The sequence below is a fragment of the Mesorhizobium sp. WSM4813 genome, from assembly GCF_055811555.1.
The window spans coordinates 1-56,154 of the sequence record NZ_JBVVQU010000033.1 but is presented as its reverse complement, the minus strand read 5'-3'; the positions used below and the strand labels follow the sequence as shown (position 1 = coordinate 56,154).

Below are 56,154 nucleotides of genomic sequence, written 5' to 3'. Positions count from 1 at the left end.
GCGGCCGGCGGCACATTACGCCGCCTGAACATCGGGGCATCTAAGCTGGCTGCCACATCGGAATAATCGAGGCAGCGAGCAGCAGGCCGAGCATGGCGTTGAGCACGCGCCACTGCCGCTCGGTTCTAAGCAACCGGGCGAGCAGCGTGCCTGCCACGCACCAAGCCGACAGCGACACCGCCGCCGCCACGCCGAAGACCGCGCCGAGCAAAAGGGCAAGCTGCAGCGGTCCGTCGGCGAGCGCGGCAAAAGATGCCGCCGCCCCCAGCCCCATGGCCCAACCCTTGGGGTTCATCCATTGCAGACCGGCGCCGCCGAAAAAGCTGTTCGGCTTGGCCATGGTCACGTCCAGATTGGGTGGGCCGCTGCGGCCGATCTTGAAGGCGAGCCAGATCAGATAGAGCGATCCGGCTATTTTCATCGCCAGTTGCAAGGATGGAGCCGCCGCCAACAGGCCGGCGAGCCCGGCCGCTCCTGCCGCAGCCACCGTGGCCAGGCCGGTCGCACTTCCGGCCATCAGCGGGACAGAGCGGCGAAAGCCGAACTGCGCCCCGGACGCCGTCGACAAGGTCGTGGCCATGCCGGGCGTGGAGGTCGAGACCATCGCAAACAGTACAAGCGGGGAGATGGCCTCAAACATGTTGTTTCCTCTTCAGGGAGCCGACATGCTAGCCATCGTTAGGCATCAGTAAATGCAATGTTTGCCATGGTGTGCATTAGACAATATAATGCCAACCATGATCCGCAATCTCGACACGGCCCTGATTCGCACCTTTGTCACTGTCGCCGACAAGACCAGCATGACCGCAGCGGCAAATGCGCTGCATCTGACGCAGGGCGCCGTCAGCCAGCAGATCAGACGGCTGGAGGAGGTTCTCGGCTGCAGCCTGTTCGAGCGCGACCGGCGCGGGCTGAGACTGACCCGTTCCGGCGAACGACTGTTGGGCAAGGGCAAGCGCCTGCTCTCCCTGAATGACGAGATCTGGGCCGATATGGTTGCCAGTGCGGTTGCCGGTGAGGTGCGGCTCGGCGTACCGTATGATCTGGTTGGCACCGTGCTTGCGCCGGTGTTGAAGACCTACGCCGAAACCTATCCGCAAGTCGAGATTTCGTTGGTCTGCGCCTCGTCGCCGGAGCTTGCGGAGGCATTGGCATCTGGCACGATAGACCTTGCCGTGATCGAGGAACCGGTCGGTCCGTCCGCCGGCGAATGTCTCGCCATCGACCGGCTGGTCTGGGTCGGCGCCAGAGGCGGTGTCGCTCGCCGCAAGCGGCCTTTGCCGGTTTCGATGGTGGCCGATACCTGCGCGTTCCGCCCGGCGGTGCTAGCGGCGCTCAGCGAGCATAGGTTGGAATGGCGGACCGTGTTCGAGAACGGCAACCTCGATGCGACGACAGCGACGGTGCGCTCGGATCTGGCCGTCACCACCTGGCTTGCCTCCACCGTGCCTGCCGACCTCGATATTCTGTCTGCCGATCCGGAGCTGCCGGCCTTGCCGAATTTCTCGATCAATTTGCACCTGCCGAAGCATGGTGTCGGTCCCGCCGCGCGGGAATTTGCCGCGTGCATCCGCGATGGGCTGGTGCGGCGGCAACAGGCGGCGTGATCGGCAAATGGCAAAGGGACGGCCGGTGTCCGGCCATCCCTTGTTGTTAGCGCTGTGCGGTCGTCTACTTCCAGGTCCGGCGCCTCTCGATCTCGGCTTCGGACGGTTCTTGCTGGGCGAAGGATCCGGTCTTGATCTCACCGGCGCGTTGATAGGTGGCCATAATGACGCCGGTGGTCGATGCCTGCGAGCGGTTCAGCTTGAAAGCCGCCGGGATTGCGCCGCTGCCAAACAGCCGCTTGCCCTTGCCCAGCACCAGCGGGAAGGTCAGCAGGCTGATCTCGTCGATCAGGTCATTGGCGAGCAAGGTCTGGATGAGTTCGCTCGATCCCTGGATGAGCAGGTCCGGGCCGTCCTCCTGCTTGAGCTGGCGCAGTGCGGCCACGACGTCGTCGCCGAGCCACTGGCTGTTTTGCCACGACAGCGTATCGGGCCGGTGGGTTGCCACATATTTGGTGGCGGCGTTGAAGCTGTCGGCGATCGGACCGCTCTCCTGGTACGGCCAATGCGCGGCGAATATGTCGTAGGTCTTGCGGCCGAGGAGCAGCGCGAACGGTTTTGCGAAGGTCTCACCAATAAAGGCGCCCCCGACGTCGTCCCAGTAATGGAACGTCCAGCCACCGAATTCGAAGCCGCCGACCGGGTCTTCTTCCGGACCGCCGGGCGCCTGCATGACGCCGTCGAGGCTGACGAATGTCGCAGTGGTGATCTTCCTCATTGGATTCTCCCTTTTTCTTCATCCGTGCCGTTGCGGCCGGATTTCGGCCAAAGGACGTGCGAGCGGACGCCTGTCCGACAGGGCCGGAAAAAACTTCCAGCGCTCCAGCCGGCGACGGGGCAAGCATCGGACGCCTCGCCTCGGCGACGTCATTGCGACCGCCTGCCGCCAATACTTTGCGACGAGAACCAGACGTCGCCGATGACGGCGGTGGCGGTGGCGTCCGGTGCCTTATCGGCCGTCAGCCAGATCGAGCGGCTGCGCGCCGCCTTGTCGCGGTCGATTTTTGTCGCGGGGCCCGCGGACGGGGTGCCGATGCAAGGGATGAACCATGACCGCATGAAGGGGTCGCAGGCAAAACCCTGTTCGGTGCGACTTACCATCACCGCGAGGCCGACGCGCTCGGCCGGACGCCACGGAAAGACCATGCGGGCGCCGGGCTTCAGCGCCTTCAGCCACTCGGCCGTTGGTGCTGCAACGCCGGCATTGACATAGATGATGTCGGACGGTGGCGGGCTGCCGATGACCGCATCGCCATGGATGACGGTCACATTGCCATAGGCTTCGAGGTTCTTTCTCGCGCGGTCGGCGAGACTGGGTTCCAGTTCGAACGCGGTGACTGCGCCGCCAGGTAAAACCAGCTGTGCCAGCAGAGCTGTGTAGTAGCCGGTGCCGGCGCCGACATGGGTGACGGTCTCGCCGGGTTTTGGCGCCACCTTGCCGATCCACATGGCATGCAGGAACGGCTCGCCATTGTTGATGCCCTTGTCGGCGTCGAGCGCCACCAGCACGTTCTGATAGATGTGAACAGGATCGGCGCTCGGCGTTTCGACCTTGTCGTTGCCGGCGACGACCGTCCACGGCCCAGGTCCGAGAAAGGCTTCGCGCGGGACCGCGCCGAATACGTCTTCGAGACGCGGATCGGCCGGACCTGCATTGGCAGCCATCAGCCGCGCATAAAAGCGGCGCACATCGGCGAGATCGGTCATGGCCTCAAGATAGCGCAGACTGCCGATTTGTCGCGTCGATGCCGAGGGCAACGAGCACCATGTCAGCGCCGAGACGCTTGAAGCGTTTCGTAAGGCAATGATGGCGACACGCCAAGTCTACCGCCATTGCCGACAGTCCTGCCGGAACCGCCGCGTTGCCGCTGCGTTTGAGATCGTGCCAGCAATTGGCGTGAGACCGAGGAGGATACCATGGGCGTCGAACAGGCACCGACAGCGAAGGGCAAGCAAGCGGCCCAGGGATTGAAGCAAGCTGCGGCGAAGGACGAACGCAAGACGGAAGCGGAAACCGGCCGCCCGCTCAAGAAGGGCGCAGCCCGCTTCGACGAGCGTTCGAAAAGCTCGGACGGCAAGAGCGCCGGTACCAAGCAGAAGATCTGAGCGTAACCGCCAAGTCCAAGACCAAAAAAGCCGTCGGCAGGGCTCTCAGCCGCGGGTGTCGTGCACCGACTGACCCCAGAGCCGGCGGCCCTTCATACGAAAAATACTGTGACTTGGCGCAACCATTAAGATAATTGTTTGTTGGGTCGGATCGGGCCATGAGATCGGCCAAATACCGACACATGCATCGCGGGGAGTTGCCATGCTCTGGAAGGGTCGTCGTCAAAGTGACAATGTCGAAGACCAACGCGGCCAGGGCGGCGGGTTCAACCTGCCGCGCGGTGGCCCCGGCCGGCTCCGCATCCCGATCGGTGGCCGCTCCGGCGGCGGAATGTCGCTGTCGACCATCATCATTCTCGTGGTCCTCTATTTCGGGCTGAAGGCCTTTGGCATCGATCCGCTGCAGATCCTGGCCGGCGGCGGTGGCGGCTTAGCGCCTGGCGGCGGCGGTCAGATCACCGACAACAGCGGCGGCACCGGTGCGCCGGCCTCCGACGAGATGAAGCAGTTCGTCTCGACGGTGCTGGCCGAGACCGAGGACACCTGGACCGGCATTTTCCAGGCCGAGGGCCTGACCTATGAGGATCCGAAGCTGGTGCTGTTCAGCGGCCAGATCCGCTCGGCCTGCGGCTCCGCCTCGTCTGCGGCCGGACCGTTCTACTGTCCCGGCGACCGCAAGGTCTATCTCGACACCACCTTCTTCCAGCAGCTCGACGAGCAATTCGGCGCCTCGGGCGATTTCGCCCAGGCCTATGTGATCGCGCATGAGGTCGGTCATCATGTGCAGAACCTCACCGGCATTCTGCCGAAGTTCAACCAGATGCGACAGCAAATGGGCGAGGCCGAGGCCAACCACATGTCGGTGCAGGTCGAACTTCAGGCCGATTGCTTCGCCGGCGTCTGGGCGCATTTCACCGGGCAGAAGGGAATCCTCGAGCAGGGCGACATGGAAGAGGCGCTGAACGCCGCCCAGCAGATCGGCGACGACACGATGCAAAAGAAGATGCAGGGTTATGTCGTGCCGGAAAGCTTCAACCACGGCACCTCGCAGCAGCGGCAGACATGGCTGGCGCGCGGCTACAGGAGCGGCAAGCTGTCGGACTGCGATACGTTCAACACTCCGATCTGAGGTGTTTGGACTTTCGTTGAAATGACCATTGAAGCGCCGGCGGCTATGCAGGTTGTGGCCGCGTCCATGTCGACAGTTGATGTCGGGATAAAAATTCCTGGCGTGTTCCCTTATTGTTCTGTGCCGCTGACTCGCCTATAACGGGCTGTTCCGCCTTCGCTCCGAGGCGGCTCCAGGAGTCGATACCGCTATGATCGAAGCCAGAACCGCCAGGCGGGGCCTTGCGCTTGTTTTCACCACGCTGCTGCTCGACATCACCGGCATCGGCATCATCATGCCGGTGCTGCCGGCCTATCTGCAGGAACTGACCGGCGTTGGCGTCAGCGAAGCGGCGATCGAGGGCGGCTGGCTGTTCTTCGTCTATGCGGCCATGCAGTTCCTGTTCGCGCCGCTGGTCGGCAATCTCAGCGACCGCTTCGGGCGCCGTCCGATCCTGCTGGCCTCGGTGCTGACTTTCGCCATCGACAATCTGATCTGCGCCGTAGCCTGGTCCTATTGGGTCTTATTCATCGGCCGGGTGCTGGCCGGCATCAGCGGCGCCAGCTATTCGACCGCCTCCGCATTCATCGCCGATGTCAGCACCGACGAGAACAGGGCGAAGAATTTCGGCCTGCTCGGCATAGCCTTCGGTGTCGGTTTCATCATCGGCCCGGTGCTGGGCGGGTTGCTTGGCGAATTCGGGCCGCGCGTGCCGTTCTGGGGCGCGGCGGTGCTTGCGCTGATCAACTTCATCGTCGCCTGGTTTTTCCTGCCGGAAACGCTGGAGCAGCATCACCGGCGCCGGTTCGAATGGCGCCGCGCCAATCCTCTCGGCGCCCTGAAGCAGATGCGCAACTACAAGGGGATCGGCTGGATCGGGCTGGTGTTCTTCCTGATGACGCTCGGCCACATGATGTATCCTGCCGTGTGGTCGTTCGTCGGCAGTTACCGCTACGGCTGGAGCGAACAGCAGATCGGCTTCTCGCTCGGCGTCTTCGGCCTTGGCGGGGCTCTGGTGATGGGTTTTGTCCTGCCTCGCGTCATCCCGCGGCTCGGCGAATGGCGGACCGCTGCCATCGGACTTGCTTTTACCGCGCTCGCCGCCTTCGGCTATGCCGCGGCTTGGAAGGGCTGGATGATCTATGCGGTGATCGTGGCGACCTGCCTCGAGGCGCTGGCCGACCCGCCGCTGCGGAGCCTGGCGGCGGCCAAGGTGCCGCCCTCCGCGCAAGGCGAATTGCAAGGTGCGATGACGAGCGTGTTTTCGATCACCAGCATCATCACGCCGTTGCTTTATACGGGAATCTTCGCCTGGTTCACCGGGCCGAGCGCGCCCGTGACGTTCGGCGGCGCGCCCTTCGTGCTCGGCGGCATCTTTCTCGCTCTGTCGCTGATCGCATTCGTGCTCAGGGTCGAGAAGCCGAGCGCGGTGAGGGACGTCACGACGGCGCCGGTGCGAACCTGAAGAATCAGGCGCGCTCCGCCAGCGCCGGCTCGCCGCGCTTTTCGCGGATGAGATTGATGAAGCGGCGAAACAAATAGTGCGAATCCTGCGGGCCGGGTGAGGCTTCGGGATGATGCTGGACCGAGAAGACCGGCCTGCCGGTCAGCGTGATGCCGCAGTTCGAGCCGTCGAACAGCGAGACATGGGTCTCTTCGACGCCGCTCGGCAACGAGTCGGCATCGACGGCGAAGCCGTGGTTCATCGAGACGATCTCGACCTTGCCGGTGGTGTGATCCTTTACCGGATGGTTGGCGCCGTGATGGCCCTGATGCATTTTGGCGGTCTTGCCGCCCAGCGCCAGCGCCAGCATCTGGTGGCCGAGGCAGATGCCGAAGACCGGGATATCGGTCTTCAGCAGGTCCTGAATGACCGGAACGGCGTAGTCGCCGGTGGCTTCCGGGTCGCCGGGACCGTTGGAGAGAAAGATGCCGTCGGGCCGCATGGCGAGGATCTCCTCGGCGCCGGTGTTGGCCGGCACCACGGTGACCTTGGCGCCGAGACCGGCAAGCAGGCGCAATATGTTGCGCTTGACGCCGTAGTCGATGGCGACGACATGCATCGACGGATCGATCTGTTCGCCAAAGCCCTCGTCCCATACCCAGGGCGTCTCGCGCCAGACCGAGGACTGGCCGGAAGTGACGTCCTTGGCCAAGTCAAGTCCGATCAGCCCAGACCAGGCGGCGGCGCGGCGCTTCAGATCGTCGATGTCGAAGACGCCGTCGGGCGCGTGCGCGATGACAGCGTTAGGCATGCCCTTTTCGCGGATCAGCGCGGTGAGCGCGCGGGTGTCGATGCCCGAAAGCGCTACGATGCCACGTTTCTTCAGCCATTGGTCGAGACCAGCTGCGGCGCGGTAGCTGGATGGATTGGTGACGTCAGCCTTGAACACGGCGCCGACGGCGCCCGCCCGCGCGACTGGGTTAAGATCCTCGATGTCCTCGTCATTGGTGCCGATATTGCCGATATGCGGAAAGGTGAAGGTGACGATCTGGCCGGCATAGGACGGGTCGGTGAGGATTTCCTGATAGCCTGTCAGTGCGGTGTTGAAGCAAACCTCGGCGACGGCGGAGCCGGTGGCGCCAAGACCGCGGCCCTCGATGACGGTGCCGTCGGCCAGCACCAGCAAGGCGGTCGGCTTCTCGGTGGCCCAAGGGGGGGTCGACGCGGCGGTCATCGTTGCCATGGCGGCACTCCTAAAAGGCTGCACCCTTCAATCGGTCCGGCGAACCGATCTGCGCAGCAAACCGCGCGCAGCAGCGATTTCGCAGCCAGCGCGCGCAACAAAAATTCAGTTCATGCAAGGCCCAGTACATAGGGGAAGGCGCCAGAGCGGTCAATGACGCTACGTCCGCAGGCGCGATTTATTTCGTCGAACAATATCAGCGGTTTGCCGGGCAGCGTCGAATTGCCTTGGGCTTTCGGCACGGCTATTGTCCGTCGCATTCGAAGGAGGAAGCATCATGCGCGGCAAAATCGCCGAATCCCTGAAGAGCGCGATGAAGGCGCAGGACAAGCGCCGGCTGCCGACATTGCGGCTGATCCAGGCGGCCATTCACGATCGCGACATCGCCAATCGCGGCGCCGGCAAGGAGCCGGCCAGCGATGACGAGATCCTGCAGATCCTGGCCAAGATGGTGAAGCAGCGCGAGGAGTCGGCCAAGGCTTTCGACGACGGCAAGCGGCCGGAGCTTGCCGCGCAGGAGCGCGACGAGATGGCCATCATACGAGACTTCCTGCCGACGCAACTGGGCCAGGCAGAGACCGAAACGGCGATCCGCGCCGCCATCGCAGAGACCGGCGCCAGCGGCGTTAAGGACATGGGCAAGGTGATGGCCGTGCTCAAGGAGAAATACGCCGGCCAGATGGATTTCTCCAAGGCGAGCGGCATCGTCAAAGGACTGCTGACGTAGGGGTTTCCCGCTGCAGCGATGCTCACAAGGCCTCGAAAAAGGCGACCGCGAGCAGCCTGACCGGCTGTGGATGATCCTCAAGCGCTCTTCGGTTTCTTCTGTGAGCGGGCAGTAGCTCGCACCGACATGTTCAGTGCCACGGCGGCGCGTATGAGTGCCTTCAACGCCTCATCATCGATCTTGTCGCCCTCATGGAAATCGATGGCGCGTCTGGTGTTGCCTTCGAGGCTGGAGTTGAAGAGGCCTGCAGGGTCTTCCAACGAGGCGCCTTTGGCGAAGGTCATCTTCACGACATTCTTGTACGTCTCACCGGTGCAGACAATTCCGGCGTGCTCCCACACCGGAACCCCTCTCCACTTCCACTCCTCGACCACTTCGGGGTCGGCCTGCTTGATGAGGGTTCGGACCCGAGCGAGCACCTCGCCCCGCCAGTCGCTCAGCTCGTTGATTCTCGCATCTATCAACTGAGAGGGAGTGTCTCCTCCTGCTCCTTCCTTCGAGCCGCTCTTCTTCATGGCTGTTGTCGCTTTGGTCATGATTGGTCCCAGTGGCTTTGTGAACGTTCGGCGTCCGGCGTCTCACGACGGCATCGATGCGGCGGGCCGTTTGCCGCTCCGGCGGGCGACAAACTCTCGACGTCGAGGAGGAACCTTCGTCCCTCCAGACCCGTTTTGCAACGAGGATCATACGAAAATGGAGCTTCGATTTGGCGGCGCGTTTGTTGAACATTGTCGGCGCCGCCAGCAGCGCCGGCGCCTATTCGCCGGGGCAGGAACAAGCCCCTTCGGCCTTTCGGCGACATGGGCTCGCAGAGGCGCTCGCGAGCCGAGGCAGAACCATCAGGGATCACGGCGATGTTGCATCGTTCCGATGGCGACCGGATCCCTTGCGGCCGCAGGCCATGAACCTGGAGACCGTGTGCCAGGCCTGTGACTTGGTCGCAAGCCACGTGGCGACGGCGATCGCAGCGCAGGAAGACGTGCTTGTTTTAGGCGGTGATTGTACTGTGGAGCTGGGAACGGTCGCCGGAGCGAATGCGGCCGGCGCGCAGATCGGACGCGTCTACATAGACTTCGATGCCGATCTCAACGCACCTGATACGAGCGACGGCGCCTTGGACTGGACCGGCGTCGCTCATCTGCTCGATATTCCCGGGTGCGAGCCTTCGCTCGCTAAGCTCGGCCCAACCCGTCCGATGCTCGTGCCTCAGCAGCTTCTCTATTTCGGCGTCGAGAATATCACTTCGCCCGAAGCCGCCGCCATCAGAGATAATGCGATCAAGGTTATATCGCGTGAGGAAGCTTTGAGTGATATCGAGGCGGCGGCGGCGCGCGCGGCCGAATGGGCGGCGCGCTTTGACTGCGTGCTCATTCACTTCGATGTCGATGTGCTCTCCTTTATCGATTTTCCGATTGCTGAGAATGTGCGCCGTTGCGACGGTCTCAAACTGGAGCAGGCCGCCTTCGTGCTAAAGCAGCTGACCGGCCTGCCGCAATGGCGCGGCCTGACCATCACGGAAGTTAATCCGGCCCATGCGCCAGACGAGGCCGCCGCGTTCGCACGCTTCAATGAGGTGCTTGCAGACGCCCTTGGGTAGTTCGCGACGCATCTTACATTCGTTCGCCGGGCAATTGGCTGGCTTGCTTCACCCAAGCGGCAAACTGAGCTCGTCGAGCTGGTCCTCATAAACGTCGAGGTAGCGCACTTCCTTGTGCTTGGACTCGCCGGGAGGAAGAGGACGCAGCGACGTGCCTCGGAAGAAGGTCACTTTGACGTAGCGGGTGAAGACATGGAACGACAGGAACCAGCCCTGGCCCTTGATGCCGTAAAACGGCGAGTTCCATTTGACTGCCTTGTGCACGCCGGGGACGGTGCGCACGATGATTGCGTCGAGGCGGCGCCCGACGTCGCTTTTCCAGCCCGGCATGGCCGCGATGTAGGCCTGCACGGGAGCCCCGCCTTCAGCCTTCGCGATCTGGGGGTTGCCGCCAGCGAGGAGTGTCGGCTTCGCAGCCTTGCCGGATTGCGGCTTCGGCGTCGCCTTGCGCGGTTTGGTCGGTTTCGTAGCGCCCCGCTCGGCGGCGGCCTTCGCCGATTTCTCGGACGTGTGGTCGGCCATTGTGGTCACTCCAAGTGGTAATCGATGATACTTGATTCTAGAAGGCCGCCCGTGAAGATCAACTTCGGAATCTTGTTAATCCCCGCCACCCAATAAGCGCACAGGTGGAGGCTTCTCCTCCAAAGGGCAGGCGTCGGAGGCGACCCGGATGCCTGCCGGCGCAGCACTCTATTCGGCTGCGGCCGGCAGCGGCGGCGTCGTGTTGCGGCGCCATTCCCAGATATGCGAGGCAAGCGCGACCGCCACGGCGACCAGCATGGCTATGGCGCCAACCACCGGCAGGCTGCGATAGCCATAACCGGCATTGAGCATGGCGGCGCCGAGCGAGGCGGCCAGCGCGATGCCGACATTGAAGCCGGCCGGGATGAGCGATGAGGCGAGATTGGAGGCATCCGCCGTCCAGGTCAGGATACGGGTCTGGATCGGCGTGCCGATGGCGAAGCTGAGACCGCCCCAGATAGTGATCGCCACGACCATCGCCACCGGGTACGGACTGACGGCGTAAATGACGGCGAGTGTCACTGCCTGCATGAAAAGCATGGTGATGAGCGACGGCATCAGTTTCCAGTCGGCGAGCCGCCCGCCAAGAAAGACGCCGATCGTCGCGCCGACACCGTTGAGCAGGAGCACCCAGGGCACCAGGCCCTCGTCGAGGCCGGTGATTTCAAGCAGCGTCGGCGTGATGTAGGTGAAGAGGCCGAACTGGCCGATCATCAGCATCAGCATGAGGATCAGCGACGTCCAGACCTGCTGGCGTGCGAGCACGCGTACCTCGCTGCCAAAGCTGACGGACTGGCGCGACGAACCCGTCTTGCGCGGCAGCAGGGCGGTCATCGCTGCGATGGAGACCACGCCAAGCGCGCACATCACCCAGAACGTCGCGCGCCACCCCCAGACATTGCCGATCGCCGTGCCGGCCGGCACGCCGATGACATTGGAGACGGTGAGGCCCGACAGGATAAGCGCAACGGCCATTCCACGCTGGTCCTGGCGGACCAGGCCGACCGCGACCACCATCGCGACGCCGAAATAGGCGCCGTGTGCCACAGCCACCGCAATCCGCAGCAGCAACATGGAGGCGAAATCCGGTGCAAGTGCGCAAGCGGCCTGGCCGATGGTGAAGGCTGCGGCAAGGCCAAGCAGCAAGGCCTTGCGCGACAGCGCCTTGGTGGCGAGCGTCAACAGCGGTCCGCCGATCGCGATGCCGCCGGCGTAGCCGGAGACGAGGTAACCGGCAGTTGGGATGGAGACGCCAAGGCCATTCGCCACCTGCGGCAGCACACCGGCAATGACGAACTCGGTGGTGCCGAATGCGAACGCAGCGATGAACAGGGCGATGAGGGGAAGCATGGCGCTGGAAGGCGATCCTTGAATGAGATGGCCTCAAATCACGAACGAGAGCCGCGGGCAATCCAGAAATTGTCGACGCCACTTTAGGTTTTCTTGATCTGGCAGGTGCGGTGGTTTTTTCCTTCTGCCTTGTTGTGGGAGAAGGACAAGGCTCCGGGATCACCCGGCCTTCAACCGCGAGCCGGTGAGCAGGCCGCGTTCCTCGAGCACGGGGTAAGCCATCGAGGCGAGCAGCGAGTTGATCTGCTTCAAGTCGCGGATGGTGTCGAGATGGATGGAGCTGGTCTCGACACTCTTGGCGGTGCCGTCGCGCAGCCGCACGAAATGGCTGGCGCTGGTCTCCTTCTCGCGGTCGCGCAGCCGGTCCTTTTCCAGCACCAGCTGGCGGGCTGTCTCCGGATCGCGCGAGACCAGCACGTTGAAGGCAAGCCGTGCGTTGGCCAGCACCGAGGCGTGGAAGGCGCTAAGCTCGCGCCAGCCCTCGGGCGTGAATTCCAGCCCGCGCTCGAGCTTCTTCCTGACATGCACCAGCATGTTGCGCACGATGATGTCGCCGACCTGTTCGAGCTTAACGCAGGCGCCGATCAGCTCCTGGCAGCGCAGCGCCTCGTCTTCGCTCAACGGGTTTTTGGTGACCTTGGCCAGATAGAGCTTTATCGCTGCGTGCTTCTTGTCGACGCGGTCGTCGAGCGCGGCCAGCGCCTTGATCTTGTCGGCGTCGGCGCTCTCATAGAGCTCGATGATGCGCTTCAGCATGATCTCGACCGTCTCGCAGACCCGCACCACCTCACGGGTGGCGTTGGCCAGCGCCTGGCTCGGCACATCCAGAGCGCTGTCGTTGAGCGCGGACAGCTCGACGACGTCGAGCGCTTCGGCCGGTGCCGGTTTGGTGCCGAGCGCCACGATCTTTTCCGAAGCGCGGTAGACGAGGCCGGCCAGCGGCAGGCCGGCAACCAGGATCAGGATGTTGAACAGGATATGCGCGTTGACGATCTGGTCGGGCACGGTAGTGCCGAGAAAGGCGACCGGCGGCTTCAACCACAGGAACAGGATCAGCATGGCCAGAGAGCCCATGCCGCGCATCAGGAGATTGCCGATCGGCACGACACGCACACCCGGGTCTGCATTGCGGGTGAGCAGCGGCGCGATGATCGACGAGCCCAAATTGACTCCGAGCACCAGCACAATGCCGAGTTCGGGCGGGATGAAGCCGCGACCGGCCAGCGTCACCATCAGCAGCACCGCGGCGATCGAGGAATGAAACAGCCAGGTGACCAGCGCCGCCAGCAGATAGGCGGTGACCGGGTCGCTGGAGAAGTAATCGACGATGACCGGCATCAGCGTGCTCTGGCGTAGCGGCTCCGATGCCTGGCCGATCATCTCCAGCGACAATACCAGCAGGCCGATGCCGACCAGGATACGGCCGAACTGGCGCCAGTCGCGTCGCTCGGTGGCCATGAACATGACGGTGCCGGCGACAAGACAGATCGGCACCAGCAGCGACAGGTCGAAAGTGAGCAGCTTGACCACCAGCGCCGAGCCGATCTCGGCGCCACGCACGGCAAGCTGGCCCGAAATGCCGCTGACGATGCCGGCGCCGGCGAAGGAGCCGACCAGCAAGGTGACGGCGGTGGAGCTTTGCAGCGCGATCGCCAGGCCGCAGCCGGCCAGAACCGCCATGAAGGGATTGCGCATGGTCGCGCGCAGCTTGTGGCGCAGCACATCGCCATAGGCGCGCTCGACGCCGGTCTTCACCAAGCGGGTGGCAAACAGCATCAGCGCCACCGCGCCGGCAAGATGCAGCAAAACGACCGAACCGCTCATGTCAGGCTCGCATTCCGACAGGCGTCAGCGATGCGAGCACCCATGACGGCGAAGAGGCAAAAGAGGGGGCGAATCAAGGACATTGCAAAGGTCGATACTACTACGATTACTTTTAGCCGGATAATAAATTTTGCCCAATTCGGCCGGCTGTTGGTGCGCGACAGGGCGTGTCGGAAATGGATGGATCGCAAAATGGTTGCATTGCCGGCCGGCTTCCGGATGACCGCGCGGTCAAGTGCCGACGACCCCTTCAGATCCGGTTTGATCGAAGTGTTGAATTAGCGTTCTAAATATATGAAATCATTACAAAAATGTAATCCGCGTGTTCAGTTTCGGTTCATTCTTCGGCCTCTACTGCTTGGGCATCGACAACCAAGGAGTACTCCCGTCATGAAACGCATCATCCTTTCCGCAGTCGCCGTCTCGATGCTGGCTGCGACGTCCCTGCAGGGCCAGGCAGCGCCGCTGAACGCGCCGAATGCACCGCCGTCGACCTACAGCCAGGTCGACTGGAAGAAGCCGGACAGGCACGTGAAGAAGCGCGTCGTGGTGAAGAAGAAAGTCGTCGTGAAGAGGAACCATTGGCGCAACGGCCAGAAATATTCGAGCTGGAAGCGCCACCAGCCGATCCGCGACTATCGCCACTATGGCCTGCGTCGTCCGGGCCGTGGCCAGGAATGGATCCGCGTCGGCAACGACTATCTCTTGGTCGGCGTCGTCTCCGGCATCATTTTCGGCGCGATCGCCGCGCACTGACTGTCAAAACGTCGACCGGCTATGCCGGAATAGGAAAGAAGGTGGCCCGCAACGGCCGTCTTCTTGTGCCCTGTGAAAACCGGGTATGGTCCGCATTAGGAGTCGTCGGGTTTCGCCGGCGTGATTATATGGAGGACAAACGAGCCGTTCCCCATGCGCTTTCCACCTGCCTTCCTCGACGAGATACGCGACCGCGTGCCGATTTCATCGGTGATCGGCCAGCGCGTTGCGTGGGACAGGAAGAAGACCAACGCGCCGCGCGGCGATTATTGGGCATGCTGTCCCTTCCATGGCGAGAAGAGCCCGTCGTTCCATTGCGAGGACAAGAAGGGCCGCTACCATTGCTTCGGCTGCTCGGTTTCGGGCGATCACTTCAAGTTCCTCACCGAACTCGACGGGATGAGCTTTCCCGAAGCAGTCGAGAAAATCGCCGACATGGCCGGCGTGCCGATGCCGATTCGCGATGCCCAGGAGGAACGGCGCGAAAAGGAACGCGCCAGCCTGACCGAAATCATGGAAATGGCGACTGCCTTCTTCCAGGAGCGGCTGCAGGGACCGGAAGGCGCAAAAGCCCGCGCCTATCTGCGCGACCGCGGGCTGACACCGGCGACGCAGCAGTCGTTCCGGCTCGGCTATGCGCCCGACAGCCGCAATGCGCTGAAGGAGCATCTTGCCGCCAAGGGCGTGCCCAAGGCCGATATCGAGGCGTGCGGGCTGGTGCGCCATGGCGACGACGTTCCGGTTTCCTACGATTGGTTCCGCGACCGCATCATGTTCCCGATCCCGGATTCCAGAGGCAAGATCATCGCCTTTGGCGGCCGTGCGCTGGCCGCCGATGCGCTCGCCAAATACATGAATTCGCCCGACACCGAGCTCTTCCACAAGGGCAATGTGCTCTACAACTTCGCCCGTGCGCGCCAAGCACTGGCAAAGGGGGCGCTGGCCAAGGGCGGCACGGTCATCGCCGTCGAGGGCTATATGGACGTGATCGCGCTGGCGCAGGCCGGGTTCGAGAATGTCGTGGCGCCGCTCGGCACAGCGCTGACCGAAAACCAGCTCGAACTCCTGTGGCGCATGGCGGGCGAGCCGGTGCTGTGCTTCGACGGCGACCAGGCCGGACTGAAGGCGGCATGGCGCGCCGCCGACATGGCGCTGCCGGCGGTCCAGGCAGGCCGCTCGGTGCGCTTTGCGCTTCTGCCCGAAGGCAAGGATCCCGACGATCTGGTCAAGGCCGAAGGGCCGGACGCGTTTCGCGCCGTGCTTTCCGAGGCGCGGCCGCTCGCCGACCTTTTGTGGGTGCGCGAAACGGCCGGCGGCATCTTCGACACGCCGGAGCGACGGGCGGAACTGGAAAAGACGCTGCGTGAACTGACCAGCCGCATCCGTGACGAGAGCTTGCGCTACCACTACCAACAGGAAATGCGCGAGCGGGTGCTAAGCTTTTTCGGCACCCAGCGCGGCGCGCGCCAAGGCTATCAAGGGGGGCGCCAAGATGGGCGGCCCGGCGGGCGCTTTCAGGGCAAGGGCTCAGCTCCTGGCGGACAGTTCGCGCGCGGCGGCAATGCCGGCGGACGCACCGCGATTACCGAAAGCCTTGGCCGCTCGGCGCTTGTCAAGCGCGGCAGCGAAGGGATGGCGGTGCGCGAGGCGACGATCATCGCAGCTCTTGTCAATCATCCGGCACTGATCGACGAGAATTTCGCACATGTCGAGTTCCTCGACCTCGCCAACAGCGATCTGAAGCGATTGCATGCGGCCATTCTCGATGCGATGGCGCACGACATGGCTAACGACCGCAACGCGGTGATCGCGACGATCGAACGGGCCGGCTGCGGCGAGATCTGGGCGCGCGTCGTGGCACTGATCAAGCGAGCGCGGCAATGGCCGGCGCTGGAAACAGCCGGACTTGACGATGCCCGCGACGCCTTCAGCCAGGCGCTCCACTTGCAGCGCAGCGCGCGCACCTTACATAAGGAGCTGAAACAGGCGGAAGCGGCGCTCGCCAGCGATCCCACGGACGAAAACTACCGGCATCTCGTCGAGATCCAGGCGCAATTTCGTGATGTGCAAGCAACGGAAGCGCTGATTGAAGGGTTCGGCGTGTCTTCGGGCAGGGCCGGGCGGGTGTAGTTCGAAGCTTACGAAAGAGTGAAAGTGCAGAACCGTGCTTGCGCGTCGAATCAGCCGCGGCGCTTTAAGTCGGGTAATTGATTCGCTTTTTTCATGCGAATCATGCGAGAGGCGCTTGACCTTCTGGCAGAATGACGGAATCAGGACGATTCGAAACGTTAACCCGTACCGGCGTCGACGGGAAATGCAGCGATGTGAGGTACCGGTCACTGGACAGGCAGTCAGCCTGCCACAGATACCAGGGTTAATCTGGACTTAACGAGAGATGCAGTTACTGGCCCGGGGAAGCGCGTTCTAGAGCGAGCGCATCTGATTTAACCGGCACGGCAGCTTACGCGGCTTGATACTTGGCCGCTTGGAGAAAATAAAGAATGGCGACAAAAGAAAAGGAAGAGGTCGAGACCGAACGTGAAGGCGCCACCGACGGCCCTCTGCTCGACCTTTCTGACGATGCTGTCAAGAAGATGATCAAGGCCGCCAAGAAGCGCGGCTATGTCACCATGGACGAACTGAATTCGGTGCTGCCCTCGGAGGAAGTGACCTCCGAGCAGATCGAGGACACGATGGCCATGCTCTCCGACATGGGCATCAACGTGGTCGAGGATGACGAGCAGGGCGAGGAGCCCGAAGCCGCCGATGCGGCTGCCGACGCCGAGGAAGACGCCAACGAACTGGCCGAGCAGACCGGCACCGCCGTTGCCGCGACGACCACCAAGAAAGAGCCGACCGATCGCACCGACGATCCGGTTCGCATGTATCTGCGCGAAATGGGCTCCGTCGAGCTTCTGTCACGCGAGGGCGAGATCGCGATCGCCAAGCGCATCGAGGCCGGCCGCGAGACGATGATCGCGGGCCTGTGCGAAAGCCCACTGACCTTCCAGGCCATCATCATCTGGCGTGACGAGCTCAACGAATCGAAGATCCTGTTGCGCGAGATCATTGACCTCGAAGCGACCTATGCCGGGCCGGAAGCCAAGCAGGCGCCGGTGGTCGAGCGGATCGAGGAAGCCAAGGTCGAGGAAAAGCCGCGCCGTTCGCGCGAGGACGAGGACGACATCACCAATGTCGGCGCCGACACGCGCGGTCTGACGGACGACGACGAGGAAGACGAGGACGAAGCGAGCCTGTCGCTGGCGGCGATGGAAGCGGAGCTGCGCCCGCAGGTGATGGAGACGCTCGATGTCATCGCCGACACCTATAAGAAATTGCGCAAGCTGCAGGACCAGCAGGTCGAGAACCGGCTTGCTGCCGCCGGCACGCTGTCGCCCAGCCAGGACCGCCGGCTGAAGGAGCTGAAGGACCAGCTGATCAAGGCGGTGAAGTCGCTATCCCTAAACACAGCGCGCATCGAGGCATTGGTCGAGCAGCTCTACGATATCAACAAGCGCCTGGTGCAGAACGAAGGCAAGCTGTTGCGGCTGGCCGAAAGCTATGGCGTGCGCCGCGAAGAATTCCTGAAGGAATACCAGGGCTCGGAACTCGATCCGAACTGGACGCGCTCGATCGGCAATCTGACCTCGCGCGGCTGGAAGGAATTCACCAAGAACGAGAAGGACGCGATCCGCGACCTGCGCGCCGAGATCCAGAACCTCGCCACCGAAACGGCGATCTCGATCCTGGAATTCCGCAAGATCGTCAATCAGGTGCAGAAGGGCGAGCGCGAAGCCGCGATCGCCAAGAAGGAAATGGTGGAAGCCAATCTGCGCCTCGTCATTTCCATCGCCAAGAAATACACCAATCGCGGCCTGCAATTCCTCGACCTGATCCAGGAAGGCAATATCGGCCTGATGAAGGCGGTCGACAAATTCGAATACCGCCGCGGCTACAAGTTCTCGACCTATGCGACGTGGTGGATCCGGCAAGCGATCACCCGCTCGATTGCCGACCAGGCGCGTACCATCCGCATTCCGGTGCACATGATCGAGACGATCAACAAGATCGTGCGTACCTCGCGCCAGATGCTGCACGAGATCGGCCGCGAGCCGACGCCGGAGGAACTGGCGGAAAAGCTCGCCATGCCGCTGGAAAAAGTGCGCAAGGTGCTGAAGATCGCCAAGGAGCCGATTTCGCTCGAAACGCCGGTCGGCGACGAGGAGGATTCGCATCTCGGCGATTTCATCGAGGACAAGATGGCGATCCTGCCGATCGACGCGGCGATCCAGGCCAATCTGCGCGAAACGACGACGCGGGTGCTTGCTTCGCTCACCCCGCGCGAAGAGCGCGTGCTCAGAATGCGTTTCGGTATCGGCATGAACACCGATCACACGCTGGAGGAGGTCGGCCAGCAGTTCTCGGTCACCCGCGAGCGCATCCGCCAGATCGAAGCCAAGGCGCTGCGCAAGCTCAAGCACCCGAGCCGCTCGCGCAAGCTGCGGAGCTTCCTCGACAGCTGATGCCGGGTAACGGACAGGCAATTTAAAGGGCGCTGCGGCGCCCTTTTTCGTTCATGCCAGGAATTGTCTCGCCAGACGGTGCGGTTGTTGTTGCAGCACACCTGCTGTGGGAGGATAATCTCGTGTCGGATGCATTTTCTGGGCGACAAACCCGGATGCCCGCCCCGGCAGTGACGCCGTGCTCCGAGGCCTCCGGAGGGAGGTGTGCATGACAAACTATATCGTGCTGATCAACTGGACGGAGCAGGGCGCCAAAAATGTGCGCGAGTCGCCGAAGCGGCTCGATGCCGCCAAGAAGCTGCTGGGAGACATGGGCGGCTCGTTCAAGGCGTTTTATCTCACCATGGGCGAATGCGATATGGTGGCGATCGTCGAAGCGCCCGACGATGCGGTGCTCGCTCGTTTCTCGCTGATGCTGGCGACAGGCGGCAATGTGAGGACGCGGACGCTCAAGGCTTTCCCGGAATTGGCCTATCGCGAGATCATCGCCTCGCTCGGCTGAGGCGTTGCGCGGCTACAGATCCGCGCAAGCTGCCGAGTCCCGGCACGGTCAGGCGCCGCTTGACGGCGCCCGGCCAGGCTGGCCCGAAATGTTGCCAGGCGAAGGTATTTCCCGGATAGTCAGCGCAGCCCTCAGCTCGCGTCTCGAAACACATGCCCAAGCCTCTGCTGACCATCTGGTACAACACCCGTTGTCCGGTTTGCGATGCCGGTATCGTCAGGCAGGAGCGACGGCTGGTCGAGGCGATCAAGGCGGGGCGGATCGCGTTTCGCGACATCAATGCCGAACCGGCGGCACTGGCCAGATACGGCGTGTCGCTGGAGGACATCCGCCGCCGGCTGCACGCAACCGATGCGAACGGCAAATTGCTGGTTGGCGCCGATGTCGCAATTGCCGTCTGGCGGATGACGCCGGGCGAGGGCTGGCTGGCAGCGCTTTTCGGCAACCGCACCGTGCTGCCGTTGACGCGCTATGCCTATGATCGCTTCGCCGATCTTCTCTATGCCCGGAACCGGCGAAAGGGCCGCTGGTAAGCGGCGCAGACAAGCTGCGTGCCCCGAGCCTTTTGGGACTCCGGGGAGGTTCAGCCACTTCCTTAGCCGCAAACGCGCTATTTCAATCCCGTGCGGGAATCACGTTACATCGTAAGATATATCTTGATTCAATCACCTCGCCTGCCTAATTAAGATGTATCGTAAGACATAACTCAAGGAGCAGACGATGCACGGACATCATCATTTCGGCGAACATGCCGAGCGCGTTTTCATGCACATGGCCGGCAAGTTCGGCGGCCGTGGCGGCGGCTTCGGCCCATTCGGCCACGGCATGAGGGGCGGCGGGCGCGGCGGTTCGGGCGACATGTTCCGTGCCGGGCGCATGCTGGCCGACGGCGATCTCAAGCTGATCACGCTGTCGCTGCTGGCCGAGGCGCCGCGCCACGGCTACGACATCATCAAGGCGCTGGAGGAACGCACCAGCGGCGTCTACAGCCCGAGCCCGGGCGTGGTCTATCCGACGCTGACTTTCCTTGAAGAGGCCGGCCATGCCGTCTCGTCGGCGGAAGGCAACAAGAAGGTGTTTTCGATTACCGAGGCGGGGCGGGCGCATCTCAATGACAATCGCGAGATGATCGACCACGTCCTTGATCATCTCGAGCGTTTCGGCCGCAAGATGGCCAAGGCGCGCGACTGGTTCGGCTGGAACGACGACGGCGAGGATGGCGGACGTCGCGGCCGCGGCCGATCGGAAAAGCGCGATGAATTCCGCGCCGTGCGCCACCGGCTGCGCGCTGCCCTCGGCGACATCGTCGACGCGCCGGCTGAAAAACAGGCCGAGGCGATCGCGATATTGAAAGGGGCGGCCGAAGCCCTGGAAGCGCTGTCGCGCGACTGACTTCTGGGTCCGGATGCGGCGCCCTTGCCCGTTTGCCTAGGGACCGCTAGTGAAATCATCCTGCACCACGCTATGTGATGTAGGATGATTGCCGTTGGAGGGCCCGCCCATGTCTTTTCTGAAACGTCTTTTCGGCGGTGGCGGCGGTGACGCGGGCGAGCCAAAGAGTGCTGCACCGGCAAAGCAGATCGAGCACAAGGGATTTTTGATCAGCGCCACGCCGTACAAGGCGGAGGGCCAATACCAGACCTGCGGCGTGGTTTCTAAGGAAATCGACGGCGTGGTGAAGGAGCACAAATTCATCCGCGCCGACCGTTTTGCCGGGCTCGACGACGCCGTCGACATCTCGATCAAGAAGGGTATCCAACTGGTCGACGAGCAGGGCGAGAAGATGTTCGGTTAGATTCTCACAGTCTTGGATCGATTGGCTCGCTCTCCAGCGCCAGCACGCCAAAAACGCACTCGTGAATCCGGCGTAACGGCTGCTTGGCGACAAATCGCTTCAGCGCCTCGTGGCCGAGCGCGAATTCCCCGAGCGCCAAGCTGCGCTTGCCGCCCAAGCTTCGCTCTCGCAGGCGGACCAGATTGTCCGGCGCATCATATTCGGGGCCATATATGATGCGCAGGTATTCTCGGCCGCGGACTTTTAGCGCCGGCTGGATATGCCCCTTCTTGCTCCGACTGATGAAGTCGCGCGGTTTAACCACCATCCCTTCGCCACCCGAGCCCGTCAGTGCCTCCCACCAGCCGACAGCCTCCGCGCACGCGCTGTCGTCGGCCGGATCGACCGTGCGCCATCGCGTGCGCGTTACCACGCCATCGCCGGCAGCCAGACGGTCTGCAAGCTTCATGTGCCAAACGTGGTCCTGGTCAAACCAAACACGTCCCTCACTGGCGAGCAGGTGGAACGGCGCAACCTTCAGGTCATCAATGCCCGAGACTGGCCACACATAGGGTGCCCAGGCGGTGGCGTATTTGGCCGCATGCGAAGCCCGGTCCTCCAGGCGCGCGTCGAGGGCGGTTGCATCGACGCCGCGCGCCATCGCGCGGGCAAGCGCCTCGCGACTAACCTGGAAGCCGGCGGCCGAGGACGTTGCCACCGGCGCATACTGGCTTTCAATCAAGCTGCTGGCCTTGGCCGACCAAGGCATTATCTCGGTGTCCAGCAGCAGCCAGTCGCTGTTCAATTCGTTCCACAGGTCCGCCGCCTCGACGTTGGCGCGGAGACGGGCAAGCAGGCCTTTCGTCATGGCTGGATCGTTGAAAAAGGAGCGTCCGGTCCGGGTCCAGATCGCGCCGGTTCCATCGCCCAATGTCCCGAAGCGGTCACGCGCCGTCTGCGCGTTTCGGCACAGCGCGATCACTGCCCGCGAACCCATATGCTTCTCTTCGCATACCACCTGAGCGACATCACGTTCGCGGAAGTAGGCGAAGGCGTCCTCGGGGCGCTCCAGCCAGCTGCCTTGGCTACTCGTCTCTGATGGCGACATCGTCGGCGGCAGATAGATCAGCCATTGCGGCGGCAGCGCGAAGCGGCTCATCACCTCCAATGCCGCCGAGGCATTCTCCTCGGCCACGACGATCCGGCCCCTCAGTTCGGTCTCGATCCAACGGCGGCCGGAGACATCCTGGTAATCGAGTACCCCGTCGGCGTCGGCCTGTGCCGATTTGCCCGGACCGGACCCGCCCAGCGGACGTATCGGTTCCGACCAGGTCTGGACGGCTGGGACATCGACCAGTTCGCGTTCCGGCCAGCGCAAAGCCGTCAGTTTGCCGCCGAATACGCAGCCGGTGTCGATGCACAGGGTGTTGTTGACCCACTCGGCCGACAGCACCGGCGTGTGGCCGTAGATCACGGCCGTCTTGCCACGATAGGCCATGGCCCAGTCCGCTCGTACGGGCAGGCCAAATTCGTCGATCTCGCCTGTGGTCTCGCCGTAGAGGGCAAATTCACGCACGGCGCCGGAGCCACGCCCTATCATCTCTTCCCTAAGGCCGGCATGGGCGACTGCGAGGCGCCCGCCGTCCAGCCAGACATGGCTTCGCAGGCCGTCGAGGAAGGCCGGCAGGGCCTCTCGCAGACCGCGATCCTGAGCGTCCAATTGGTCGATCGTTTGCTGAAGGCCGTGAGCGACCGTGACCTTGCGGCCTTCCAGCCACCGGCCGAGCTTGCGTTCGTGGTTGCCCTGGACACAGTAGGCGGTCCCGGCTGCGACCATGTTCATCGCGATGCGCAGGACATCGGGCGTGTTGGGCCCGCGATCGACGAGATCGCCGACAAAGACGATCTTGCGGCCCTCCGGCGGGGTCACGGCAACTGTCCGGTCGTCGCGATCCTCGGACCAAGCGAGGCTGTAGCCGAGTCGACTGAGCAGGATCTGAAGTTCATCGGCGCAACCGTGGATATCGCCTATGATATCGAACGGCCCATGATCGTCGCGCTTGTCGGTCCACAGCGGTTGGCGCGAGACCTTGGCCACGTCGATGCTGGTCTCGCTGGTGAGCTTCCAGACCTGGCGGAAGCCCTCACGTTGCAGGCCGCCGAGACCCTTGCGGATTTCGCTCGTCATGCGTTGTGCCACCCCGGGCCCGAACGGCCGGTCGGGGCGCGACGCGTTGCGCGCGACGCAGACATCGACACCAGGATCGATGACCACGGCGACTGGCAGAGCGTGCCACTTGCGCGCCAGTTCGACCCAGGCCTTGCGGTCGGCGGCCCGCACATTGGTGGCGTCGATGACGGCCAGCTTGCGGTGCTTGAGCCGTTTGCCGGCGATCTCGCGCACCAGATCGAAGGCGTCGGCCGAGACGTCTTGATCAGTCTCGTTGTCGGTGATGAGCGCGCGGCAGCGATCCGAGGAAATGATTTCGGTCGGCAGGAAATGCTTGGCGGCGAAGGTCGACTTGCCCGATCCGGTCGAGCCGATCAGCACAACCAGAGCGAAGTCAGGGATGGTGAGATCAGTCTTGTCAGGCTCTCTCATCGCGTGAACACCGCCATCTGCGTGGGCGCCCCCAGGACAGGGTCCTCGGCCCCGATGCCGCTGAAGACGGCGGCATAGCCATAGGTCTCACCGATTTTGGCCGCCCAGGTTTCGAACTGGGCGCGGCTCCATTCGAAGCGGTGGTCCGGGTGGCGAAAGGCGCCAGGGACCAGGTTAGCGAACAGAACGTTGTAGTCCGCATTCGGAGTGGTCACGATCACCGACTTGGGCGCCGTCTCGCCGAAAACGATGCGTTCGACCAGAGGCAGCCTGTCCTCGTCGAGATGCTCGACGACTTCGACCAGCACGGCAACGTCGGCTTCGGCCCAGCGGCTATCCCGATACGTCAGCGATCCATGCAGCAGCATGACCCGACCCTCGGACGGCCCGCCGAACTCGTTCAGCTTGAGACGCTTGGCAGCCCATTCCAGTTCGCGAACTGCGGGATCAAGTCCAAACAGCTTGTGGACCCATCGTTCGCGCACAAGCCGATAGAGTAGCTTGCCTTCGCCGCATCCCAAATCGGCAATGGTGGTTCCGCCGGTGGCTCGGATGGCCTCCACCACAGCGTCCATACGCAAATCGTTCAGCCGGATCGGCACCTCCAGCGTCTCCTCGGGCGCAACGCGGACTTCAGGGGGCAGCGCCTCGCCGGCCGTCTCGGGAGCCAATCGCTCCAGGGCGATACGGGCCAAAGCCCCGCGATTGCGCAGATAGCGACGTACGATGAGGTCTTTGGCAGGATGGTTTTCCAGCCAGCCCTCGCCCTTGGACAGCAGCTTGTCGATCTCAGCCTCGCCGACCCAGTAGTGCTTGGCGTCGTCCATCACCGGGATCAGGACATAAAGGTGGTTCAGCAGGGCACTTAGCCGGCCGGTGCCGGTCAACTTCAGGTGGCCGTATCGGGGGCCGCTTGCACTAGACCCGACATCCTCTATCGGCGTCAGATCGACGGTCCACCCCAAAGGTTCGAACAGGCCTCGAACCAGAGCCTCACCGCCGCGCATCGGCAGCGGTGTCACCACGGCCTCCAGCGGCAGGTCGCTGTCGGCCAATTCCTGGCGCTCCTTTGATATGCCGGTCATAGCGGTCCGCAGCGTTTTGTTCAGCGCCACCGACAGGAAGGACGATGCCGCATAGGGCCGGTCGTTTACATACTGGTCCAGCAGGCCTTCCGCCTGACCTTTGCCCCGCACGAGCCCTATCGGGTCGACGTCGAGCAGTAGTGCAGCCTCGCAACGCTCTTCAGTCGCCTCGGGATAAAACAGCCACGCCTTGCCGAAGGACAGCTCGGTCTCGTGCAGACGATCGGGGTGCTTGTGCAGCAAGAACCCGAGATCTGTAGCCGGACGATGCGTTGTGGCGACGGAGAGGAACATCGGCGACCGATAACGCAGACAAGCAGAATAACCAATGGTGTCGCTTGGTTATCTTAATAAAAGACCACTAACACTTTGACCCGGGCGCAACCGCGCTAGCGGATAGCAAAAAAGGCAAGCGCCGGGCGCCTGCCTTTTGGTTCTGATTACCTGTTGTTCGCGCCCTACGCGGCAGCGGCAACTGCCCCGGTTGAGGCCACCACCGCATCCACCTTGGCCGATGCCTTGGCCAGAGCGGCGGTGACGGCGTCGGGACCCATGCCGACGCCTTCGATGCGGATGACTTCGACGTCGGTCATGCCGATGAAGCCAAGCACGCTGCGGAGATAAGGGATGGCGTGATCCATCTGCACGGCAGCGCCTTCCGAATAGATGCCGCCCGAGGCAAGGACGATGTAGACCTTCTTGCCGGTGACCAGGCCCTTCGGGCCGTTCTCGCCATAGGCGAAAGTCTTGCCGGAGCGGGCGACGTGATCGACCCAGGATTTCAGCGTCGACGAGATGCCGAAATTGATGAAGCCGGTGGCGAGGACGATGGTGTCCGCCGCAAACAGTTCATTCAGCACGCCGTCGGAAACACCGACGACCTCGGCCTGGCGCTGGGTGCGGGCTTCGACCGGTGTGTAGATGCCGGTCGAATAATCGGGATCGATATGCGGCAGCGGGTTGGCGACGAGGTCGCGGACGACAAGCTTGGACGAGGGATCGGCGGCAATCAGTTTTTCGGCGAGCTCGGTGGCGATACGGGTCGAGTGCGAGGCATTGCCGCGCGGGCTGGAAGTGACAAGAAGGATGGACATGGCGGGTCTCCAGGATGAGTTGAAATGTCCCGGCAAATATGGGTCTGCCAGCCCATTTGAAAAACTGGTATATTTTGTGTACAATCCATCTAAATTATGGATGGGATGATGCAACCCAACCCAACACTCGACCAACTGCAGATCCTGGTCACGGTGGCCGACACCGGCAGTTTCTCCGCCGCCGGCCGCAAGCTCAACCGCGCGCAATCGGTCATCAGCTATGCTATCGCCAATCTGGAGGCGCAGCTCGGGCTGAAACTGTTCGAGCGCGAGGGTACGCGCGAGCCGCAGCTGACCGAGATCGGCCGGGCGATGCTGGAGGACGCGCGACGAATGACCGGTGTGCTACAGCGCATCCGCTCGCGCGTCGACGGCCATCATCAGGGGCTGGAAGCCGAAGTGGCGCTGTCGGTCGATGCGGCGCTGCCCTCACCGGTGCTGGTGCGGGTGCTGAAGGCTTTCGAGGCTCAGTTTCCGACCGTGATGCTGCGCCTCCATATCGGCACGCTCGGCCTGATCCCCGATCATGTCGTCAGCGGGCAAGCCGATCTCGGTGTTGGCGGCCTGCTGGGCGAGGTCGACGTCCACCTTGTGCGCATCGGCTTCATGTCGATAGTTCTGGCCGCCGCGCCCAGCCACCCGCTGGCGCTGCTGCCGAAGCCGGTGGCAATCGAGGAGGTGCGCGAACACACCCAGCTCGTTGTCACCGACCAGTCCGAGCGCACCAAGGGGCGCGACTTTGGCGTCTTTGCCTACCGCACCTGGCGGCTGACGGATCTGCGCACCAAGCATATGCTGATGCGCGAGGGGCTGGGCTGGGGCGGGCTGCCGCGCTGGCTGATCGCCGACGATCTGACAAGCGGTCGTCTGGTCGAACTCGACCTCGAGCCTTACAGCGAGGTGCGTTCGCCGCTGTTTGCCATGCACCGCGCCGATCGCAGTCCGAAACCGGCGGCTGCCTGGCTGATCGACCAGTTCAAGCGCCAGCTCGGCTGCTTCAACGAGTTCGAGCCGGGCCAGGTGGCTACAGCGCCGCGCGTCCCCTCGGACGCGCAAAGGAGGCTGTAGTGCTTTATTGTTGCGTGTGATCCTTTCCGAACTTTTGGTTCGGGTTCAGGCGCTAGGATGAGCTGGGGATAGTCCGTCGATGAGCGCGACGAGGACAGTGCGATAGTCCTCGGTCGAAGCGCCCGCTTCGACGGCCAACGCCGCGCGGTCGAAGGCGGCGGCGAGCAGCGCGGTCAGCGCCTCCACCGGCAATCTCATCATGGACTGCGAGCGCATCGCTGCAACCAGGCCTTCGCGCAGCGAGCGGTTGCCGTGGCGGTTGTCGATCTCGTCCATGGCGGCGCGGCCGAGCACGGCCGGTCCGTCGAGTAGCAGCAGCCGGGTGCGGCCAGGTGCGCGCATGGCGGCAAGATAGGCATCCGAGCCGGCGATCAGCGCGTCGCGGGCAAACAGCGAGGGCGGCGAGGCGCGCTCGATCTCTTCAGCCACCGCCGCCGCCTCCTGCTCGACCACGGCGGCAAACAGCGTCTGCTTGTCGGCAAAGTGATGATAGAGCGCGCCGCGCGTGACGCCGGCCGCAGCCACGATCTCCGGCGTGCCGGTTTCCGCATAGGACTTTTCGGTGAACAGTTTTCGCGCCGCGGCGATCAGGTCGGAGCGCGTTGCTTCGGTGCGATCACGGTTGGAACGCCGCGCGGATTTTTGTTGCATACATGCAGCCTGTATGTTAATTCGTATTTACATGCAGACTGTATGTTATTTGACGGGAGAAGGAAAGATGAAGACGACGAGCTATTATCCAGTGCTGATGACGGGCGACGTTGCCGGCACGGCAGCCTTCTATGTCGCGCATTTCGGCTTCCAGCCATTGTTTGAGAGCGACTGGTACGTGCATCTGCGCTCAATCGAGGATCGCCGGGTCAATCTCGGCATCGTCCAGGGGGATCATGAGACGATCCCGGAGGAAGGGCGCGGCCGCACGTCAGGCCTGCTGATCAATTTCGAAGTCAGAGACCCGGATGCAATCTATGACCGGGTCATCGCTGCCGGCCTGCCGATCTTGCGAACGCTCCGCGACGAACCCTTTGGCCAGCGCCATTTCATCACCAAAGACCCGAATGGCGTGCTGATCGATGTGATCAAGCCGATCCCGCCGAGCACCGAGTTTCTGGAGCAGTATGCCGAAGGGGCCGCGGGCTGAGCGCGATAGCGACTGGCAGGAACTGTCTGCAGATGTGACGTGAACGCGTCGGCCGCGTGGCCGGCCACGTCTTTGCGGTCTATGCTAAGGCCTATCAGCCTGAGCCCATTCCATGCGTGAAATCTGCTTTGTCCGCGCACCCTCAAACCTTGGCCTCCGCCCACTGAGGCCAGGTCATATACCGGGGACGTGGCGTGCGCCGCAGGTGTTGACCGAAGCCGGCTTGATCGAGACGCTTGCGCCCGCCAAAGTGGTTGATCTTGATCGGCCCGCCTATAGCACGGAGCCGCAGCCGGGCACCCGGCTGCGCAACGGCAATGCGATACGCAGCTTCAATCTCAGACTCGCCGAAGTTGTTGCCGGCGCGCTGGGACGAGGCGAGTTCCCGCTGGTCGTCGGCGGCGACTGCGCGGTCCTGCTTGGCGTGCTGGCTGGCGCACGGCGATCTGGTCCGCTGGCACTGGTCCATGTCGACGGCCACAGCGATTTCCGCCATCCGGGCAATTACGACATCAACGCTTCACTCGGCTCGGCCGCCGGCATGGACCTTGCGCTCGCCACCGGACGTGGCGAGCCGTTGCTGACCGACTGGCCTGATATCGCAAGCCCCCTTGTTGCGGACGAACAGGTGATTCAGATCGGCGAACGCGAGAACCGCGACCCCGACTTCGCCTGGCCGGACATCAATTCGACCGCGATGACGCTGATCGATGTCTTTGCCGTGCGGGAGCTTGGCGCGGCAAAGGTCCTGGAAAAGACCTGGACCACGCTGGCGCGAACCGGCTCGCCCTATTGGGTGCATTTTGACGTCGATGCGCTCGACCAAACGGTGATGCCGGCGGTGGATTCACCAGGCAGTCCCGGCATCGATCCCGACGATCTCGTCGCCATCCTCGCCGCGCTGGTGGCGGATCCGCGCTGCACCGGAATGGACATGACCATTTTCGATCCGGACCTCGATCCGACCGGAGAGCTGGCCGTGCTGCTGGTTTCGCTTCTCGGCCGGATCTTTGCACCGAGGTAATCAGCTTCGCGCCACCGGCATCAGCGTGACCTGAGTAATGCCGGAGCGGCGTACCACTGTGCACAGCGTTTCGCGGCCGATGCGCTCGGCGTCGAGCATGCGCACCAGATCGTCGACGCCGGTGACCGGGCGGCCGTCGATGGCGGCGATGATGTCGCCCTCTTTCAGGCCGGCTCTGGCGGCCGGGCTGTTCGCCTCGACACTGCGCAGACGCACCGCCGTGCTGCTCGACACTTGCGACAAAAGGGCGGCGCGACGCGGCAGGGTTGTCGTGTCGGCCGAGACACCGATGAAGGCGCGGCGGACGCGGCCGAAGCGGATGATCTCCGAAATGACGAAATTGGCGGTGTTGGAGGCAACCGCGAAGGCAATTCCTTGCGCGCCATGGATCATGGCTGTGTTGACGCCGATGATCTCGCCCGCCGACGACACCAGCGGTCCGCCGGAGTTGCCGGGGTTGAGCGCTGCGTCGGTCTGGATGACATCGTCGATCAGCCGGCCGGTGGAGGCTCGCATCGAGCGGCCGAGCGCTGAGACGACACCTGATGTGACGGTCCATTCGAAGCCGAGCGGGTTGCCGATGGCAATGGCGATCTGGCCGCGCCGCAGGCGCTTGGAATCGCCGAGCGGCGCGATATCGGCAAAGCTGCCGCCGGCACGCACCAGCGCGATATCGGTGTCAGGGTCGCGGCCGAGAACACGGCCTTCTCTGGAGACGCCGTCCGGCATGGTGACGCGGACGCTGCGGGCATCGCCGACGACGTGGAAATTGGTGACGACCAACCCGTCCGGCGTGATGACGAAGCCGGAGCCTTGGCCGCCGGCGCCACCGATGCGTTCGATACGGCAGACCGCGGGACCGATGCGGTCCACGGCATCGGCGACCGTTGCCGAATAATCATCGAGCAGTGCATCGTCGAACTGCAATTGCTGGGCGGGGAGGGACATGGCAGGGCTCCGTGTCTTTAGAGCAAGATGAAGGATGCCTATATGTGCGGAGCGGCCGGATCGGCCGCGACCTGACCAGATGGCCAGTCCAACGCCCAACTAGCCGTCAGGCGAGTACCCGCCAACGCGCTGCCGAGCGATATCTGGGGGTAGAGCGACGAGCGTCCATTGGACGCTCAAAGTACGCTCTAAGACTTTGAGTTCTCGCGTCGTGCTTTCCGAAAATCGATTCCGATTTTCGGGCCGATGCGATAAAAATCCAGGAGATCCAAGATGAGCGACTTCAATCTGAGCGCATTTTCCGACGCCATCGCCGATATCGCCGCCGCAGCGGCGCCGGCGATCGCGAGCTTCGCCGCGCATCAGCATCGCACCGCGACCGCCTTCCACTGGCGCGACGGCTATTTTATCGCAGCCGAGGAGGCGGTGGAGGCCGGCGAGGAGATCGAGCTGAAGCTTTCTTCGGGCGACAAGGTGAGGGCTGAACTGGTCGGGCGCGATCCATCCACTGGGACGGCCCTTCTGAAGCCGACCGGCGCGCCGGACGTGCCGTCGCTGGCCAAGGCAGGCACGGTGCGGCCGGGCCATCTCGCCATCGCCATCGGCAATAGCGACGGTGCGTCGCTCGCCGCATTCGGCACGGTCAGTGAGGTCGGTCCGACCTGGCGCTCAATGCGCGGCGGTACGATCGACCGGCGCATCAATCTGGCCGTCAATGCCGGCGGCCGTTTCGAGGGCGGCCCTGTGCTCGACGCCAAGGGCGCACTGATCGGCATGCTGCTGTTCGGGCCGCGCCGGCGGGCGCTGGTCATGCCTTACGAGACGATCGAACGGGCGGTGGCGACGCTGCGCGAGAAGGGCCATGTCGCGCGCGGCTATCTCGGCGCCGGCCTGCATCCGATCCGCAACGGCGACACGCATGGCGCGATGGTGATGAGCCTCGACGACAATGGCCCGGCAAAAGCCGCTGGCCTGCATCTCGGCGACATCATCGTGTCGTGGAACGGCGAGGCCGTGCACGGTCCGCGCGAGCTGATCCGCAGGCTCGGGCCGGACAGCGCCGGCGCGTCGGTGACGCTCGGCGTGGTGCGCGGCGGCGAACAGCGCGATGTGGTGCTGACCATCGGCGAAAAGCCGCTGAACTGAGAAGCTCGATGGCAAGTCACGGGATCACGGGGCGGCGGCTGACGGTGCTGATCGCGCTGGATGACGCCGCGCGCGCCGGACACCTGTCCACGGCCCTTGCCGCGACCGACGATCTGCTGGCGATTGTGGCCGGTGGCAGCAATAGCGCCGACAGAGCGGATGTCGCGGTTGTCGATGAGAATAGCCTGGAAAGAGAGGGCCTGGAGGGCGGGTCCAGCGACCCCGCGATACCTCAGGTGCTCCTGTCTCAACGAGCCAGCCGGCAGCGGCCGGTCGATACCGTGTTTGCCGTGCTTCCGGCGGCAGCGGACGATCTGCTGATCGTGGCCGCCGTGCGGCTGGCGGCGGCTGGCTACCGGATCTCGGGCGAGGGCCGCACCTTGTCCGATCGGCATGACGATTTTGCTTTCCATGACGACGACCTCTCCGACGAGGAGCCGGTCGACGACAGGACCGAGCGGCCGGCGCTTTCGCCGCGCGAGAGCGAAGTGCTGGCGCTTTTGGCCGAGGGCGCGCCCAACAAGGTGATCGCGCGGCGCTTGAACATTTCCGTGCACACAGCGAAGTTCCACGTCGCGGCGATCCTGATCAAGCTGGGTGCGGCCAACCGCACCGACGCGATCGCCATCGCCATGCGGCAAGGCCTGGTGCTGGTGTGACGGTGGACTACACGGCCGGTTCGATATCCGTCAGCCGGAAATCGTCGCCCTTGAACAGCAGCGGCATGGCTTCGAGACGGGCCGTGGCATATGCGATGCAGTCGCCGAAATTGAGAGCGGCCGGATGCCGGCCCTTGCCATAGCGCAGGAAGGCCTGACGGGCCACAGCGGCATGGTCGGCCGTAAAAGGGATCGTCTCGATCGATGCGGTGCGCAAAAAGGCTTCGAAGCGGTCGACGATCTGGTCCTGCCAGCGGCCGACTAGCACCATTGTCGTCTCAACCAGGGTCGGTGCCGCGAGCAGCCGTCTTTCAGCCTGGGCGATCGCCAGCACGAAACGATCATAGCCTGGTTCCGTGCGCAAAATAGCGACGAGGGCAGAGGAGTCGATGATCATCGCGTCGGGATCCCGAGTTCGTCGTAGCCGAGGATTTCGTCTTCGGTCATCGCGTCTTGGCGTTTCGGTATCTGCGCGGCTCTTTCGGCGATTGCCATAAGGCGCTGAAAAAGATCGTCGGCCTCATCGCGCGGCACAAGCCGCTCGCGCGCAACTTCGCGCTCGAGGCTTTGACGGATCGCTTCCGTCACCGACACGCGACGGCGGCGGGCAAGTTCCCGCGCCAATTGCTCGACTTCCGTGTTCTTTATCGATAGAGCCATTCTATATTCCACCTCTTTTTATAGAATATATATTACTCCGCTGTCGAGTCCATGGATTCGTAGCGCCTCCGTAGCGTCACCACCTCTCGGTGCTTGCCGCTCTTGTATCCGGCGACGGCGCGGGCAAGGATCGCGACCAACAGAATTGCAAGGAGGCGGAAGATATGTCCCTTAAGGGAAAAACGCTGTTCATCTCCGGCGGGTCGCGCGGCATCGGGCTGGCGATCGCTTTGCGCGCCGCGCGCGACGGCGCCAATGTGACGATCGCGGCCAAGACCGCCGAGCCGCATCCAAAGCTGCCGGGTACGATCTACACGGCGGCTGAGGAGATCGAGCAGGCCGGCGGCAAGGCGTTGCCGATGTTGTGCGACATACGCGAGGAGGGGCAGGTGGCCGAGGCGGTCGCCCGGACCGTCGAAAAATTCGGCGGCATCGACATCTGCATCAACAATGCCAGCGCCATCCAACTCACCGGCACGCTCGAAACCGATATGAAGCGCTACGATCTGATGCACCAGATCAACACCCGCGGCACGTTCTTGGTTTCCAAAATGTGCATTCCGCACTTGAAGTTGGCTGACAATCCTCACATCTTGAATCTGGCGCCGCCGCTCGACATGAAGGCCAAATGGTTCAAGAACCATGTCGCCTATACGATGGCCAAATTCGGCATGTCGATGTGTACGCTGGGCATGAGCGCGGAGTTCGCCAGGGACGGCATTGCTGTCAATTCGCTGTGGCCGATCTCGACGATCGATACGGCAGCGGTGCGCAATCTTCTGGGCGGGGCGACAGTGGCGGCGATGAGCCGCTCGCCCGATATCATGGCCGATGCAGCGCATGCGATCCTGCTCAGGCCGTCGCGCGAAGCGACCGGCAATTTCTACATCGACGAGGAGGTGCTGCGCGCCGAGGGCGTCAGCGATTTTTCGATCTATGCGCCTGATGCGACAGGTCCGCTCGCCGGTGACTTCTTCGTGCCCGACGAGGTGTTCGCGAATTCGGTTACGAACATAAAAGGGATTTATTAGCGAGAATCGCGCTGCTTTCTGAGCACCGTATTTCGGGCTGGTCGCTCTCGTTTGGAAGAGTTTGAGGCGGAGGGCCACGTGAGGAATGGTCTGGGCCTCGCATAGGCTCCGGTTCTCCACCGAAGCCGGAAACAAAACCCCGCCGGCGAGGGGGTACCGGCGGGGCTCATGCGTCCCGCTGGAGTCGGGACAGGGCAGGGAAGCCCTAGCCAGAATCTGGGGTGGACGACCTCGCGATTCAATGCCTGGTTAAATCGCGACGTACATTCTCTCCTTCAACCTCGGCTCATTGCCGGAAATCGCCCATCCCGGTGAAACCGGGGTGGGCGATTTCTTCCCGTATAGATTCCCGAAACCAGTTCAGGTTTCTGGAATCGTTGCTTTTAAGTTGGCCATGGTCTTTACGAAAGCGGTTTCCGCTTTTTGCTTCGCTGACCTTCGGTTTGAGGCCATGGCCTAATTCGCACTGGCGACCGGCGCCACCAGCGAGGTGATGCGGCGGATGGCGACGCGACGATTCTCGCGCTCAGGCTCCGACGTATCGACCTTGAGATACTCCTCGCCATAGCCCTGTGTCGTCAGGTTCTCCGGCGGGATGCTGAAGGCATTGGTCAGGGCTTCGGCGACAGCCTCCGCGCGACGGTCGGACAGGGCGAGGTTCGCCTCCGGCCTGCCGACGGCATCGGTATGGCCTTCGATCAGGAAGGTTTCCGCCGGGTTCTTCTCCAGCAGCTTCTCCATGGCGCTGGCGACCCCTTCCAGCTTCTGCACTTCGGTCTCGGGTATCGAGGCTGAACCGAATTCGAAGTTCAGCGTGTCGAGGTCGATGCGGCGGGCGATGTCGCGCACGCGGGCAGAGCGCTTGACCTCGTCGATCGAGTAGAGGCGCTGAACCCTCTCCACCGGCGGCTGTTCGAGGAAGGTATAGTAGTCGTCCGGATCCTCGACCTCTTCGGAATCCAGAATGTACTCCTCGCGCGGAATGTCGATCCGAATCGGCGGCAGGTCGTCGCCCGGATCGCGCCAGTCGCCATCGTCCTCGTAGTACCGCTCGTCAACATAGCTCAGCACATATTCACGTCCGTCGGGCGCGATGCGTGAACGCTGGATGACGTCGCCGTAGCGGTTGCGGATGGTGACGATCTGGATTCCGTTGTCACGCTCGACGATTTCCCGGGTGCGATCGCCCGACAGTTCCTCATAGTAGACGTTCCTCGCGCCACGGCGCATGCGCGGCGTGTCGTCGCTTTCCACGATCGTCTGGTTGTTGAACTGTAGGATAACGCGGTCGCCGAGTTCCCTAACAACGTCGACCCCTCGCGGGCGTGGACGGCGGCGAATGTCCTCGACGTCGGGCACACGCTCAACGCGTTTGCCCTTTTCCTCCGTCACCGGAACCATCCTCTCAAGCTTGAGCTCCTGCTGGGCCGCCCTGTCGTCGGTGGGCGGCGGTCCCTGGTCGACCGGAGCCGGCTTCGGGGCTTCCGCCTGCTCGCCGTTCTGCTGGGTGGGCTGCCCACCCGCGTCCTGGCCGACCGTCTCTTGCGCGTTGTCCCTGCCGCCCTTGCGCTTGCGCCTCGCATCCTTCTGGCTGTCGAACACGGGAGCCTCGCCCTGGGCCGGACCTTCCCCTTCGGCGGGCGCGGCCTGTTGGCCATCGGCGGGCTGTTCGCCGGTTGTGGGCTGCTCTTCCGTCACCGGCTGTTCGCCGATAGGCTTCTTGCGACGTTCCTTAGCCTGCTCCCGGGGCTTTTCGCCCTCAGCCGGAGCCGCTTGCTGGTCGGTCGGAAGCGGCTCGCCCTGCTCGCCGGCGGGCGTGTCCTGTTCGGCTGGCGCAGCCTCGATCTGCTGATCCTGGTTCCGCTTCTTGCGCGGCTTGACCTGCTCGTTGTCATTTGCAGGTGCCGCCTTCTCGCCTTGCGCCGCCTGTCCGGCAGGCTCTTCGGCAGGTGCCGTTTCGATCTGCTGTTGCTGATCACGCTTCTTTCTGCGCGGTGTTTGCTCTTCGGCCGGGGCGGCCTGCTCGGCGGGCGCTGCTTCGATCTGCTGTTGGTCGCGCTTCTTCCTGCGCGGTTTTTGCTCTTCGGCCGGGGCGGCCTGCTCGGCGGGCGCTGCTTCGATCTGTTGCTGCTCGCGCTTCTTCCTGCGCGGTTTTTGCTCTTCGGCCGGTGCCGCCTGTTCGACGGGGGCTGATTCGGTCTGCTGCTGCTCGCGCTTCTTTCTGCGCGGTTTTTGCTCTTCGGCGGGGGCGGCCTGTTCGGCAGGGCCTGATTCGGTCTGCTGTTGCTGCTCGCGCTTCTTTCTGCGTTGATTGCCTTCTTGCTCATCCCCGGAAGGCGCCGCCTGCTCCGTGGGAGCCGATTCAGCCTGCCGCTCGCGCTTCTTGCGAGGCTTCTGCTCAGGTTCTGCCTGCTGTGCGCAGCCTTCCCCCGACTCGCCTTCGGGGCAATTCGATTGCGCCAGGATCAGTGGGGCCGTCATGCGTTGCAAAGAATCGAACGCGGCGCTGCCCTGCAACGGGAATGCGCCCAACGGGGCGGACGCCATCAGCAGGCCAAGTGCCGTGCCTGCCAGAATCCGTGGTTGGCGTTTCATTAGAAATCCTCCTTTTGGCGTCCCATCCCGGCCCAAACTGCTCATCAACCGGATTGGTTCCGGTTAGCAGGCATTAACGGCCACGAAGGGCGATTGGCCGGCGTTTTGAAGGCGACTTCGTGTCATTCCTATGGTGCCGGCCGGCTTTGCGTCTGTCGCGGTGCTTGACCTTGACGCCAGCGGGGGCCACATCCCGTCAATGGAAATGCCGTTCTGGAAAACCAAGACGCTCGAAGCGATGACCCCGGCCGAGTGGGAATCGCTTTGCGACGGCTGCGGCAAATGCTGCCTGTCGAAACTCGAGGACGAAGACACCGGCGAGATCTACTGGACGAGCGTCGGCTGTCGGCTGTTCGACGCCGAAACGTGCCGCTGTTCGGATTATGCCAACCGGCTGACGCGTGTCCTGGACTGCGTCGGGCTGACGCCGCAGAATGTGCGCACCATAAGCTGGTTGCCTAAAACTTGCGCCTACCGGCTGGTCGCCGAGGGCTACGATCTCTACTGGTGGCACAGGCTGGTGTCGGGCAGTGCCGAGACGGTGCACGAGGCCGGCATCTCGATGCGCGGCCGGGTCAGCGCCAGCGAGACCGATCTTGCCGAGCCGGACGACTATTTCGAGTACATGCTGGACGACGAGCCTTAGGGGGGAGCCTCGAGCCAGGGCCCGGAACCGGCTGCGCGACAGGGCGTTTTCTATCCAGATTGTTCAAAACCGGCTAGATTGTTCAGAACCGGTCAGATCGTTCGGAACCGGAAAGCGGAGAAAACTGCGAAATACCTCTTGTTGCCACATGAACCCAATATGAACGGCTGGTTCGTAAAAAGTTCAGATACGCAGGCGCATTCTCCTCCCCATCGGTTCGACCAAGACACATCGGTTCGATCAAGACACATCGGTTCGATCAAGACCACCGGTTTCGGTCAAGACAGGCGGAAGCCCTGAACAAGGAGAGAAGACAATGTTCAACACGATTAAGACGGCGGCCCTTTCGGCGCTTATCGGGCTCGGCACGCTTGCCGCTATCCCCGCCACTGCCCAGGCAGACAGCATCTATCTCGGCTTCGGCAATAACGACGATCCGCGCGTCGGCGTCTATACCGGCGACGACGATGGTTTCTATCGCGAACGCCGCCGCGAACGCGACTGGCGCCGGTCCTGCTCGCCGAACCGTGCCCTCAATAAAGCAGAGCGCATGGGTCTGCGCCGCGCCCGAATTATCGACGTCAGCCGCCGCACGGTGAAAGTCGCGGGCCGCCAGTACGGTGACCGCGTGGTGATCGTGTTCGCCAATGAACGCGGCTGCCCGGTTATCTACCGGTAAACGTTCGGCACGTTGACGGCCGGCAGCGGCCTTCTTGTTGGCATGACCTTCTGCGAAGGTCAGCTTGGGACATGACCTTCTGCGAAGGTCAGGCCGGAGACCTTCTGCGAAGGTCGGTCTGGAGTAGCGGAGCCCCTTTCCGCCAGGACGGAAGGGTGCGGCTCGAAAAAAACCCCGGAAGGATCAGTCCTCCGGGGTTTTTGCAGGAAAGGCCGGACCGTTCAGGCGGCGGTCACTTCAACTCGAAAGTGACAGTGACCTGCACCGTGTAGGAATTCTCGCCGGCGTGTACCGGAACCGATTCGCGGGCCGCGTCGAAGGCCTTGGCGTTCATCGGTATCGGCGGCGGCGCGACGTTCTGGTCGGTGATTTCCAGCACCCGTCCGATGCTGACGCCGGCGGCTTCAGCCAGCGTCTTTGCCTTGGCCACGGCGTCGGCGACCGCCTTCTTGCGGGCTTCGGTGAGAGTTGCAGCCGGATCCTCGTTGGAAAACGAGATGCCGCCGCCCTGGTTGACGCCGAGCGATACCGCCTTGTCGAGAATCTCGCCGGTTTTGTCGATATCGCGGATTCGCACCGAAAGCGTGTTGGTCACCTGATAGGCGATGAGTTCGGCTTCCTGGCTGCCGTCCGGCTTGTTGGTGTAGTTGTAGCGCGGGCTGATCTGGATGCCGGCTGTCTGCAGGTCGCGCTCCTTGACGCCAGCCGACTTCATAGCGGCGATCACGGAGGCCATGGCGTCGTTGTTGGCGTCGAGCGCGGCACCCGCAGTCTTTGCCTCGCGCATGACGCTGAGCGTCAGCAGCGCCAGATCGGGGGCCGCGGTCGCTTCGCCTTCGCCAGTGACGACGATACGGGGCGGGGGCGGCGAATCGGTCGCGCCGGCCATCGCCGGAAACGCGATTGCGGCGGCGAGCGCCAAGGGCAAAAGATGTCCGGTCATAAAAATCTCCTCGGTCTGCGATCCAGTCGCGCTTATCGACTACCGCATCGGCCCAAGAATCGGAATCGATTTCGGAAAGCACGATGCGTAGATTCAAAGCGTTAGAGCGTACTTTGCGCGTCTAAGTGGACGCATGTCGCTCTAATGTCTGAATATGGGCTGATTTGGACGATCTCGGCCAGCCAGTTCGGAAAGCCTTGTGCGATTCGGGGAAAAACATTAATCCAGCCGCGTGTGGGGCCTGTAGCTCAATGGTTAGAGCCGGCGGCTCATAACCGCTTGGTTGGGGGTTCGAGTCCCTCCGGGCCCACCATAACTATTGATATTATTGGCAAAAACTGCCATCGGCCCAAAACGTTTTGGGCCCATTATGGGCCCAAAGCAAACACGGTGGTCCCGGGTTGTTCCGACTCGATTTGATTATTTGACAATGCGGAGGTTTGCCCGCCGCTTCATGGCATCACGCTTGGCCTCGCGCTCGTTGATGGCACGAGCAATATCAACCGCGATCCGCTTCTTGTTGGCCTCACGCACATATTCATCTGTTACCGTCATGGAGGAATGGCCCATCGCCTCCATGATGGCCCGCGCTTGGATGTTGCATTCAGCGAGGTAGGTGCCGAACGTGCGGCGCAGGCCATGGAGCGTGTAGCCGCTAGGAAGTCCCGCCTGCCGCGTCCAGTGCTGCATCATCCCCGTCAGGCTCTTTTCCGAGAATGACCTGCCATAGGCGTTCTTTAAGACAGTGCCGCCTTTCGAGCGTTCAAGCGGCTCCAAGGCCGCTGCTAGCTTGTCTACGACTGGAATGAACATCTCCCGCCCGCCATGGCGGTTGCGGTTCTTCTTCTGGCGGAAATCAAAGGCCTCGATTAGCACCAGCGAGCCGTCGAACAGTTCGATCTCTTCGGTTAAAAGATCGTCCCACTCAAGAGCAGCGATATCCCCGCGCCGATTTCCAAGCCAGAAGCCGAGTGCATAGCAGGTGCGTGCGGCTGTGCCGATGGGGTGTCGCTCCTCGAAACTTTCGCGCATCGCAATTGGCCAAGCTGGGTTCTTCGTCGATTTGGGCACCCGCACACGGATAGACAGCGATGGATCATCCTGCGGCTTGATCCATTTTTCGACATCGGTCGCGACCCATAGAAGTTTCTTGATGGCGACCAACATGTGTTTGGCGACTGTGCGGTTCGCCCTGAAGATGCCTTCAATGATGGCGCGAAGCCGATCCGCGTCGAGATGTTCAACAGGAGTATCGCCCCAGGTGAGTGGGTAGTTGGGATCGACCTGCAGGTTGAGAAAACGCTCAATCAGTCGCGCATTCTTCTGCTGCGTGGCTCCATCAAAATCCAGCCACTCCATTGTCGTTTCAAGCCGGCGCGCGGCATGGCCAAAGGTTTTTGGCAGTGCCCGACCGGGCAAATCGATGATAACTGCCTTCTTGCCTTGACCCTGCGTGGCCTTCTCGTACGCCGCCTCGAACTCGGGATCGCCGGGCTTACCGGGAAGGCGGATTTCGGGCATGCCTTTTGCGCGGTAGCGATAAGCTAGCTTGCCGTTCTTGAGACGCGAAGAGACCCCAGGGTATCGCGCATTCTTGAAGGGCCTAGCCATCAAATGCTCCTTCCAGACTTCTGCCGCCGGTTCTCAATGCGCGGGGAGTTCTCCAGCATCGCCTGTAGCGAAAGGGCTTCGCTTTCGATGGCAACGCGCAGGAGCACCGGGTAAGGGAAGCCTCTGCCTTGCTCTATGCCTTCGAATGTGCGTTTCGGTATTCCCAGCACCTTAGCTGCGGCTTCGGCAGTGAATCCTCCCTTGGCCCGCCAGGCTTTCACTTCTTGGGCAATCTTCTCATTCTCGTTCACGCCACGCCTCCCCCACAGCCCATTGGTCTACTACGCCTTTGGCGTATACGCAATGAACGTAGCACTATCGTTTTTGCCCGTCTCGCTTGCTTCGCTCTAACAGCTCTTGGAGATCGCCGTCTTTGTCCGGCAACGACGTGAAAGCGATGTCCAGAGCTACACGATCCCAGACGGCGCGACTGTTAATGCGCTTAGGCTTCGGCATACGCCCATCGGCAACCATTTCGTCGAAAAGCGTCGATCCGACACCGATATAACGAGCTGCTTCCTCACGAGAGAGACCTCGCGGCGGATACGAGAATGCGTCAATCTTCATGGACGCTGGCTCGTCCCTGATATTCCGGGGCGTGTTGGTGTCGAAGCACAAAGCGGCATCCTGGTTGCCATTTCGAAGCGACGAGATCGTGCTCACTTAAATAAGAGGAGCCCCGTTGAGCGGAAGCGGCCTGACTAGTTCCGTTCTGCGCAAACTGGCAGCGACGTGTGAACCGGATGGATGACGGCAGGAGAGCGTTTCTAAGCGGACTCGTGGGGCAAGTCGGTGGACCGCTACGTTGCATTGTGCACGACCGGGGCCAACCACCTGCGACTGCCCCGCTGGCGCTCTTGCGCATTCCCCGTCAGTGTCGAACTCGGAGACGTTATCCCGAGGGCCGTCGCAAACCCCCGTCGCAGAGTTGGCCCTCTTTGGTGCTGAAACCGATATTTCTAATCTATTGGTTTTAACTCATCCCTTAAACTTTAGATGGACCAAGGCAACTTCGGCTCGGTTGATAGAAGTCGATGATGGCGCCGTACAACGATTGGCAGCTTTGCGCCAGGAGTGGCGATCAGCGAGCCACTACTCAGACGTGCGTTTGGGGCCGATGAACGAACCCGCTGCGCGGGAGGGCGCCTAGGGTTGAGGTAGAGGGCACAGGCCGGCCGTCGTCGCGCCTGCATTGAGCGTCGTCCGGCAGCGGCAGAGCATTACGGGCTTCTTCAACAAGGAGCCTAGCCATGCCCTATCCTGTTCTTGATGCACCTATCAGTCCACTTCGTCAGCGGCTGATCGACGACATGAACATGCGGCGTTTCTCACGGGAGACGCAGCGCAACTATCTCCGCGACATCGGACGCCTGGCGACGTTCCTCGGGCGTTCACCAGATACAGCGACCGCCGACGACCTGCGCCGGTTCCAGATCGAGCAGCAGGACGACGGTGTTCCGGTGCCGACGATGAACAGCATCGTGTCGGCGCTGCGCTTCTTCTTCACGCATACGGTCGATCGTCCCGACCTGGCGCGCAGGCTCGTCCGGCTGGTGCACCCGCGCAGGCTGCCCGTGGTCCTGAGCCGCGACGAAGTATCTCGGCTACTCAACGCCACCACCTGCCTCAAGCACCAGGCCGCGCTCTCGGTCGCTTATGGCGCGGGCCTGCGCGTGGCGGAGGTGTCGACGCTGAAGATCGCCGACGTCGACAGCGAGCGCATGCTGCTACGTGTCGAGCGCGGCAAGGGCGGGCGATACCGCAATGCCATGCTGTCGGCCGACCTGCTTACGCTGTTGCGCCAGTGGTGGAAGGTCGGACGCCAGCAGGGAGTGATGCATCGCGAGGGCTGGCTGTTTCCGGGGCAGCATGCGATGAAGCCCATCAGCACCCGCCAGCTCTATCGGGTGGTCGTCGAGGCAGCGCAGGCGGCCGACATCGCCAAGCGCGTCGGGCCGCACACGCTGCGCCACAGCTTCGCCACCCACCTGCTGGAGGACGGCACCGATATCCGGATCATCCAGGTCCTGCTCGGGCACGCCAAGCTAAATAGCACCGCCTTCTACACCAAGGTTGCAACCCGCACGGTGCGCACCGTCACGAGCCCGCTCGACAAGCTTGGCCTGTTCAAGCCGGAAGAGAACTCACCCGACGGCTGAGCCGTGCGTGCCTCGATCGAGGTTGCCGACATCTTCCGCACTGCCGGGCCCGCCTACCGGGCCGCCCATACAGGGCATCTGACACTGCAGCAGCTCAAGGTGATGTCGGCGATCGAGCACTGCCGCACCGCAGCGCTCGGCGGCCACGTCGAGGCCTGCGAGGACTGCGGCCAGTGGCGCATCGCCTACAACTCCTGCCGCAGCCGGCACTGTCCGAAGTGCCAGGGCGCGGCGGCGCGGACATGGCTGACCGAGCGCGAGGCCGACCTGCTGCCGGTCGGCTACTTCCATGTCGTGTTCACGCTGCCGGCCGAGATCGCCGACGTCGCCTTCCACAACAAGGCGCTCGTCTACGACCTGCTGTTCAAGGCGGCATCGGAGACGATGTTGACTATCGCCGCCGATCCAAGACACCTCGGCGCGCGCATCGGCATCACCGCCGTGCTCCACACCTGGGGCTCGGCGATGATGTACCATCCGCATGTCCACATGATCGTCCGGGTGGCGGCATTGCGCCGGACGGGAGGCGCTGGGTCTCGTCGCGCCCGGCCTTCCTGCTCCCGGTATGCGTACTCGGCAAGCTGTTCCGCCGCCTGTTCCTCACCCGGCTGGTTGCGCTGCACGAAGCGGGCCGGCTCAGCTTCTTCGGGTCGATGGCGCACCTCACCAAGCGACACGCCTTCCAGCGCCACCTTGCTGCCGTCAGAAAGAAGCGCTGGGTGGTCTATGCCAAGGCGCCGTTCGCGGGACCGGAGGCGGTGCTTGCCTATCTGTCGCGCTACACGCACCGGGTGGCAATATCGAACCGCCGCCTCATCCGCTTCGATGAGAGCGGCGTCACCTTCCGCTACAAGGACTATCGCCGCGACGGGTCGAGCGGCAGCAGGTCATGACGCTCGCAACCGACGAGTTCATCCGCCGCTTCCTGCTCCATGTCCTGCCGCGTGGCTTCCATCGCATCCGGCATTACGGCCTGCTCGCCGGCTCCGCCCGCAAGGCCAGCCTCGCGCTGGCGCGCGAACTCCTGGACGTCGCCGCGCCAGCCGATGACGAGACACCAGGCGAAACGGAGGACTTCCGGCCGCCATGCCCCTGCTGTGGCGGACGCATGATCGTCGTCGAGGTGTTCGAACGCTGGAGGCAGCCGCGCGGACCGCCGGATGCGAGAGCGACGAACCGGGAGAAGTGTCCATGACCCGGCATGGCATGAGATGGCGTTCAGCCGCAGGCTCCCAGCCTCCGCCAACAGACCCAGGCGCGCCCGTGGTGATCATCGATGTCGACAGGGCCGCAACCAGCCACGTGCCGGGCCGGCAACGTCGCGCGGACGCGCTACGAAGCGGCCTGTCCACTTCCATCCCCGCGCTTCCCGGCGGCGGTCGCGCCGTCGCCGACATCAGCCGAAAATCGAAATATCCATAGACATTCGCCTGTGGCCCGCGGGTTCCTTCCTCGGGGACTTTCGTACGCCTGCCGGCGCCCGAAACTCTTCACGGAAGTGGAACGGCAGGTTCGAGACGCGAAATCTCAGAAGCAGACTTCAGGTCCCGCAGGCAGCAGCAGATTATGCCCCTTCCTCTCCCCAGTCGCGTGTGGGTGGACATTTTGCAAGGAGCCGCCGGAACTGCAAAGGGTGTCGGAAAGTGGCCCGAAGCGAGCCCTTTCGTCAACGACGCCAGACGCCTACGCTGCGCGGACGGAGGGTAGGATTCGATGCTCAGGGTTCTCGTTGATACGTGCGTGTGGCTCAACCTCGCAAAGGATTACAGGCAGCAAATCTTGATCCAGGCGGCGAAGGAGCTGTTCGATGCGCTCGAAATCGACTTCATTGTGCCGGACGTCACAAGGAGGAATTCGCGCGCAACAAGGAACGCGTCGTCCATGACGCGCAGCGCAGCCTGCAGGCGCACTTCCGGCTCGTCAGGGAGGCCGTCAACCGCTTCGCCGAGGACGATTACAAGAAGGAGACGCTGGACTCCGTTAACGAGGTCCCGATCAGCGCATCGCCATGAAGGGCGAGGCCGTCAACGGTTCCATCGCGTGGATCGAGGGGCTACTGTCCGCGGGGTTGAGCAAGCAGACTACGAAAGCTATCAAGCAACGGGTGACTGAGCGCGCGGTCGCGGGACTGGCGCCTATCACCGTTCGAAGGACAGCGTCGGCGACGCGATCCTTATCGAGACCTACGTCGATCTGGCGAAGGCCGCCAAGGCCAAGGGGCAACGCGTCGCGTTCGTGACACACAATACCAAGCACTTCAGCGACCCGAACGGCTACCAGCGCAGCCCCCACCCCGACATCGCCGCCCTTTTCGACGGTCCGCACTCAGCATATTGGACGTCGCTGGGCGACCTTCTGAGAGCAGAACATCGAGGGTGGCTCGCGTTCGTTGACGAGGAGTTCGCGTGGACCGAGGAGCCGCGGAGGCTATCGGAGCTCCTCGAGGCGGCGCGCCTGCTGGAGCGTCAGGTCTGGTACAACCGCCACTGGGGATTGCGCACACGGGTGGAGCGCGGAGACACCAAGGTCGTCACCAAGAAGCAATGGGAGGCCGCCATGCCGCTCGACCGCAACAACCAGGTCATCGTCGACAGCATATGGGAAGGCGCGTTGGAGGCGGCGCGGAAAACCGAGGAAGAAGTCGGGTTGGAGAATCTCGGGCCATGGACCGACTTCGAGTGGGGAATGGTCAACGGCAAACTAAGTGCGATCCGTTGGGTTCTCGGTGGGGACTGGGACGAACTTTACACGTAGGGGGATGACACATGAGGCTCGGAATTAATTGGTCAACCGTCATCCCGCCGGCTGTGTTTTGTTTGTGCTGTGGTTGCTGCAGTCAGCGCTGTCGGCGCTGTATGCGGTGGTAGAATCCACGTGTGGCGAAGCATCCTGCGGCAACAAGATCGTGACGGCTTACGGCATCCTGTCGCTGTCGACGGTGGTATCGGCGGCCGCTCTCGTCTAGGTACCGCTTCAACACGGCGAGCTACAGGGGTAGGGATAACCCTGACTGGCAGTAGGTCCTGCTTGCCGCGTTCGTGACGGAGGCACGGCTAGCAAGTTACTGCAACTGCTTATGGCGCGCTCGTCGACAACCGAAACAAGAAAAGCTTGCCTCAACTAGGGAAACGTCAGTATGGCGAAAGGTATTAATCTCTTTATGTGGGGCTATCAGCCTCATTTTCGGCTGGCGGTTGAACTCCGAGCCAAACGTGTTTTCGAACTCCTTGGCGCCGAGGTCGAGCCTAAGGTGCTTCTGGTCGGCTTGCGTCGGCCAGGGCTCACACCAGGCCATCCCGTTTGCATCGAGCCGGAGGATGGTGAGTGGCCGCTTTCGGTTTTCAACGACCTCGGTGACCAAGTCGAGCGCGCCGTTGCTGCCCATCCACTTCAACAGATGTTCTTTACCGATGAGACGACAATGCGCGAAAAGCCTGAGCGCATTCGCCGGCTCACGATCGCCGAAGAGATCAGGAGACGGCTGGACCCGGAAGACCAAAAGTTCGGTCGTAAAAGCTTCTGCAGTACCGCCCATCCAGTGGGGGACTATTATGTGGTCTCCGTCCTTCAGCTGCCACTACGGTTGTTGCGTCAGTATCCACCCGTCGAGGTGACGTGGCAGCGCGAGGTATATCAAACTAGCTTGGTCCACGCCTGTATCGATCAGTTGTTGGATGAGGCCCGCCGCGGTCTTGCGTTGCCCGACCCGGGGCGTTCGGTGATGGACGAAGGGATTCGTTCAGCTGATGAGATGGTCCGCCGCGCTACGTCCTCGTTCATGCGCAGTTCCTTTATTGCAGGCAAATTCGCTACATCCAATTTGTTTGAGGATGTGAATCACCTGTCGCAGCTGCGTTACGAGGGGAGGACGGGTGTTGGGCGCCTCGTTCTCGCCGCTGCGGACGACCCCAACGTTGAATATGTGGTCAAACTGAAAAGCCCGGTTCGGTTGTCCGCGACTCGATGGGCGCGTAAGCTCCTACAAATGGCAACCGCGGAGACGGCGCTCATCGTCGAGTATGGCTCGATATCGGGCTTGGGCAAGGTATCCGACGTGAGTGCACCGCCATTTTGCGTTGAGTTCCTTGACCACCATCAGTGGGACTTTCGACGCGGCGAGCAGATCCTGCTTCGCTCACAGTTCGGCGAGGTTCGGCTGCCGCAGGAGCCCATTGGCAAGGAACGTTTCATCGACAATATGCGCCGGGTATTTCAAGGCATCGGGGAACCCGCAATCGCTCGGTTTCGGATCGTACTCGATCTTCTGGCGCAGCTCCGGCACGGTAGTTCACTGGTGATCGCAGAAGACGCGGCAGAGGAGACGCAGCGTCTGGTACGGCAAGGGACGGCAATCGTTCCAACCCCGCTTACCAAGGAGTTGATCGAGCGCGCGACAGCGATAGACGGAACAATCCTCGCCGATCCGCAAGGCGTTTGCCACGCTATCGGCGTGATCCTTGACGGTCAGGCGAGTGACGAGAGCACGCCCTCGCGCGGCGCGCGTTACAACTCGGCCGTCCGCTACGTGTCAGCAGGCTCCGTCCCGCGCATGGCCTTCGTAATCTCGGAGGATCGTACGCTTGACGTTGTGCCGCTCTTGCGCCCGCGGCTCGATCGTGGCCGGATCGCTGGTGCGGTGGCTGAACTCAAAAAGGCGACTCTCGACAATTACCACAAAGCGCGTTCCTTTCTGGAAGAGCATCGCTTCTATCTCGATTCCGAACAATGCCGGGTCGTCAACGAAGCGCTCGACCGGATCGAAAGCGAACCACGGGAGGTCGGTCAGATCGTGTTGGCTACCCAGCGCTTCGAGCCGCACCCGGCGATGAATGAGAGTTACCTCAAAGAGGATACAGCCTAAGTGTCTCCTTCTCAATGCGACCTACAACGGGACCATTTCTATTTCTGGTGGATAATTCCGGGACCATCGCCCGCCGTCATCATTTGCAGCTATGCTCATGCCGCAGTTATCTAAACTGGGGGACAGCGTGGCAGAAGAGCCAGCGCAAGAAAAGCCATATCGAATTCTTAGCCTTGATGGCGGCGGAGCCAAGGGCTTCTATACGCTTGGAGTACTTCGCGGCGTGGAAGCGATGGTAAAACGGCCACTCTGCGAACATTTCGATCTGATCTTCGGTACTAGCACCGGCTCTATTATTGGCACTTTGCTGGCCATCGGGAAATCAGTCGATGAGATTCACGCTGAGTACAAAAAGCATGTCCCATCGGTGATGGCCCTGACAAATCGGACAGATCGTTCGAAGAAATTGACGGAATTGGGCGAGGCAATCTTCGAAGGGAAAAAATTTGACGCCGTGAAGACCGGTATAGGCATCGTTACAACCAGGTGGATGGTTGAGACCCCCATGATTTTTAAGGCCGACCCGACTCAGGCCCACGGTCAGAAAGATACCTTTATACCCGGCTTTGGCTGTTATTTGTCCGAAGCAGTCCAGGCGTCGTGTTCCGCCTATCCTTTCTTCGACAAAAAGGTCGTTGAGACGTCCGACAAGCAGAGCGTCGTTCTGGTTGATGGAGGGTACGCCGCCAACAATCCCACGCTCTTCGCAATTGCCGATGCGAGCAGGTCCGTGAAAGCCGACCATTCGCGCATTCGGGTCCTCAGCGTCGGCGTCGGATCCTATCCTGCGCCCAAACCCAAGCGATTTACGAAGGCCTGGATTTTCAGCAAGTTTGAGGAGGCGGAAATCCTGCAAAAGACGCTTGAGATCAACACCGCAACGATGGAGCAGCTTCGTAAAATCCTCTTTCCCGACATTCAAACAGAGCGAGTGAACGAAGCTTTTACACAGCCGGAAATGACAACAGACATGTTCGAGCACAATCTAACGAAGCTGGATTTGCTCCGTCAACGAGGTGCGGAATCGTTTGGCAATTTTGAACCAAGGCTCCGGACATTGCTTCTTTAGAGGGGATCGGCGTGGCAATACCGGAGGTACAACTTGACGACTGGTCTGCGATCGGTGCGCAGCAGACATCAAAAGACACGCACACGAGCATCAGAGCGATCTTAGATAGCACTGATGCGTCTTATCGCGCCCGACAGCCGACGAGTTTCCTGCAAGGTTCCTACCGGAACGATACGAACATCAGAGCCGAAAGCGATGTGGATATAGTCACGAAAACGAAATCGATATTTTACTACGATATCAGCGCGTTGAGTGCTGCAGATCAGGAAGAATATCGCCGGAATACCCCAACGGCAAATTACAGCGTTCCACAGTTCAAAACGGAGGTGACTGATTGGCTTCAGCTGCATTACGGCGCCGACCTCGATGCCACCGGGAACAAGGCTCTGACGATTGCGGCTAGAAGCAATCGTCGGAAGGCGGACGTGCTGGTTTGCGCGACTTTCAAGCGGTACCACTACGGTGGCTTGATGGGCATTAGGTTTGTTGAAGGCATTAAGTTTGTCACCAACGACGGACGGTGGGTTGAAAATTACCCCGTCCTCCACTCGGATAACCTTACCACTCGTCATCAAGAAAGTGGCGGCTGGCTGAAGCCAACGATCCGCATTCTCAAGAATATGCGAAATAAGGCTCGCGACAACGGTATTTTGCCGAAGGGCGTCGCCCCGTCCTACTATATCGAGGGACTACTCTATAATGTCCCGTTGGACTGTTTCGGCCAAAGCTACGCCGATACGATTTTCGCCTGTCTGAGGTGGCTACGGGCGAACGATCGCTCCATGTTTACGTGCGCAAACGGCCAGCAGTTATTGCTTGCCGAAAACTCTCCGACCTCGTGGCATCCCGACCATTGCCGCAATTTCCTGGACGGATTGGCAATTCTTTGGGACACGTGGCGATAAGCCGAGATGTTTTAGGCGGTGTCCGCTCATAGGCGGCGACTAAGCTGTCCACCACGGCCCAGATGGGGTGCAACTAGCCAGAACAAGGCCGATTGTTCACTGCGCCCCAAGGAGATACACGGCAGCAACGATGGGGCGGCGATCTTGGTTTAACTGTGCACGTCCATATAGATCCGTTACACTTAGCCTTTTTTCGGAGCAATCTCAGTGATCACTTACAGCGTTCTGCCTGAGCTTTCATGAAAGCGTCCACTTCCTCGACGACAAAACCCGAAAAGGACGAGCTCAACGAGTTTCAAGCGGCGTCTCTGGTCGGTTTGTCGCCCAAGCTGCTTCGCTGGTTGACAAGCTACGCGCCCAAGCTGGACTCCGACCGTAAGCTGAAGGCTCGCAAAGCGAACGGGCATCTCTACGTCGAGCGATCGGAGCTCGAAGGATTCAATGACTGGCTGAAACTTCCCTGGCCCTCCAAGGCAGGTGCCCGCCCGCCGGTGCCGGTGGGCATCAAACAGGAGATTCAGGATGAAGCTGGGGGCGAGTGCGCCATTTGCCACAGCAACGCCAATTCCTGCGAGGCAGCGCATATCAACCCGGTGGCCAAGTCAAAGAACAACCACCCCGATAACCTGATTTGGCTGTGCGCCAACCACCACACCAAGTTCGATAAACACACCTATGGGCCAAAGTCCGAGAACGCCAACTTCGTGGGCGGATTCAAGCAGGCGATGACCTATTACAGGCGCGCGCTCTGGGAACTGCAGGCCGAAGTCACGGGCCGGCTCTTCACCCTGCTGAAGGCGTGCGAAAGCCTGAACACGCAGCTGACGGCTGGTGCCACGGCAGAAGAAACGGCAACAGTTACTACGCTGGCGAAAGCGGTCCTAGCTCAGGTGCCAAAGATGGCGCCCACCTCCAATGCGGACGCGGACTACTCCGCCTTCGAGGCTATGAAGGCGCAGTTCGAGGCCTTGGCGAAAAGCTCAACCAATGCCAAAGAAATCGGAACCACCTTGCAGCTTGCGGCGACAGTCAAAGCCGACTTCGCCCGCCGTGCTGGCCATGTCAACTGCCCGCTGTGCATGGGGCGTGGCCAACATAATGGTATGGACTGCCCGGCCTGCGACGGCGAGGCGGAGCTCACGGAACATGAGGCGCGCTCGGTCGATCTTGACCGCTACGCACTTGTCGACTGCCCCCTCTGCGATGGTACGCGCATTTTTAAAGATCGCGACTGTCCGGCGTGCGGCGGTGATGGCGAAATAGAGCGGCGTTATGCGGAGCAAGTCGATGCCCAGGAATGGGACGAAGTGGATTGCCCGGTCTGCGAAGGCACCGGCATGCTGCGCGGCGACATGTGCCAAGCCTGCGGGGGGGAAGGTCGCATCGAGCGCAACCAGCAGGACCAAATCGACGTGCGCGAGTTCGTACTTGTCGACTGCCCGCTCTGTGAGGGCGGAGGAACGTTCCGGGGCGAGATCTGTCCCGAATGTGGCGGAGAGTGCGAGATGGAGCGTCGCTTGGCCGACGAAATTGACGTGCGCCAATACCAACGCGTCAAATGCTTCATCTGTGACGGCACAGGTGAGTGGCACGATCGCCCGTGCCGCGCCTGCGGCGGCGATGGCGAGCTGGACCGCGGCCAGGCAGACCAAATCGATCGGCGCGATTACCAGCTGATCAAATGCCCGGCCTGCCGCGGCGGCCGCGACTGTGACTTTTGCCAAACCTGCGGGGGCGAGGGAGAGGTTCCCCGTTTCATAGCCGACCAACTTTAGCCGGTAGTATCGCGACGAAGCGCCTTGTGTGCGCGGCGCCCTGGGCCAAGAGAAAGCTGGGCCGGAACATGGGCCGGAACAGGTTTCCGCTCCCCGCGCAACCTAGGCCTCATACTTCGTCGTCGCGAAAGTCTGCTTTTGGGCAGCGGCAAAGGCGCACCTAACGACCGACATCGGCGCATTGCCGCCCGGCGGCCTTGGGGCCACTAGCCGTCTGGCCGCTTTGGATTTAGCCAGCGTGCTGGGCAGGCGAACCGCTTCGGCGGCAACGCGAGCGGACAGATGACGCGCCTAAATGGCGCAGAAGGCGTTCGAGGGTATCGCTCAAGACCCGGCCCGGTGGCGGGCGCCACAGATATCGCCGACGCGGTGCGGCAGGCGGTCACCTACCCTACATCGTCTTTTCCCACGTTAACGCCGGTGCGTACCAAGCGGCTGGTCGCAAGGAGGCCTGACGGACGGATGGCGGAGTTCGTCGCTCCGTGACTGCGCCACTTTGGAAATCGCTAGGCGACCGCTGGGCGACTTGACCGAATTTGCCCCTGATCGGCTGGAAAATAGGATGCGCCGAAGGCGCTCCGTCCCTATGTTGTCGGCACATCGAGAGCCGGCTACGAACGATGCGGACAGGGGGAATACGAATGTCGGACGTCTTCGATGAGTTCATTCAGCTGGACCGGACCTTCCACGACCTCGCCCTGAGCGAGGAGGAAGGTAAGGATGCCGAGCTGTTCCGGCTGATGCGCCGCGACAAGCCCACGCAGTGGTCCGACCTCCTGGAGGAATCGCGCGTCGTCCTCTTGTCCGAGGCGGGATCGGGAAAGACCGAAGAGATTCGGCACGTGTGCCGCGACCTCCGGCTGCGCGGGAAGTACGCCTTCTTCCTGCGCATCGAGCACCTAGCACAGGACTTCGATGCGTCCTTCGAGGAGGGAACGCCCGAGGAGTTCGATGACTGGGTCGCGTCCGGTGAGGACGGCTGGCTCCTCCTCGATTCCGTCGACGAAGCCAGGCTGAAGGATCCCAAGGACTTCGAGCGCGCGATCAGGAGCATCGGCCGCAAGCTGCGCGGGGTTCTGCAGCGCGCGCACATCGTCATCACGAGCAGGGGCGAAGCCTGGCGGCCGAAGACAGATCTCCTCCTCTGCGAGACGAACCTGCCATGGACTCCACTGGCAAGCGCGCCCGAAGTCGACCAGGATTCGGACGAAGCCTTCACGACCACCGACGACGTTAGCTCCAAGCGGCGGAAGTCCATCTTCCGCATGGTCGCGCTCGACGATCTCGCCGGCGAGCAGGTCGATCGCTTCGCAGGGGCCAAGGGCGTCACCGACATAGCCGCTTTCAGAAAGGCGCTGGATCGAGCGGAGGCGTGGTCGTTCACCACCCGTCCGCTCGATCTTGCCGAGACTGTCGAGTTCTGGCTCGCGAACGACCGCGTCGGCTCGCGTCTCGAACTGCTGCGCGCCAGCATCGACAAGCGCCTGGGCGAGCGCGACCAGGACCGCGCCGATGCTAATCCGATCTCGAAGGAGCGCATCCGCGAGGGTGCGCGTCTCGTCGCAGCGGCCTCGAGCCTGGCAAAGGAGTCGGCGGTCCGCGTCCCCGACGGCCAGAAGAACGACCGCGGGCTCGATATCAAGCAGGTGCTCACCGACTGGGACGACGCCGACTGCCGCACGCTTCTCACCAGGCCGATCTTCGACGAGGGCATCTACGGCACGGTGCGGTTTCACCACCGGTCGGTCCGGGAGTTCCTAACCGCCGAGTGGCTCCATTCGCTTCTCGTCGACGAGGGATCGCGCGCACGCGTCGAGAACCTGTTCTTCCGGCGGCAATACGGCGTCGAGGTCGTCGTCCCGACGATGCGGCCGATCCTGCCGTGGCTAGCGATCCTGGATCAGCGGATCCTCGACCGCGTCATGCGCCTCGCCCCCGAGGTCCTGTTCGAAGGGGGCGACCCCGCCCAGCTACCGCTGGAGACGCGGGTCCAGATCCTGCGGGAGTCCTGCGAGCAGCTGGCCCAACCCGCCCATGGCCGCAGCATCACCGAATACTCGGCGGTACAGCGCTTCACGAATCCGGATCTCGCTGACGTGATCCGCGAGCTCCTCGACAAGCACAAGGACGATGACGACATCGTCTGGTTCCTGCTGCGGATGGTCCACCAGGGCGGGATCGCGGCGCTCGCCGACAAGGCCAAGCACTTCGCCCTCACCTCTCGATCGAAATACAAGCGCATCGCCGCCATCCGGGCCGTGATCGAGGTGGGGTCTCCGCAAGACACTGCCGAGGTCCGCAAGGCGTTCGTCGCGGAAGGGCCCACGCTCCGGCGGAGCTGGCTGGGCGAGCTTCTCGACGGGCTCGGCCAGACGCCGGCCGACGTGGAGTGGCTCCTCTCCGCCCTGGCGCTCGCGTCGCCCAAAAAGCGATTCGAGACCGATCCGCTCTCCGACGCGCTCGCCAGCTACGTGGCGGCGCTTCCGCCAGCCCTGCTTGCAGCACTCCTCGATTGGGTCGGCAAGCTGCTGAACCGAAAGCCGGTCATCGAGCAGCGGCACTGCGAGATCTCCAAGCGATACAGCTGGCTCGGGCAGACCGCCGGCCAGATCCTCATGCGGATGATCCGGGGCCGCAACCCGGCGACGCTGAAGAAGCTGCCTCTGTCGATCCTGCGGAAACTCCCTATAGCCGAGGACTACGGGCGCGGCCTCTTCGAGGAGGTCCGCAACGAGCTGCCGCAACTGGCCCGCGAGTGGCCCCAACTCAATCGAGCGCTGTTCTGGAACTGCGTGGCCGAGGAGCGGGCGCGCCAGAAGCGCAAGAACGGCGATCGCCTGACCGACTACTGGCATTTGTCGATCTTCGGCGCCTACTGGGCCTTCGACGGCTCCGATTTCGACTACATCATCGAGCAGATTGCCGCTCGGCCGCTCACGGACGACAAGCTCGTGGCGCTCACGCTCGCGGTTTCACTCTATCAGCAGAACGGCCGACCGGGTGCATGGCGGGAACGCCTAAAGACGGCGGCGACGATCGATCCCGAAGTCGAGATTGAGCTCGATAAGCTGCTCAACCCACCGAAGGGGGCCTCCGCCAAGTTCGAGCGGCAGCAGGCCGCCTGGAAGCATCGATCCGACAGGGAGGCTGCGAAGCAGGCCAAGGCGAAGGAGCGGGCCAAGAAGATCCTGGCGAGCCGCGTCGCTACCATCCGCGACTTCGGTAAGCCAGGCAAGGTCTCCAACGACCAGTACTATCTCCACGAGCAGATGCGGAGTGGCGATAGCCAGCATAACTGGTGGACCGCCGGGAACTGGCGTCCTCTGATCGCGACGTTCGGCGAGGACGTCGCGCGCGCGTTCCGCGATAGCACCGTCAGCTACTGGCGCCAGAATACGCCGCAGCTTCGCTCGGAAGGCGCGGCCGCCAACAGAACGCCGTTCACGACAATCTTCGGGCTCACCGGCCTCTCCATCGAGGCACGGGAGACCGACGGCTGGCCGTCGGCCCTGAACGCGACCGAGGCTGAGATCGCGACCCGATACGCCCTGCAGGAGCTGAACGGCTTCCCGCCATGGCTGCCCCAGCTGCACAAGGCGTTCCCGTCCCAGGTTCTCGACGTCATCCTCAGGGAGATCAGGCACGAGCTCTCGACCGAGACGCCCGAGGGCGAGAGCCATTATGCGCTCTACGACGTCAGCTGGCACGGCGACTGGATATGGGACCAGATCGCGCCGGCGCTGCTGCCCGAGATGCGCGCCAAGCGGGTCAACACCAGGAACCTCGGCTACCTCCTGGCCATCATCAACCGCTCCTCGGTCGACGACAGGACCATCGCCGCGATCGCGTCGCGGAAGGCCAACGCCACGCGCAACCTCACCTTCTCTCCGATCTGGTTCGCCACCTGGGTCGGCGTCGATCCCAATGCGGCGATCCCCGCGCTCGCGGCCCGCTTCGCCAGCATGGACGATCCTGCCGAGCAGACCAAGCTGGCCCTCACCTTCGTCGTCGCCCTTCTCGGCGGCCGCTCGCAGGAGGGCCGCGCGCGGCAGGCCTTCCGCACGGTCGAGCACATGAAGTCGCTTTACCTGCTGATGGCTCGGTACATCCGGCAGAAGGACGACATCCAGCGTGCCGGCAAAGGCGTCTACTCGCCCGGCTTGCGTGACGACGCCCAGGATGCGCGAAACGCCCTCATTGCCTTCATCCGCGAGACGCCCGGCAAGCCGGCCTTCCTCGCCCTGCTCGAGATGGCGCGTGCCCACCCCGACGAAGAGAGCAGGCCTTGGATGGGCTTTCACGCGAAATCCAAGGCGGCCGCCGACGCTGACATCGACGCGTGGACGCCTTCGCAGGTGCGGGAGTTCGGTAAGTCGCTGGTGGCGACGCCTGCCAACCACCGCGAGCTCTGGTATCACGCCATCGACAAGCTGGACGCGCTGAAGCACGACCTCGAGAACGGCGACTCCTCGATAGCGTCGATCCTTCAGGCCGTGGATCAGGAGACCGAGTTCAGGAAGTTCATTGGCGGATGGTGCCGCGACCGCGCGGCAGGTCGGTACGTTGTCCCGCAGGAGGAGGAGCTCGCCGACGCCAAGCGCCCGGATCTGCGGTTCTTCGGCGTGGGCTTCGACGCCCCCGTGCCGACCGAGCTTAAGCTCGCCGACAAGTGGACCGGTCCACATCTCTTCGAGCGTCTGGAAATCCAGCTATGCGGGGACTATCTACGCGATGTCCGCTCTAGCCGCGGGGTCTTTCTCCTCGTTTACCTTGGAACGAAGTCGTACTGGGACTTGCCGAACGGAAGGCGCGCTGACACCTTCGAAATGCTGATCGACGAGCTTCAGCGTCACTGGACGCTAATCTCCAACGACTATCCCGGCGTCGAGGACATCCGGGTCGTTGGCATCGACTTGACCCGACGGGGCATCGACACCAAGGCTGGGAAGGCTGCCAAGACTGCCAAGAAGGCGGCCACGGCCGAAGGGAAGCTGCTTAAGACTGGGCCCAAAAACACGAGACCACCATCCCACACCTTCAGGCGACAGTAAGCCGGGCGCGCCTGCCAAGCCGGATAAGAAGGGCGGGCAAAACGAAAAGAAGAGGAGGCGCGCCTAGACGGCCGCTATTGGAGTCTCGGCGCGAGCGTTAACGACCTCGATGGGGCGCAAAGCTGCCGCCCGCTGGTGTCGGCCGCAAAGTCCGCTTCTTGGCGAAGGCAAAGTTTTAGTTGTGTGCGTCAAGTTCTTGTGTGGATGCCAGCCGTTTTGCAAGGAAGGACCTGAAGTATGGGCATGTGATCGAGTGCGGTCATGTGTCAGGCCTTGATTTGCGGCCGTTCCATGTGCCGCGGGCCGGTATGGTGATGCG

The 56,154-nt window shown here is 62.6% G+C and carries 50 protein-coding genes, 1 tRNA gene and 3 pseudogenes; 34 read left to right on the top strand and 20 right to left on the bottom strand.

The genetic code is table 11. The features are described from left to right. Window positions 1-40: 40 nt before the first annotated feature. The gene (locus tag AC0L25_RS19765) at window positions 41-640 is read right to left on the bottom strand and encodes a LysE family translocator (protein WP_473597057.1); all 600 of its coding nucleotides are present in this window, start codon (window positions 638-640) and stop codon (window positions 41-43) included. A gap of 97 nt (window positions 641-737) precedes the next feature. Here AC0L25_RS19765 and AC0L25_RS19760 point away from each other — a divergent pair, with 97 nt between their 5' ends. Continuing rightward, the gene (locus AC0L25_RS19760) at window positions 738-1,607 is read left to right on the top strand and encodes a LysR substrate-binding domain-containing protein (RefSeq protein ID WP_473597075.1); all 870 of its coding nucleotides are present in this window, start codon (window positions 738-740) and stop codon (window positions 1,605-1,607) included. Between the two features lie 64 nt (window positions 1,608-1,671). Here the strand turns inward: AC0L25_RS19760 and AC0L25_RS19755 are convergent, their stop codons facing one another. Next, window positions 1,672-2,325, bottom strand: a complete 654-nt coding sequence (locus AC0L25_RS19755) for a dihydrofolate reductase family protein (RefSeq protein ID WP_473597056.1) — start codon at window positions 2,323-2,325, stop codon at window positions 1,672-1,674. Window positions 2,326-2,474: 149 nt separating this feature from the next. Then, a complete protein-coding gene (locus tag AC0L25_RS19750) occupies window positions 2,475-3,314 on the bottom strand; it encodes a protein-L-isoaspartate O-methyltransferase family protein (protein ID WP_473597055.1) in 840 nt (279 codons plus the stop codon). A gap of 31 nt (window positions 3,315-3,345) precedes the next feature. On the opposite strand from AC0L25_RS19750, the pseudogene AC0L25_RS19745 reads away from it, so the two are divergent. From AC0L25_RS19745 to AC0L25_RS19730, 4 genes and pseudogenes are all read left to right on the top strand, one after another. Continuing rightward, window positions 3,346-3,420 (top strand): annotated as a pseudogene (locus AC0L25_RS19745) (manganese-binding transcriptional regulator MntR); the annotation flags it as partial. A gap of 104 nt (window positions 3,421-3,524) precedes the next feature. Further along, a complete protein-coding gene (locus AC0L25_RS19740; protein WP_352954845.1) occupies window positions 3,525-3,713 on the top strand; it encodes a hypothetical protein in 189 nt (62 codons plus the stop codon). A gap of 202 nt (window positions 3,714-3,915) precedes the next feature. Further along, a complete protein-coding gene (ypfJ, locus tag AC0L25_RS19735; protein ID WP_473597054.1) occupies window positions 3,916-4,842 on the top strand; it encodes a KPN_02809 family neutral zinc metallopeptidase in 927 nt (308 codons plus the stop codon). Between the two features lie 190 nt (window positions 4,843-5,032). Then, entirely contained in the window at window positions 5,033-6,286 is a 1,254-nt protein-coding gene (locus AC0L25_RS19730; protein WP_473597053.1) for a TCR/Tet family MFS transporter, read from the top strand. Between the two features lie 4 nt (window positions 6,287-6,290). On the opposite strand, the gene carA is transcribed toward AC0L25_RS19730, so the two are convergent. Further along, the gene (gene carA, locus AC0L25_RS19725) at window positions 6,291-7,508 is read right to left on the bottom strand and encodes a glutamine-hydrolyzing carbamoyl-phosphate synthase small subunit (protein WP_473597052.1); all 1,218 of its coding nucleotides are present in this window, start codon (window positions 7,506-7,508) and stop codon (window positions 6,291-6,293) included. Window positions 7,509-7,785: 277 nt separating this feature from the next. Here carA and AC0L25_RS19720 point away from each other — a divergent pair, with 277 nt between their 5' ends. Further along, complete coding sequence (locus tag AC0L25_RS19720; protein WP_473597051.1) at window positions 7,786-8,235, top strand: GatB/YqeY domain-containing protein; 450 nt, start codon at window positions 7,786-7,788, stop codon at window positions 8,233-8,235. 77 nt (window positions 8,236-8,312) lie between these two features. Here AC0L25_RS19720 and AC0L25_RS19715 read toward each other — a convergent pair whose 3' ends face one another. After that, a complete protein-coding gene (locus AC0L25_RS19715; protein ID WP_473597050.1) occupies window positions 8,313-8,771 on the bottom strand; it encodes a DUF1801 domain-containing protein in 459 nt (152 codons plus the stop codon). Between the two features lie 56 nt (window positions 8,772-8,827). On the opposite strand from AC0L25_RS19715, the gene AC0L25_RS19710 reads away from it, so the two are divergent. After that, window positions 8,828-9,832 (top strand): arginase family protein, encoded by a 1,005-nt coding sequence (locus tag AC0L25_RS19710; protein WP_473597049.1) that lies wholly within the window; start codon window positions 8,828-8,830, stop codon window positions 9,830-9,832. A gap of 13 nt (window positions 9,833-9,845) precedes the next feature. Here AC0L25_RS19710 and AC0L25_RS19705 read toward each other — a convergent pair. From AC0L25_RS19705 to AC0L25_RS19695, 3 genes and pseudogenes are all read right to left on the bottom strand, one after another. Continuing rightward, a pseudogene (locus tag AC0L25_RS19705) lies at window positions 9,846-10,354 on the bottom strand (DUF1801 domain-containing protein). A gap of 168 nt (window positions 10,355-10,522) precedes the next feature. Beyond that, a complete protein-coding gene (locus AC0L25_RS19700) occupies window positions 10,523-11,704 on the bottom strand; it encodes an MFS transporter (RefSeq protein ID WP_473597048.1) in 1,182 nt (393 codons plus the stop codon). A gap of 159 nt (window positions 11,705-11,863) precedes the next feature. Continuing rightward, window positions 11,864-13,528 (bottom strand): Na/Pi cotransporter family protein, encoded by a 1,665-nt coding sequence (locus AC0L25_RS19695; RefSeq protein WP_473597047.1) that lies wholly within the window; start codon window positions 13,526-13,528, stop codon window positions 11,864-11,866. A gap of 390 nt (window positions 13,529-13,918) precedes the next feature. On the opposite strand from AC0L25_RS19695, the gene AC0L25_RS19690 reads away from it, so the two are divergent. The 7 genes from AC0L25_RS19690 (at window position 13,919) to AC0L25_RS19660 (ending at window position 21,104) form a co-directional block, all read left to right on the top strand. Further along, window positions 13,919-14,284: an RcnB family protein gene (locus tag AC0L25_RS19690; protein ID WP_473597046.1), complete on the top strand. Its 366-nt coding sequence runs from the start codon at window positions 13,919-13,921 to the stop codon at window positions 14,282-14,284. A gap of 153 nt (window positions 14,285-14,437) precedes the next feature. Continuing rightward, window positions 14,438-16,414, top strand: a complete 1,977-nt coding sequence (gene dnaG / locus AC0L25_RS19685) for a DNA primase (RefSeq protein WP_473597045.1) — start codon at window positions 14,438-14,440, stop codon at window positions 16,412-16,414. A 371-nt stretch (window positions 16,415-16,785) separates the two neighbouring features. Then, complete coding sequence (gene rpoD, locus AC0L25_RS19680) at window positions 16,786-18,807, top strand: RNA polymerase sigma factor RpoD (protein ID WP_473597044.1); 2,022 nt, start codon at window positions 16,786-16,788, stop codon at window positions 18,805-18,807. Window positions 18,808-19,015: 208 nt separating this feature from the next. After that, a complete protein-coding gene (locus tag AC0L25_RS19675; RefSeq protein WP_065009207.1) occupies window positions 19,016-19,309 on the top strand; it encodes a GYD domain-containing protein in 294 nt (97 codons plus the stop codon). Window positions 19,310-19,461: 152 nt separating this feature from the next. After that, the gene (locus AC0L25_RS19670; RefSeq protein WP_473597043.1) at window positions 19,462-19,842 is read left to right on the top strand and encodes a thiol-disulfide oxidoreductase DCC family protein; all 381 of its coding nucleotides are present in this window, start codon (window positions 19,462-19,464) and stop codon (window positions 19,840-19,842) included. A gap of 187 nt (window positions 19,843-20,029) precedes the next feature. Then, window positions 20,030-20,701 carry a PadR family transcriptional regulator gene (locus tag AC0L25_RS19665; protein ID WP_473597042.1) on the top strand — a complete coding sequence of 224 codons (672 nt, stop codon included), beginning with the start codon at window positions 20,030-20,032 and terminating at the stop codon, window positions 20,699-20,701. Window positions 20,702-20,810: 109 nt separating this feature from the next. Next, window positions 20,811-21,104, top strand: a complete 294-nt coding sequence (locus tag AC0L25_RS19660; protein ID WP_027151173.1) for an HlyU family transcriptional regulator — start codon at window positions 20,811-20,813, stop codon at window positions 21,102-21,104. Between the two features lie 4 nt (window positions 21,105-21,108). Here AC0L25_RS19660 and AC0L25_RS19655 read toward each other — a convergent pair whose 3' ends face one another. The 3 genes from AC0L25_RS19655 to AC0L25_RS19645 all read right to left on the bottom strand — a co-directional run bounded on the left by AC0L25_RS19655 (window position 21,109) and on the right by AC0L25_RS19645 (window position 25,864). Further along, on the bottom strand, window positions 21,109-23,685 hold the full coding sequence (locus AC0L25_RS19655; protein ID WP_473597041.1) for a polynucleotide kinase-phosphatase: 2,577 nt from the start codon (window positions 23,683-23,685) through the stop codon (window positions 21,109-21,111). Continuing rightward, entirely contained in the window at window positions 23,682-25,064 is a 1,383-nt protein-coding gene (locus AC0L25_RS19650) for a 3' terminal RNA ribose 2'-O-methyltransferase Hen1 (protein ID WP_473597040.1), read from the bottom strand. The genes AC0L25_RS19655 and AC0L25_RS19650 overlap by 4 nt, the downstream gene beginning before the upstream one ends. 164 nt (window positions 25,065-25,228) lie before the next feature. Continuing rightward, window positions 25,229-25,864, bottom strand: a complete 636-nt coding sequence (locus AC0L25_RS19645; RefSeq protein ID WP_473597039.1) for an FMN-dependent NADH-azoreductase — start codon at window positions 25,862-25,864, stop codon at window positions 25,229-25,231. 108 nt (window positions 25,865-25,972) lie between these two features. Between AC0L25_RS19645 and AC0L25_RS19640 the strand changes: the two genes are divergently transcribed. Beyond that, window positions 25,973-26,932 (top strand): LysR family transcriptional regulator, encoded by a 960-nt coding sequence (locus tag AC0L25_RS19640; protein WP_473597038.1) that lies wholly within the window; start codon window positions 25,973-25,975, stop codon window positions 26,930-26,932. Window positions 26,933-26,977: 45 nt separating this feature from the next. Here the strand turns inward: AC0L25_RS19640 and AC0L25_RS19635 are convergent, their stop codons facing one another. Further along, window positions 26,978-27,583, bottom strand: coding sequence for a TetR/AcrR family transcriptional regulator (locus AC0L25_RS19635; RefSeq protein WP_473597037.1), 606 nt, complete (start codon window positions 27,581-27,583; stop codon window positions 26,978-26,980). Window positions 27,584-27,650: 67 nt separating this feature from the next. On the opposite strand from AC0L25_RS19635, the gene AC0L25_RS19630 reads away from it, so the two are divergent. Further along, window positions 27,651-28,073 carry a VOC family protein gene (locus AC0L25_RS19630; protein ID WP_473597036.1) on the top strand — a complete coding sequence of 141 codons (423 nt, stop codon included), beginning with the start codon at window positions 27,651-27,653 and terminating at the stop codon, window positions 28,071-28,073. A 205-nt stretch (window positions 28,074-28,278) separates the two neighbouring features. Further along, window positions 28,279-29,097, top strand: a complete 819-nt coding sequence (locus AC0L25_RS19625; protein ID WP_473597035.1) for an arginase family protein — start codon at window positions 28,279-28,281, stop codon at window positions 29,095-29,097. On the opposite strand, the gene AC0L25_RS19620 is transcribed toward AC0L25_RS19625, so the two are convergent. Then, entirely contained in the window at window positions 29,098-30,045 is a 948-nt protein-coding gene (locus AC0L25_RS19620) for a S1C family serine protease (protein WP_473597034.1), read from the bottom strand. A 273-nt stretch (window positions 30,046-30,318) separates the two neighbouring features. On the opposite strand from AC0L25_RS19620, the gene AC0L25_RS19615 reads away from it, so the two are divergent. Beyond that, on the top strand, window positions 30,319-31,191 hold the full coding sequence (locus tag AC0L25_RS19615) for a S1C family serine protease (RefSeq protein ID WP_473597033.1): 873 nt from the start codon (window positions 30,319-30,321) through the stop codon (window positions 31,189-31,191). Between the two features lie 8 nt (window positions 31,192-31,199). Further along, window positions 31,200-31,850, top strand: a complete 651-nt coding sequence (locus AC0L25_RS19610; RefSeq protein WP_473597032.1) for a helix-turn-helix transcriptional regulator — start codon at window positions 31,200-31,202, stop codon at window positions 31,848-31,850. A gap of 7 nt (window positions 31,851-31,857) precedes the next feature. On the opposite strand, the gene AC0L25_RS19605 is transcribed toward AC0L25_RS19610, so the two are convergent. Together AC0L25_RS19605 and AC0L25_RS19600 are read right to left on the bottom strand one after the other, a co-directional pair. Beyond that, window positions 31,858-32,247 carry a type II toxin-antitoxin system VapC family toxin gene (locus tag AC0L25_RS19605; protein WP_352954866.1) on the bottom strand — a complete coding sequence of 130 codons (390 nt, stop codon included), beginning with the start codon at window positions 32,245-32,247 and terminating at the stop codon, window positions 31,858-31,860. Then, window positions 32,244-32,510, bottom strand: coding sequence for a type II toxin-antitoxin system VapB family antitoxin (locus AC0L25_RS19600; protein WP_352954867.1), 267 nt, complete (start codon window positions 32,508-32,510; stop codon window positions 32,244-32,246). Before AC0L25_RS19600 ends, AC0L25_RS19605 begins: the two co-directional genes overlap by 4 nt. Before the next feature lie 164 nt (window positions 32,511-32,674). Between AC0L25_RS19600 and AC0L25_RS19595 the strand changes: the two genes are divergently transcribed. Beyond that, the gene (locus AC0L25_RS19595) at window positions 32,675-33,541 is read left to right on the top strand and encodes an SDR family oxidoreductase (RefSeq protein ID WP_473597031.1); all 867 of its coding nucleotides are present in this window, start codon (window positions 32,675-32,677) and stop codon (window positions 33,539-33,541) included. 456 nt (window positions 33,542-33,997) lie between these two features. Here AC0L25_RS19595 and AC0L25_RS19590 read toward each other — a convergent pair whose 3' ends face one another. Continuing rightward, window positions 33,998-36,136 (bottom strand): OmpA family protein, encoded by a 2,139-nt coding sequence (locus AC0L25_RS19590; protein ID WP_473597030.1) that lies wholly within the window; start codon window positions 36,134-36,136, stop codon window positions 33,998-34,000. A 199-nt stretch (window positions 36,137-36,335) separates the two neighbouring features. Between AC0L25_RS19590 and AC0L25_RS19585 the strand changes: the two genes are divergently transcribed. Both AC0L25_RS19585 and AC0L25_RS19580 read left to right on the top strand, forming a co-directional pair. Continuing rightward, window positions 36,336-36,782: a YcgN family cysteine cluster protein gene (locus AC0L25_RS19585; RefSeq protein WP_473597029.1), complete on the top strand. Its 447-nt coding sequence runs from the start codon at window positions 36,336-36,338 to the stop codon at window positions 36,780-36,782. A gap of 316 nt (window positions 36,783-37,098) precedes the next feature. Next, the gene (locus tag AC0L25_RS19580; RefSeq protein ID WP_473597028.1) at window positions 37,099-37,461 is read left to right on the top strand and encodes a hypothetical protein; all 363 of its coding nucleotides are present in this window, start codon (window positions 37,099-37,101) and stop codon (window positions 37,459-37,461) included. Window positions 37,462-37,693: 232 nt separating this feature from the next. On the opposite strand, the gene AC0L25_RS19575 is transcribed toward AC0L25_RS19580, so the two are convergent. After that, on the bottom strand, window positions 37,694-38,404 hold the full coding sequence (locus tag AC0L25_RS19575; protein ID WP_473597027.1) for an SIMPL domain-containing protein: 711 nt from the start codon (window positions 38,402-38,404) through the stop codon (window positions 37,694-37,696). Window positions 38,405-38,641: 237 nt separating this feature from the next. Here AC0L25_RS19575 and AC0L25_RS19570 point away from each other — a divergent pair. After that, window positions 38,642-38,717 (top strand) — tRNA-Ile (locus AC0L25_RS19570). A gap of 107 nt (window positions 38,718-38,824) precedes the next feature. Here AC0L25_RS19570 and AC0L25_RS19565 read toward each other — a convergent pair. The 3 genes from AC0L25_RS19565 to AC0L25_RS19555 form a co-directional block, all read right to left on the bottom strand. Next, window positions 38,825-40,015 carry a tyrosine-type recombinase/integrase gene (locus tag AC0L25_RS19565; RefSeq protein WP_473597026.1) on the bottom strand — a complete coding sequence of 397 codons (1,191 nt, stop codon included), beginning with the start codon at window positions 40,013-40,015 and terminating at the stop codon, window positions 38,825-38,827. Continuing rightward, window positions 40,015-40,266 carry a helix-turn-helix domain-containing protein gene (locus tag AC0L25_RS19560; protein ID WP_473597025.1) on the bottom strand — a complete coding sequence of 84 codons (252 nt, stop codon included), beginning with the start codon at window positions 40,264-40,266 and terminating at the stop codon, window positions 40,015-40,017. Before AC0L25_RS19560 ends, AC0L25_RS19565 begins: the two co-directional genes overlap by 1 nt. 64 nt (window positions 40,267-40,330) lie before the next feature. Next, window positions 40,331-40,582, bottom strand: a complete 252-nt coding sequence (locus AC0L25_RS19555) for a helix-turn-helix transcriptional regulator (RefSeq protein WP_473597024.1) — start codon at window positions 40,580-40,582, stop codon at window positions 40,331-40,333. A gap of 683 nt (window positions 40,583-41,265) precedes the next feature. On the opposite strand from AC0L25_RS19555, the gene AC0L25_RS19550 reads away from it, so the two are divergent. The 11 genes and pseudogenes from AC0L25_RS19550 (at window position 41,266) to AC0L25_RS19500 (ending at window position 55,835) form a co-directional block, all read left to right on the top strand. Then, entirely contained in the window at window positions 41,266-42,174 is a 909-nt protein-coding gene (locus AC0L25_RS19550; RefSeq protein ID WP_473597023.1) for a tyrosine-type recombinase/integrase, read from the top strand. Between the two features lie 3 nt (window positions 42,175-42,177). Next, window positions 42,178-43,067: pseudogene (locus tag AC0L25_RS19545) on the top strand (IS91 family transposase). After that, window positions 43,064-43,369, top strand: coding sequence for a transposase (locus AC0L25_RS19540; RefSeq protein WP_473597022.1), 306 nt, complete (start codon window positions 43,064-43,066; stop codon window positions 43,367-43,369). The pseudogene AC0L25_RS19545 and the gene AC0L25_RS19540 overlap by 4 nt, the downstream one beginning before the upstream one ends. Before the next feature lie 547 nt (window positions 43,370-43,916). Next, entirely contained in the window at window positions 43,917-44,186 is a 270-nt protein-coding gene (locus AC0L25_RS19535) for a hypothetical protein (protein WP_473597021.1), read from the top strand. Between the two features lie 223 nt (window positions 44,187-44,409). After that, complete coding sequence (locus tag AC0L25_RS19530) at window positions 44,410-44,928, top strand: hypothetical protein (protein WP_473597020.1); 519 nt, start codon at window positions 44,410-44,412, stop codon at window positions 44,926-44,928. 28 nt (window positions 44,929-44,956) lie between these two features. Continuing rightward, on the top strand, window positions 44,957-45,139 hold the full coding sequence (locus AC0L25_RS19525; protein ID WP_473597019.1) for a hypothetical protein: 183 nt from the start codon (window positions 44,957-44,959) through the stop codon (window positions 45,137-45,139). A 171-nt stretch (window positions 45,140-45,310) separates the two neighbouring features. After that, window positions 45,311-47,035 carry a diadenylate cyclase gene (locus AC0L25_RS19520; protein WP_473597018.1) on the top strand — a complete coding sequence of 575 codons (1,725 nt, stop codon included), beginning with the start codon at window positions 45,311-45,313 and terminating at the stop codon, window positions 47,033-47,035. Between the two features lie 97 nt (window positions 47,036-47,132). Beyond that, window positions 47,133-48,104 (top strand): patatin-like phospholipase family protein, encoded by a 972-nt coding sequence (locus tag AC0L25_RS19515; RefSeq protein WP_473597017.1) that lies wholly within the window; start codon window positions 47,133-47,135, stop codon window positions 48,102-48,104. 11 nt (window positions 48,105-48,115) lie between these two features. After that, on the top strand, window positions 48,116-49,009 hold the full coding sequence (locus AC0L25_RS19510) for a nucleotidyltransferase domain-containing protein (protein WP_473597016.1): 894 nt from the start codon (window positions 48,116-48,118) through the stop codon (window positions 49,007-49,009). Window positions 49,010-49,248: 239 nt separating this feature from the next. Continuing rightward, the gene (locus AC0L25_RS19505; RefSeq protein WP_473597015.1) at window positions 49,249-50,784 is read left to right on the top strand and encodes an HNH endonuclease; all 1,536 of its coding nucleotides are present in this window, start codon (window positions 49,249-49,251) and stop codon (window positions 50,782-50,784) included. A gap of 641 nt (window positions 50,785-51,425) precedes the next feature. After that, window positions 51,426-55,835 carry an NACHT domain-containing protein gene (locus AC0L25_RS19500; RefSeq protein WP_473597014.1) on the top strand — a complete coding sequence of 1,470 codons (4,410 nt, stop codon included), beginning with the start codon at window positions 51,426-51,428 and terminating at the stop codon, window positions 55,833-55,835. The last annotated feature ends 319 nt before the right edge of the window (window positions 55,836-56,154 follow it).

Excerpts from the sequence above, each read along its gene's own strand:
- AC0L25_RS19765 (WP_473597057.1), bottom strand. The coding sequence starts at position 640 with ATGTTTGAGGCCATCTCCCCGCTTGTACTGTTTGCGATGGTCTCGACC.
- AC0L25_RS19760 (WP_473597075.1), top strand. The coding sequence starts at position 738 with ATGATCCGCAATCTCGACACGGCCCTGATTCGCACCTTTGTCACTGTC.
- AC0L25_RS19755 (WP_473597056.1), bottom strand. The coding sequence starts at position 2,325 with ATGAGGAAGATCACCACTGCGACATTCGTCAGCCTCGACGGCGTCATG.
- AC0L25_RS19750 (WP_473597055.1), bottom strand. The coding sequence starts at position 3,314 with ATGACCGATCTCGCCGATGTGCGCCGCTTTTATGCGCGGCTGATGGCT.
- AC0L25_RS19740 (WP_352954845.1), top strand. The coding sequence starts at position 3,525 with ATGGGCGTCGAACAGGCACCGACAGCGAAGGGCAAGCAAGCGGCCCAG.
- ypfJ (WP_473597054.1), top strand. The coding sequence starts at position 3,916 with ATGCTCTGGAAGGGTCGTCGTCAAAGTGACAATGTCGAAGACCAACGC.
- AC0L25_RS19730 (WP_473597053.1), top strand. The coding sequence starts at position 5,033 with ATGATCGAAGCCAGAACCGCCAGGCGGGGCCTTGCGCTTGTTTTCACC.
- carA (WP_473597052.1), bottom strand. The coding sequence starts at position 7,508 with ATGGCAACGATGACCGCCGCGTCGACCCCCCCTTGGGCCACCGAGAAG.
- AC0L25_RS19720 (WP_473597051.1), top strand. The coding sequence starts at position 7,786 with ATGCGCGGCAAAATCGCCGAATCCCTGAAGAGCGCGATGAAGGCGCAG.
- AC0L25_RS19715 (WP_473597050.1), bottom strand. The coding sequence starts at position 8,771 with ATGACCAAAGCGACAACAGCCATGAAGAAGAGCGGCTCGAAGGAAGGA.
- AC0L25_RS19710 (WP_473597049.1), top strand. The coding sequence starts at position 8,828 with ATGCGGCGGGCCGTTTGCCGCTCCGGCGGGCGACAAACTCTCGACGTC.
- AC0L25_RS19700 (WP_473597048.1), bottom strand. The coding sequence starts at position 11,704 with ATGCTTCCCCTCATCGCCCTGTTCATCGCTGCGTTCGCATTCGGCACC.
- AC0L25_RS19695 (WP_473597047.1), bottom strand. The coding sequence starts at position 13,528 with ATGAGCGGTTCGGTCGTTTTGCTGCATCTTGCCGGCGCGGTGGCGCTG.
- AC0L25_RS19690 (WP_473597046.1), top strand. The coding sequence starts at position 13,919 with ATGAAACGCATCATCCTTTCCGCAGTCGCCGTCTCGATGCTGGCTGCG.
- dnaG (WP_473597045.1), top strand. The coding sequence starts at position 14,438 with ATGCGCTTTCCACCTGCCTTCCTCGACGAGATACGCGACCGCGTGCCG.
- rpoD (WP_473597044.1), top strand. The coding sequence starts at position 16,786 with ATGGCGACAAAAGAAAAGGAAGAGGTCGAGACCGAACGTGAAGGCGCC.
- AC0L25_RS19675 (WP_065009207.1), top strand. The coding sequence starts at position 19,016 with ATGACAAACTATATCGTGCTGATCAACTGGACGGAGCAGGGCGCCAAA.
- AC0L25_RS19670 (WP_473597043.1), top strand. The coding sequence starts at position 19,462 with ATGCCCAAGCCTCTGCTGACCATCTGGTACAACACCCGTTGTCCGGTT.
- AC0L25_RS19665 (WP_473597042.1), top strand. The coding sequence starts at position 20,030 with ATGCACGGACATCATCATTTCGGCGAACATGCCGAGCGCGTTTTCATG.
- AC0L25_RS19660 (WP_027151173.1), top strand. The coding sequence starts at position 20,811 with ATGTCTTTTCTGAAACGTCTTTTCGGCGGTGGCGGCGGTGACGCGGGC.
- AC0L25_RS19655 (WP_473597041.1), bottom strand. The coding sequence starts at position 23,685 with ATGAGAGAGCCTGACAAGACTGATCTCACCATCCCTGACTTCGCTCTG.
- AC0L25_RS19650 (WP_473597040.1), bottom strand. The coding sequence starts at position 25,064 with ATGTTCCTCTCCGTCGCCACAACGCATCGTCCGGCTACAGATCTCGGG.
- AC0L25_RS19645 (WP_473597039.1), bottom strand. The coding sequence starts at position 25,864 with ATGTCCATCCTTCTTGTCACTTCCAGCCCGCGCGGCAATGCCTCGCAC.
- AC0L25_RS19640 (WP_473597038.1), top strand. The coding sequence starts at position 25,973 with ATGCAACCCAACCCAACACTCGACCAACTGCAGATCCTGGTCACGGTG.
- AC0L25_RS19635 (WP_473597037.1), bottom strand. The coding sequence starts at position 27,583 with ATGCAACAAAAATCCGCGCGGCGTTCCAACCGTGATCGCACCGAAGCA.
- AC0L25_RS19630 (WP_473597036.1), top strand. The coding sequence starts at position 27,651 with ATGAAGACGACGAGCTATTATCCAGTGCTGATGACGGGCGACGTTGCC.
- AC0L25_RS19620 (WP_473597034.1), bottom strand. The coding sequence starts at position 30,045 with ATGTCCCTCCCCGCCCAGCAATTGCAGTTCGACGATGCACTGCTCGAT.
- AC0L25_RS19615 (WP_473597033.1), top strand. The coding sequence starts at position 30,319 with ATGAGCGACTTCAATCTGAGCGCATTTTCCGACGCCATCGCCGATATC.
- AC0L25_RS19610 (WP_473597032.1), top strand. The coding sequence starts at position 31,200 with ATGGCAAGTCACGGGATCACGGGGCGGCGGCTGACGGTGCTGATCGCG.
- AC0L25_RS19605 (WP_352954866.1), bottom strand. The coding sequence starts at position 32,247 with ATGATCATCGACTCCTCTGCCCTCGTCGCTATTTTGCGCACGGAACCA.
- AC0L25_RS19600 (WP_352954867.1), bottom strand. The coding sequence starts at position 32,510 with ATGGCTCTATCGATAAAGAACACGGAAGTCGAGCAATTGGCGCGGGAA.
- AC0L25_RS19595 (WP_473597031.1), top strand. The coding sequence starts at position 32,675 with ATGTCCCTTAAGGGAAAAACGCTGTTCATCTCCGGCGGGTCGCGCGGC.
- AC0L25_RS19590 (WP_473597030.1), bottom strand. The coding sequence starts at position 36,136 with ATGAAACGCCAACCACGGATTCTGGCAGGCACGGCACTTGGCCTGCTG.
- AC0L25_RS19585 (WP_473597029.1), top strand. The coding sequence starts at position 36,336 with ATGGAAATGCCGTTCTGGAAAACCAAGACGCTCGAAGCGATGACCCCG.
- AC0L25_RS19580 (WP_473597028.1), top strand. The coding sequence starts at position 37,099 with ATGTTCAACACGATTAAGACGGCGGCCCTTTCGGCGCTTATCGGGCTC.
- AC0L25_RS19575 (WP_473597027.1), bottom strand. The coding sequence starts at position 38,404 with ATGACCGGACATCTTTTGCCCTTGGCGCTCGCCGCCGCAATCGCGTTT.
- AC0L25_RS19565 (WP_473597026.1), bottom strand. The coding sequence starts at position 40,015 with ATGGCTAGGCCCTTCAAGAATGCGCGATACCCTGGGGTCTCTTCGCGT.
- AC0L25_RS19555 (WP_473597024.1), bottom strand. The coding sequence starts at position 40,582 with ATGAAGATTGACGCATTCTCGTATCCGCCGCGAGGTCTCTCTCGTGAG.
- AC0L25_RS19550 (WP_473597023.1), top strand. The coding sequence starts at position 41,266 with ATGCCCTATCCTGTTCTTGATGCACCTATCAGTCCACTTCGTCAGCGG.
- AC0L25_RS19540 (WP_473597022.1), top strand. The coding sequence starts at position 43,064 with ATGACGCTCGCAACCGACGAGTTCATCCGCCGCTTCCTGCTCCATGTC.
- AC0L25_RS19520 (WP_473597018.1), top strand. The coding sequence starts at position 45,311 with ATGGCGAAAGGTATTAATCTCTTTATGTGGGGCTATCAGCCTCATTTT.
- AC0L25_RS19515 (WP_473597017.1), top strand. The coding sequence starts at position 47,133 with ATGCCGCAGTTATCTAAACTGGGGGACAGCGTGGCAGAAGAGCCAGCG.
- AC0L25_RS19505 (WP_473597015.1), top strand. The coding sequence starts at position 49,249 with ATGAAAGCGTCCACTTCCTCGACGACAAAACCCGAAAAGGACGAGCTC.
- AC0L25_RS19500 (WP_473597014.1), top strand. The coding sequence starts at position 51,426 with ATGTCGGACGTCTTCGATGAGTTCATTCAGCTGGACCGGACCTTCCAC.